Annotated in this window: 54 protein-coding genes and 2 pseudogenes (1 of these 56 running past the window's edge); 35 read left to right on the top strand and 21 right to left on the bottom strand. The window is 44.4% G+C overall.

Annotation, left to right across the window (positions count from 1 at the left end; genetic code table 11):
• Positions 1–471, top strand: partial view of a hypothetical protein gene (locus J7545_RS22210; RefSeq protein ID WP_318699928.1) — the 3' portion only. The gene continues 33 nt to the left of window position 1, outside the view; the window shows 471 of its 504 coding nt (coding positions 34–504); its start codon lies off the left edge, out of view; its stop codon occupies positions 469–471.
• Positions 472–547: 76 nt separating this feature from the next.
• Here the strand turns inward: J7545_RS22210 and J7545_RS22205 are convergent, their stop codons facing one another.
• The gene (locus J7545_RS22205; RefSeq protein ID WP_318699929.1) at positions 548–1,111 is read right to left on the bottom strand and encodes a retropepsin-like aspartic protease; all 564 of its coding nucleotides are present in this window, start codon (positions 1,109–1,111) and stop codon (positions 548–550) included.
• A 206-nt stretch (positions 1,112–1,317) separates the two neighbouring features.
• On the opposite strand from J7545_RS22205, the gene J7545_RS22200 reads away from it, so the two are divergent.
• The 3 genes from J7545_RS22200 to J7545_RS22190 all read left to right on the top strand — a co-directional run bounded on the left by J7545_RS22200 (position 1,318) and on the right by J7545_RS22190 (position 3,001).
• Positions 1,318–2,304 carry a site-specific DNA-methyltransferase gene (locus tag J7545_RS22200; RefSeq protein ID WP_318699930.1) on the top strand — a complete coding sequence of 329 codons (987 nt, stop codon included), beginning with the start codon at positions 1,318–1,320 and terminating at the stop codon, positions 2,302–2,304.
• Positions 2,305–2,365: 61 nt separating this feature from the next.
• Complete coding sequence (locus tag J7545_RS22195) at positions 2,366–2,512, top strand: hypothetical protein (protein ID WP_318699931.1); 147 nt, start codon at positions 2,366–2,368, stop codon at positions 2,510–2,512.
• A 24-nt stretch (positions 2,513–2,536) separates the two neighbouring features.
• Positions 2,537–3,001, top strand: a complete 465-nt coding sequence (locus tag J7545_RS22190; protein WP_318699932.1) for a gas vesicle protein K — start codon at positions 2,537–2,539, stop codon at positions 2,999–3,001.
• Between the two features lie 113 nt (positions 3,002–3,114).
• Here J7545_RS22190 and petH read toward each other — a convergent pair whose 3' ends face one another.
• The gene (gene petH / locus J7545_RS22185; protein ID WP_413038730.1) at positions 3,115–4,281 is read right to left on the bottom strand and encodes a ferredoxin--NADP reductase; all 1,167 of its coding nucleotides are present in this window, start codon (positions 4,279–4,281) and stop codon (positions 3,115–3,117) included.
• 615 nt (positions 4,282–4,896) lie between these two features.
• On the opposite strand from petH, the gene J7545_RS22180 reads away from it, so the two are divergent.
• The 3 genes from J7545_RS22180 to J7545_RS22170 all read left to right on the top strand — a co-directional run bounded on the left by J7545_RS22180 (position 4,897) and on the right by J7545_RS22170 (position 9,384).
• Positions 4,897–5,901 (top strand): phosphoribulokinase, encoded by a 1,005-nt coding sequence (locus J7545_RS22180; protein WP_318699935.1) that lies wholly within the window; start codon positions 4,897–4,899, stop codon positions 5,899–5,901.
• Positions 5,902–6,064: 163 nt separating this feature from the next.
• On the top strand, positions 6,065–8,815 hold the full coding sequence (locus J7545_RS22175; RefSeq protein ID WP_318699936.1) for a valine--tRNA ligase: 2,751 nt from the start codon (positions 6,065–6,067) through the stop codon (positions 8,813–8,815).
• Between the two features lie 14 nt (positions 8,816–8,829).
• Positions 8,830–9,384: a hypothetical protein gene (locus J7545_RS22170; protein ID WP_318699937.1), complete on the top strand. Its 555-nt coding sequence runs from the start codon at positions 8,830–8,832 to the stop codon at positions 9,382–9,384.
• A 26-nt stretch (positions 9,385–9,410) separates the two neighbouring features.
• Here J7545_RS22170 and J7545_RS22165 read toward each other — a convergent pair whose 3' ends face one another.
• The 3 genes from J7545_RS22165 to sir form a co-directional block, all read right to left on the bottom strand.
• A complete protein-coding gene (locus tag J7545_RS22165; protein WP_318699938.1) occupies positions 9,411–10,199 on the bottom strand; it encodes an ABC transporter permease in 789 nt (262 codons plus the stop codon).
• Complete coding sequence (locus J7545_RS22160; RefSeq protein ID WP_318699940.1) at positions 10,196–11,185, bottom strand: ATP-binding cassette domain-containing protein; 990 nt, start codon at positions 11,183–11,185, stop codon at positions 10,196–10,198. Before J7545_RS22160 ends, J7545_RS22165 begins: the two co-directional genes overlap by 4 nt.
• A gap of 198 nt (positions 11,186–11,383) precedes the next feature.
• Positions 11,384–13,324: a sulfite reductase, ferredoxin dependent gene (gene sir / locus J7545_RS22155; protein ID WP_318699941.1), complete on the bottom strand. Its 1,941-nt coding sequence runs from the start codon at positions 13,322–13,324 to the stop codon at positions 11,384–11,386.
• A gap of 344 nt (positions 13,325–13,668) precedes the next feature.
• Here sir and J7545_RS22150 point away from each other — a divergent pair, with 344 nt between their 5' ends.
• Positions 13,669–13,929 carry a chlororespiratory reduction protein 7 gene (locus tag J7545_RS22150; RefSeq protein ID WP_271935954.1) on the top strand — a complete coding sequence of 87 codons (261 nt, stop codon included), beginning with the start codon at positions 13,669–13,671 and terminating at the stop codon, positions 13,927–13,929.
• A gap of 24 nt (positions 13,930–13,953) precedes the next feature.
• On the opposite strand, the gene J7545_RS22145 is transcribed toward J7545_RS22150, so the two are convergent.
• Positions 13,954–14,523, bottom strand: a complete 570-nt coding sequence (locus J7545_RS22145; protein WP_318699943.1) for a DUF2854 domain-containing protein — start codon at positions 14,521–14,523, stop codon at positions 13,954–13,956.
• Between the two features lie 124 nt (positions 14,524–14,647).
• Between J7545_RS22145 and J7545_RS22140 the strand changes: the two genes are divergently transcribed.
• Complete coding sequence (locus J7545_RS22140; protein ID WP_271935950.1) at positions 14,648–14,902, top strand: hypothetical protein; 255 nt, start codon at positions 14,648–14,650, stop codon at positions 14,900–14,902.
• On the opposite strand, the gene J7545_RS22135 is transcribed toward J7545_RS22140, so the two are convergent.
• The gene (locus J7545_RS22135) at positions 14,899–15,816 is read right to left on the bottom strand and encodes a histone deacetylase (protein ID WP_413038731.1); all 918 of its coding nucleotides are present in this window, start codon (positions 15,814–15,816) and stop codon (positions 14,899–14,901) included. The genes J7545_RS22140 and J7545_RS22135 overlap by 4 nt on opposite strands.
• 111 nt (positions 15,817–15,927) lie before the next feature.
• Here J7545_RS22135 and J7545_RS22130 point away from each other — a divergent pair, with 111 nt between their 5' ends.
• Positions 15,928–16,407 carry a Tic20 family protein gene (locus J7545_RS22130; protein WP_318699946.1) on the top strand — a complete coding sequence of 160 codons (480 nt, stop codon included), beginning with the start codon at positions 15,928–15,930 and terminating at the stop codon, positions 16,405–16,407.
• Here J7545_RS22130 and J7545_RS22125 read toward each other — a convergent pair.
• The gene (locus J7545_RS22125; protein WP_318699947.1) at positions 16,404–17,192 is read right to left on the bottom strand and encodes a fumarylacetoacetate hydrolase family protein; all 789 of its coding nucleotides are present in this window, start codon (positions 17,190–17,192) and stop codon (positions 16,404–16,406) included. The two genes, J7545_RS22130 and J7545_RS22125, sit on opposite strands and share 4 nt — an antisense overlap.
• 222 nt (positions 17,193–17,414) lie before the next feature.
• On the opposite strand from J7545_RS22125, the gene rpsF reads away from it, so the two are divergent.
• The 3 genes from rpsF (at position 17,415) to J7545_RS22110 (ending at position 20,370) form a co-directional block, all read left to right on the top strand.
• A complete protein-coding gene (gene rpsF / locus J7545_RS22120; RefSeq protein WP_318699948.1) occupies positions 17,415–17,753 on the top strand; it encodes a 30S ribosomal protein S6 in 339 nt (112 codons plus the stop codon).
• Between the two features lie 155 nt (positions 17,754–17,908).
• The gene (locus J7545_RS22115; protein WP_318699949.1) at positions 17,909–18,586 is read left to right on the top strand and encodes a Uma2 family endonuclease; all 678 of its coding nucleotides are present in this window, start codon (positions 17,909–17,911) and stop codon (positions 18,584–18,586) included.
• A 68-nt stretch (positions 18,587–18,654) separates the two neighbouring features.
• The gene (locus J7545_RS22110; RefSeq protein WP_318699950.1) at positions 18,655–20,370 is read left to right on the top strand and encodes an ABC-ATPase domain-containing protein; all 1,716 of its coding nucleotides are present in this window, start codon (positions 18,655–18,657) and stop codon (positions 20,368–20,370) included.
• 77 nt (positions 20,371–20,447) lie between these two features.
• Here J7545_RS22110 and J7545_RS22105 read toward each other — a convergent pair whose 3' ends face one another.
• Together J7545_RS22105 and J7545_RS22100 are read right to left on the bottom strand one after the other, a co-directional pair.
• Positions 20,448–21,368, bottom strand: a complete 921-nt coding sequence (locus tag J7545_RS22105; protein ID WP_318699952.1) for an XDD3 family exosortase-dependent surface protein — start codon at positions 21,366–21,368, stop codon at positions 20,448–20,450.
• 519 nt (positions 21,369–21,887) lie between these two features.
• Complete coding sequence (locus J7545_RS22100) at positions 21,888–23,255, bottom strand: FAD-binding oxidoreductase (RefSeq protein ID WP_318699954.1); 1,368 nt, start codon at positions 23,253–23,255, stop codon at positions 21,888–21,890.
• Positions 23,256–23,401: 146 nt separating this feature from the next.
• On the opposite strand from J7545_RS22100, the gene J7545_RS22095 reads away from it, so the two are divergent.
• From J7545_RS22095 to J7545_RS22070, 6 genes are all read left to right on the top strand, one after another.
• A complete protein-coding gene (locus J7545_RS22095; protein ID WP_318699955.1) occupies positions 23,402–23,686 on the top strand; it encodes a hypothetical protein in 285 nt (94 codons plus the stop codon).
• A gap of 11 nt (positions 23,687–23,697) precedes the next feature.
• A complete protein-coding gene (locus J7545_RS22090) occupies positions 23,698–24,594 on the top strand; it encodes an SPFH domain-containing protein (RefSeq protein WP_271935935.1) in 897 nt (298 codons plus the stop codon).
• A gap of 120 nt (positions 24,595–24,714) precedes the next feature.
• Positions 24,715–26,607 carry a tetratricopeptide repeat protein gene (locus J7545_RS22085; protein ID WP_318699957.1) on the top strand — a complete coding sequence of 631 codons (1,893 nt, stop codon included), beginning with the start codon at positions 24,715–24,717 and terminating at the stop codon, positions 26,605–26,607.
• 50 nt (positions 26,608–26,657) lie between these two features.
• On the top strand, positions 26,658–27,116 hold the full coding sequence (locus J7545_RS22080; protein WP_318699958.1) for a hypothetical protein: 459 nt from the start codon (positions 26,658–26,660) through the stop codon (positions 27,114–27,116).
• Positions 27,117–27,311: 195 nt separating this feature from the next.
• Positions 27,312–27,524, top strand: coding sequence for a hypothetical protein (locus tag J7545_RS22075; RefSeq protein ID WP_318699959.1), 213 nt, complete (start codon positions 27,312–27,314; stop codon positions 27,522–27,524).
• A gap of 16 nt (positions 27,525–27,540) precedes the next feature.
• Positions 27,541–27,966 (top strand): PIN domain-containing protein, encoded by a 426-nt coding sequence (locus tag J7545_RS22070; RefSeq protein WP_318699960.1) that lies wholly within the window; start codon positions 27,541–27,543, stop codon positions 27,964–27,966.
• A gap of 161 nt (positions 27,967–28,127) precedes the next feature.
• On the opposite strand, the gene J7545_RS22065 is transcribed toward J7545_RS22070, so the two are convergent.
• Positions 28,128–29,873, bottom strand: a complete 1,746-nt coding sequence (locus J7545_RS22065) for an ABC transporter ATP-binding protein (RefSeq protein ID WP_318699961.1) — start codon at positions 29,871–29,873, stop codon at positions 28,128–28,130.
• 230 nt (positions 29,874–30,103) lie between these two features.
• On the opposite strand from J7545_RS22065, the gene ndhC reads away from it, so the two are divergent.
• Genes ndhC through J7545_RS22050 form a run of 3 tightly spaced genes read left to right on the top strand, consistent with a single transcriptional unit; the run spans position 30,104 to position 31,687 of the window.
• Positions 30,104–30,466 (top strand): photosynthetic/respiratory NAD(P)H-quinone oxidoreductase subunit C, encoded by a 363-nt coding sequence (gene ndhC, locus J7545_RS22060; protein WP_271938464.1) that lies wholly within the window; start codon positions 30,104–30,106, stop codon positions 30,464–30,466.
• The gene (gene ndhK, locus J7545_RS22055; protein WP_318699962.1) at positions 30,457–31,185 is read left to right on the top strand and encodes a photosynthetic/respiratory NAD(P)H-quinone oxidoreductase subunit K; all 729 of its coding nucleotides are present in this window, start codon (positions 30,457–30,459) and stop codon (positions 31,183–31,185) included. Before ndhC ends, ndhK begins: the two co-directional genes overlap by 10 nt.
• Positions 31,178–31,687, top strand: coding sequence for an NAD(P)H-quinone oxidoreductase subunit J (locus J7545_RS22050; RefSeq protein WP_413038729.1), 510 nt, complete (start codon positions 31,178–31,180; stop codon positions 31,685–31,687). The genes ndhK and J7545_RS22050 overlap by 8 nt, the downstream gene beginning before the upstream one ends.
• 52 nt (positions 31,688–31,739) lie before the next feature.
• On the opposite strand, the gene J7545_RS22045 is transcribed toward J7545_RS22050, so the two are convergent.
• The 3 genes from J7545_RS22045 to J7545_RS22035 all read right to left on the bottom strand — a co-directional run bounded on the left by J7545_RS22045 (position 31,740) and on the right by J7545_RS22035 (position 39,907).
• Positions 31,740–37,901, bottom strand: a complete 6,162-nt coding sequence (locus tag J7545_RS22045; RefSeq protein ID WP_318699963.1) for an eIF2A-related protein — start codon at positions 37,899–37,901, stop codon at positions 31,740–31,742.
• A 4-nt stretch (positions 37,902–37,905) separates the two neighbouring features.
• Positions 37,906–39,219, bottom strand: a complete 1,314-nt coding sequence (locus J7545_RS22040) for a P-loop NTPase fold protein (RefSeq protein WP_318699964.1) — start codon at positions 39,217–39,219, stop codon at positions 37,906–37,908.
• A gap of 106 nt (positions 39,220–39,325) precedes the next feature.
• The gene (locus J7545_RS22035; protein WP_318699965.1) at positions 39,326–39,907 is read right to left on the bottom strand and encodes a Uma2 family endonuclease; all 582 of its coding nucleotides are present in this window, start codon (positions 39,905–39,907) and stop codon (positions 39,326–39,328) included.
• Between the two features lie 103 nt (positions 39,908–40,010).
• Here J7545_RS22035 and J7545_RS22030 point away from each other — a divergent pair, with 103 nt between their 5' ends.
• On the top strand, positions 40,011–40,568 hold the full coding sequence (locus J7545_RS22030; RefSeq protein WP_318699966.1) for a Uma2 family endonuclease: 558 nt from the start codon (positions 40,011–40,013) through the stop codon (positions 40,566–40,568).
• Between the two features lie 411 nt (positions 40,569–40,979).
• On the opposite strand, the gene J7545_RS22025 is transcribed toward J7545_RS22030, so the two are convergent.
• Positions 40,980–41,597, bottom strand: coding sequence for a hypothetical protein (locus J7545_RS22025; protein ID WP_318699967.1), 618 nt, complete (start codon positions 41,595–41,597; stop codon positions 40,980–40,982).
• A gap of 78 nt (positions 41,598–41,675) precedes the next feature.
• Here J7545_RS22025 and J7545_RS22020 point away from each other — a divergent pair.
• Positions 41,676–41,924: pseudogene (locus J7545_RS22020) on the top strand (transposase); the annotation flags it as partial.
• Positions 41,925–42,035: 111 nt separating this feature from the next.
• Here J7545_RS22020 and J7545_RS22015 read toward each other — a convergent pair.
• The gene (locus tag J7545_RS22015) at positions 42,036–42,974 is read right to left on the bottom strand and encodes a D-hexose-6-phosphate mutarotase (RefSeq protein ID WP_318699968.1); all 939 of its coding nucleotides are present in this window, start codon (positions 42,972–42,974) and stop codon (positions 42,036–42,038) included.
• 80 nt (positions 42,975–43,054) lie between these two features.
• Here J7545_RS22015 and J7545_RS22010 point away from each other — a divergent pair, with 80 nt between their 5' ends.
• Positions 43,055–45,535 (top strand): HAD-IC family P-type ATPase, encoded by a 2,481-nt coding sequence (locus J7545_RS22010; protein ID WP_318720126.1) that lies wholly within the window; start codon positions 43,055–43,057, stop codon positions 45,533–45,535.
• A 54-nt stretch (positions 45,536–45,589) separates the two neighbouring features.
• On the opposite strand, the gene J7545_RS22005 is transcribed toward J7545_RS22010, so the two are convergent.
• The 4 genes from J7545_RS22005 to J7545_RS21990 all read right to left on the bottom strand — a co-directional run bounded on the left by J7545_RS22005 (position 45,590) and on the right by J7545_RS21990 (position 48,375).
• Complete coding sequence (locus J7545_RS22005) at positions 45,590–46,432, bottom strand: hypothetical protein (RefSeq protein WP_318699970.1); 843 nt, start codon at positions 46,430–46,432, stop codon at positions 45,590–45,592.
• 147 nt (positions 46,433–46,579) lie between these two features.
• A complete protein-coding gene (locus J7545_RS22000; protein WP_318699971.1) occupies positions 46,580–46,822 on the bottom strand; it encodes a hypothetical protein in 243 nt (80 codons plus the stop codon).
• Positions 46,823–46,858: 36 nt separating this feature from the next.
• The gene (locus J7545_RS21995; protein WP_318699973.1) at positions 46,859–47,119 is read right to left on the bottom strand and encodes a hypothetical protein; all 261 of its coding nucleotides are present in this window, start codon (positions 47,117–47,119) and stop codon (positions 46,859–46,861) included.
• A 35-nt stretch (positions 47,120–47,154) separates the two neighbouring features.
• On the bottom strand, positions 47,155–48,375 hold the full coding sequence (locus J7545_RS21990; RefSeq protein WP_318699974.1) for a caspase family protein: 1,221 nt from the start codon (positions 48,373–48,375) through the stop codon (positions 47,155–47,157).
• A 132-nt stretch (positions 48,376–48,507) separates the two neighbouring features.
• Between J7545_RS21990 and J7545_RS21985 the strand changes: the two genes are divergently transcribed.
• From J7545_RS21985 to J7545_RS21940, 10 genes are all read left to right on the top strand, one after another.
• A complete protein-coding gene (locus J7545_RS21985) occupies positions 48,508–48,876 on the top strand; it encodes a hypothetical protein (protein ID WP_318699975.1) in 369 nt (122 codons plus the stop codon).
• Positions 48,877–49,019: 143 nt separating this feature from the next.
• Positions 49,020–50,471 carry an LCP family protein gene (locus J7545_RS21980; protein WP_271937751.1) on the top strand — a complete coding sequence of 484 codons (1,452 nt, stop codon included), beginning with the start codon at positions 49,020–49,022 and terminating at the stop codon, positions 50,469–50,471.
• A 147-nt stretch (positions 50,472–50,618) separates the two neighbouring features.
• Positions 50,619–52,208 carry a glycoside hydrolase family 57 protein gene (locus J7545_RS21975; RefSeq protein WP_318699976.1) on the top strand — a complete coding sequence of 530 codons (1,590 nt, stop codon included), beginning with the start codon at positions 50,619–50,621 and terminating at the stop codon, positions 52,206–52,208.
• A 129-nt stretch (positions 52,209–52,337) separates the two neighbouring features.
• On the top strand, positions 52,338–52,706 hold the full coding sequence (locus J7545_RS21970) for a nucleotidyltransferase family protein (protein ID WP_413038732.1): 369 nt from the start codon (positions 52,338–52,340) through the stop codon (positions 52,704–52,706).
• Positions 52,678–53,025 carry a DUF86 domain-containing protein gene (locus tag J7545_RS21965; RefSeq protein WP_318699978.1) on the top strand — a complete coding sequence of 116 codons (348 nt, stop codon included), beginning with the start codon at positions 52,678–52,680 and terminating at the stop codon, positions 53,023–53,025. The genes J7545_RS21970 and J7545_RS21965 overlap by 29 nt, the downstream gene beginning before the upstream one ends.
• A gap of 94 nt (positions 53,026–53,119) precedes the next feature.
• Positions 53,120–53,410, top strand: a complete 291-nt coding sequence (locus J7545_RS21960) for a hypothetical protein (protein WP_318699979.1) — start codon at positions 53,120–53,122, stop codon at positions 53,408–53,410.
• Positions 53,407–53,700: a type II toxin-antitoxin system RelE/ParE family toxin gene (locus J7545_RS21955; RefSeq protein ID WP_318699980.1), complete on the top strand. Its 294-nt coding sequence runs from the start codon at positions 53,407–53,409 to the stop codon at positions 53,698–53,700. Before J7545_RS21960 ends, J7545_RS21955 begins: the two co-directional genes overlap by 4 nt.
• A 261-nt stretch (positions 53,701–53,961) precedes the next feature.
• Complete coding sequence (locus J7545_RS21950) at positions 53,962–54,339, top strand: hypothetical protein (RefSeq protein ID WP_318720125.1); 378 nt, start codon at positions 53,962–53,964, stop codon at positions 54,337–54,339.
• 32 nt (positions 54,340–54,371) lie between these two features.
• Positions 54,372–54,638: a hypothetical protein gene (locus tag J7545_RS21945; RefSeq protein WP_318699982.1), complete on the top strand. Its 267-nt coding sequence runs from the start codon at positions 54,372–54,374 to the stop codon at positions 54,636–54,638.
• A 31-nt stretch (positions 54,639–54,669) separates the two neighbouring features.
• On the top strand, positions 54,670–56,898 hold the full coding sequence (locus J7545_RS21940; protein WP_318720124.1) for an NB-ARC domain-containing protein: 2,229 nt from the start codon (positions 54,670–54,672) through the stop codon (positions 56,896–56,898).
• 82 nt (positions 56,899–56,980) lie between these two features.
• Here the strand turns inward: J7545_RS21940 and J7545_RS21935 are convergent.
• Positions 56,981–57,502 (bottom strand): annotated as a pseudogene (locus tag J7545_RS21935) (DUF4915 domain-containing protein); the annotation flags it as partial.
• Positions 57,503–57,671: the final 169 nt, after the last annotated feature.

The raw sequence follows: 57,671 nt of genomic DNA, 5'->3' as shown, positions 1-57,671 counted from the left end.
GCCGGTTCAACCATGGGGGTTAATGTTATTATCCGGCTCTTGTTTGACTACCGCCCCCATTTAATCAAACTCTTTAGAATCAAGAAACAAGACCACTCCATCACTCGTTATACCTTTATTGCCGTTTTCCGGGAACCTGGCTCTATCGGACAACTGGTTGCCTTGATCAACGAATGGGGAACTGCCAGCGGACAGGGAGAAGGAGTAGAAAATACCGCCGAAACCTATGGATTTTCGGAAATCATGACCACGATTAAACAGCTTAAAATCCGACTGTTAACGGTGGATTGGCATACGGAAATTCATGAAGGATGGAAACAGAAGCTTGAAGTCCGTCCCGATCCCACGGTTCTTAAATATCGCCTTTCTGACTGGGAAGGTTGGCTGTTAGAACAAATCGATACCCCTTGGTTCCCCATGCAACATCTGCACGAGGACGATCTTGATTTGCGTTGGATGGAACATGAATAGGGACTAGGGAAGCGGGAATAGGGAATCTCTGTGTCGCCACATCTGCGTGTCTCCCGATCCCTATCCCCTCATCTGATTAAGATCGAGGTCGAAATTCAACCACATTTTGCTTAATTTGTACGTCGTAGTTGCCAAAGAAATCATGGCCAAGTAAACCGATCGCCATCCGAGGGGCGATCGCCACCGGAATATCCCTGACCACAGCTCCATGGACAGCAATCGACTTCACATAACCCAAGGGAAAGGTCACCCTAGAACCATCTGCGATCGTACTGGTGACAGAATCAACTGGTTCGATTTGCAGTTTCTGCGCCATTTCCTGAGTAATTAGAGTACCACTGGCTCCCGTATCCACAATCATCTCAAAGGAGTGGCGATCGTTAAAGGTCACCTCAATCACCGGAATTCCCCCCAAACGGCGCTTAATCCGGGCTTGAAATACCCCTGGAGTCGCAGGACGAGAACGGGGAGCGGAAGTCCCATCACACACGCCACTTAAGGGAATCGCTTGTCCAGAAGAGGTTACCATAAAACAGCCTTGCACTTCTTGGGCGATCGCGCTCTCTGCTCCACCGAGCATGAAGCCTATCCCAAGGGCAACCGTCATACCCAAACTCTTACTCCATAGATGTTTGTTCATAAATTATTAGCGACTGATCGGACCTAATCTCTAGTTTACCCATTCCTTTCTGTCCACTGCCATATAGCGCGAAGCGCTAGGGAATCGGGAATAGCCGGTATTACTTAGGGTCTAACGCTTCAAGCTATACTTCAGAGAAAAGTGCCATACATCTACTACCCTAGAATAGAGACTTGCATGTACTTCATCTTGTTGAGATTTTGATCGTGAAAAATCGTGCCCCCCGAAATCGAACACTTACATGCTCGGAGCAAGAGCTATCCCTATTCAGTCAGTCTTTGCTCTGTCTCGATCGTCAGATAGAACTCGATCGGATAAAAGACAAAATTATTCATCAAGATCTATTTATCGCTGGTGAATATCTCCCCAAAAACTTTGTCGATCTTTTAGTTCTAGACCCCCCTTATAATCTTTCCAAAAACTATCATGGTCATTCATTTAAGGAAAAAACACAAGGAGACTATCAAGATTGGTTTGCTTCTGTCCTCAAGATTCTCAAGCCCATCCTCAAGCCGACAGCAACGCTCTATGTCTGCTCTGACTGGAAAACCTCTATATTAATTGCCCCTATCCTAGAGCAAGAATTTTATCTTCGCAATCGCATTACCTGGGAGAGGGAAAAAGGGCGAGGTGCAAAAACCAATTGGAAGAATAACACCGAAGATATTTGGTTTTGTACGGTTTCCGATCGATATACATTTAACCTGGATTTAGTCAAGCAAAAACGAAAAGTGATTGCGCCCTATCGGCATAAAAATGGTCAGCCCAAAGACTGGAGTGAAGAAGAGGATGGCCACTTCAGATTAACGCATCCTTCAAATCTTTGGACAGATATTAGCATTCCCTTTTGGTCAATGCCTGAAAACACCGATCATCCCACACAGAAACCGGAAAAATTGATAGCCAAACTGATTCTAGCGAGTTCAAATCCGAATGATATGGTACTCGATCCATTTCTCGGAAGCGGGACTTCAGCCGTGGTGGCAAAAAAGCTCAAACGGAACTTTGCGGGGATTGAATTAAATCAAGACTATTGTTGTTGGGCATTAAAGCGACTTCAATTAGCAGAGCAGGATTCATCGATTCAAGGATATACAGATGGGGTGTTTTGGGATAGAAATACTTTAAAGTGCCAGAGAAAGGGAACGGAGAAAGAAGGAAGGAGTCGTGTAAACAGTGCGATAGAACCCTAACAAGAGTGTAACTTGACTCTCAGAAGTGTTACAACAGTAGTCAGTTGCTGAACTCACTATTATGACTAACAAGTATATTTCTTCAGAAGACTATCGCAAAATGTTGGTTCGGGATGGCGATCGCCGCTTCCAGGAGTGGCATAGTCAATATTTACACTACCAGAAGCAGTATTGGAATCAACTGGTCAAAGGTCGTAAAGTAAAGTAAGGTTTCAGTACGACTCAATCGCCCATGACTTCTTCCCTGGTTCCCTCTTCCGATCGCTCCCCTGACGCAGGACTTGCACCTTTACTGCTTACCGTTGTCGAACTCATTCGCCAACTGATGGAAGCTCAAGTCATTCGGCGCATGGATTCTGGCAGCCTAAGCGAAGAGGAATTAGATCGAGCGGCTGAAAGTTTACAGCGTCTAGAAGAACAGATTATCAACTTATGCGAAATCTTTGACATCGATCCGGCTGACTTAAATATTGATTTAGGGGAAATTGGCTCCCTATTGCCCAAACAAGGGTATTATCCAGGTGAAAATAGCGATCGCCCCTCCATTCTAGAACTCTTAGACCGGCTCCTGCATACCGGCATTGTCGTTCAAGGTGATGTGGATCTCGGTCTAGCACAACTTAACCTGATCCATGCCAAACTCCGCTTAATTCTTACCTCCAAACCCATCGACGATCGGATAGGGAATAAGGAATAGGGAATTTTCCGCGTGTCTCCATGTCTCGCCATTGTACACTCAGTCCTTATAGAAATAGGGGAATCCCCTAGAGGACTCCCCTACTTTCTAGCGATCGCAGAACTTAGTCAGTTTTAGTAAGTTTCCACATGCCAACGATGTTCTTTTTTCAGTTGTTTCCGGTACTCATCCCAGTTAACACCAAACTTTCCGGCAGCTACAGACATCCCTTCATCAATACCCGGTTCCATACCTTTGAGACCGCACATATAGATATGGGTATTCGGTTTTTGAACTAATTCCCACAGCTCATCCGCATTTTCCTTAATCCGGTCTTGAATATACATTTTACCGCCTTCGGGATTTTTCTGTTCCCGGCTAATAGCATAAGTCAGGCGGAAATTATCAGGAAATTCCTGCTGCATTTTCTCCAACTCTTCCCGATAGAGAATATTTTGACTATAAGGAATACCAAAGAACAACCAAGCGAATCCCCGGAACTTATAATCTTCATGCTGTTCCTTAAACATGCGCCACAGATAAGCACGGAAAGGAGCAATTCCAGTTCCGGTTCCCATCATAATAACCGTGGATTCCTCATCATCTGGTAAGAGCATTTCCTTACCCACTGGTCCAGTGATAGCCACATCTGCACCGGCTTCAAGATTACACAGGTAAGTCGAGCAAACGCCATAAACCGTTTCTCCCGTTTCCGGCTGTTTATATTCAAGCTGTCTGACACACAGAGAAACCGTCTTATCCTCTTCATCATCCCCATGACGAGTAGAGGCGATCGAATACAACCGTAATTTATGAGGCTTACCATTGGCATCATCTCCGGGAGCAATAATACCAATACTTTGGCCTTCCACATATTTCAGGTCTCCTTGGGACAGATCGAACGTCAAATGTTGGACCATCCCCAATCCGCCTTCAGCCACCAATTTTTCATTACTGAGACATTTTCCAACGTAAGGAGTTTTAGGGCGGTAAATATTGATCGGAATCTTTTGATCTTCAGATTTCTTGTGAACCTTACCTTGGGGAGTTGAACTCGATCCTGAAGGTGTACTTGATGGGGTATCAGCATCAAGCGGCTCAATCTTGACAATTTTGCCTCCTAGACGAGAAATACGCTTCATTTCCTGATTCATACGGCTGTAAGGCACAGTAATGAAGATGCTACCACTGTAACGAACTGAACCGTTCATATTTCCAGTGCTACCTGGGTTAAGACCAACCACTTCAAACCGAAACAGACGGTTGCTATTGGTTGTACCCGTTAAACTCGATGTATACATTCCTTGATTTTCTCCTTTCCCCATTTACATCGGCACAATTGCCGAAACATTACCAAGTCCTGTGGGCGAGAGTGATGACAAAGCGACTAGAGGTACGGTAAGCGAGTCATTCTCACTGGTCAATCCCACTCTGCAAGCAACAGTTAAAGAGTAAGACTTAAATCCAGACTCAATGAGGCGCGCCCTACATACTCTAAAACCCTTTATCAGGAGTCTCACCTCCACTCTCTCACACAAGGCAAGCGAGGGACAATTCTACTATTTTATCGAAAAGCGCCCCTTTTCAGAGGGAATAATTGGGATTAGGTTTTCTTAAAGACCCCATTCACCGTAGCATAGGTATTGAGGACAACCCTCAAATCTCTAAACTTGCCTTGTGGGGATGATCCCATTCTGGTAGAATTCCCTCCAGAATATTGAAAATGGAAACCTGAGCTGAACTCTAGCTTGAGTTGTTCCCAACCAGAGAGAGTGAGGCTGCTATTTAGGGAGCAAACGCCCTCCAGGGTTTAAATGAAGGGCGGTTTTAATGGGTTGCCCTCAACGCTAGTTTAACTCCATTCGTGATAAACCAAAACTAACTTTAGTGAACCCATTGATTGACAGAGGAAATCTATGACGAGTAAACCGGATCGCGTGGTTTTAGTTGGTGTAGCCGGAGACTCCGGTTGTGGGAAATCAACCTTCTTACGTCGCTTAACTGACTTATTTGGAGAAGATCTCATAACCGTAATCTGTCTGGATGATTACCATTCTTTAGACCGTAAACAACGTAAAGAAACTGGGATTACCGCGCTCAACCCCAAAGCTAACAACTTTGACTTAATGTATGAGCAAGCCAAAGCGCTTAAAAACGGTGAATCCATAGAAAAACCCATTTACAACCATACTACTGGGGAAATCGATCCCCCCGAAACCATCCATCCCAAATCCATTGTCGTCCTAGAAGGACTGCATCCAATGTATGACGAACGGGTAAGGGAACTCCTGGATTTTAGTGTTTATCTTGACATCAGTGATGAAGTCAAAATTGCCTGGAAAATCCAGCGAGATATGGCAGAGAGAGGCCATCGCTATGAAGATGTACTCTTTGCTATTAATGCTCGTCGGCCAGACTTTATGGCTTATATCGACCCCCAAAAAGCTCATGCAGACGTGGTGATTCAGGTATTGCCAACTCAACTGATTCAAGACGACAAAGACCGTAAAATCTTACGGGTACGGATGATTCAACGCTATGGAGTTGCCGGTCGTGACCCCGTCTACCTGTTTGACGAAGGCTCAACCATTGATTGGATTCCCTGTGGACGCAAGTTAACCTGCTCCTATCCCGGCATTAAAATGCATTATGGGCCAGATGCTTACTATGGCCATGAAGTTTCTATCCTGGAAGTTGATGGCCAGTTTGATAATTTAGAGGAACTCATCTATATCGAAGGTCATTTGAGCAACACCTCAACAGAAGAATATGGGGAATTAACTCATTTACTGCGGCAACATCCTGATTATCCAGGTTCAACCAATGGTACGGGACTTTTCCAAGTGCTAACTGGATTGAAAATGCGAGCCATTTACGAGCAGTTAACCCAAGCACCGGTCAAAGTCCCAGCAAGTGTTTAGGCAGAAATGTCACCACTTGTGGACAACACCTTGAGGGTTGGTTCTCCTGTAAACTAGAGCCAGAAAGGGGCTGCGAGAGTCTTTTGGTCTGGCTCTCGCAATTCCAATTCAAAAACGGTAGATTGTTTTACCGTTCCCTAATTTTCAATCGATTCTGCAACTCATGAGCGCACCTTCTTCTAGTAACCCGACTCAATACGATCCCTTGAGTGCTGAAGCCAAATGGCAACGGTATTGGGAAGAGAACGAAACGTTTAAGGCCGATCCGAATGAGGGTGGAGATCCGTTCTGTGTGGTGATTCCACCGCCGAATGTAACGGGTAGCCTGCATATGGGTCATGCCTTTGAAAGTGCCTTGATTGATACATTGGTTCGCTATCATCGGATGCTGGGAGAGAATGCATTGTGGTTGCCGGGAACGGATCATGCCAGTATTGCGGTACAGACGATTTTAGAAAAGCAACTCAGAAGTGAGGGTAAAAGTCGCTACGATGTGGGTCGGGAGGCTTTTCTAGAAAGAGCGTGGAGATGGAAAGAGGAGTCTGGAGGCACAATTGTTAATCAACTGCGCCGTCTAGGGGTATCCGTGGATTGGTCGCGGGAGCGGTTTACGATGGATGAAGGGCTATCGAAGGCTGTGATTAGAGCCTTTAAGCAGCTTTATGAGGAAGGTTTGATTTATCGGGGCAACTATATGGTGAATTGGTGCCCTGCTTCTGAGTCTGCGGTTTCTGATGTGGAGGTTGAGAAGAAGGAAGTTGATGCTCACTTATGGTATTTCCGGTATCCGTTGACTGAGGGTGAGGGGTTTGTGGAAGTGGCAACGACTCGTCCGGAAACAATGTTGGGGGATACGGCGGTGGCGGTAAATCCCAAGGATGAGCGGTATAAAGATTTGATTGGTAAAACGCTGGGGTTGCCGATTGTGGGTCGGGAGATTCCCATTATTGGGGATGAGTATGTGGATTCGGAGTTTGGTACGGGTTGTGTAAAAATAACGCCGGCTCATGACCCGAATGATTTTGAAATGGGCAAACGTCATCATCTGCCCCTGATTAATATCATGCACAAGAATGGTAGTTTGAATGAGAATGCTGGGGAGTTTGAGGGACTAGACCGATTTGAAGCGCGGAAGGCGGTGGTGAAGTGCCTGGAAGCAGAGGGCTGTTTGGTGAAGGTAGAGGATTATAAGACGACGGTTCCTTATAGCGATCGCGGTAAAGTTCCTGTTGAACCCCTGATTTCTACCCAATGGTTTGTCAACATTCGTCCCTTAGCCGATCACGCCCTGGAATTCCTGGATAACCAGAATGAGCCAGTATTTGTGCCTCAACGCTGGGAAAAAGTCTATCGGGATTGGTTGGTAAAACTCAAAGATTGGTGTATTTCCCGGCAATTGTGGTGGGGTCATCAAATTCCGGCTTGGTATGTGGTGAGCGAAACCGAGGGAGAAATTAAAGATTCGACTCCCTTCATTGTGGCAGCGGATGAAGCCGAAGCTCTCGCTCAAGCCAAAACGGAATATGGGGAAACCGTGCAACTCGAGCAAGATCCTGATGTTCTCGATACCTGGTTTTCCTCCGGACTCTGGCCCTTTTCCACCATGGGATGGCCGGAAGAAACCGCCGATCTGGAGCGGTATTATCCCACCTCCACCCTAGTAACCGGCTTTGACATTATTTTCTTCTGGGTGGCGCGGATGACGATGATGGCAGGTCATTTCACCGGAACAATGCCCTTCCAAACTGTTTATATCCATGGTTTGGTCCTGGACGAAAATGGCAAGAAAATGTCAAAAACAGCCGGAAATGGTATCGATCCCTTAGTGCTCATCGAAAAATATGGGGCTGATGCCCTGCGCTATACCTTGATTCGGGAAGTAGCGGGTGCAGGACAAGATATTCGCTTAGAATACGATCGCAAAACTGATGAGTCAGCATCCGTGCAAGCGTCTCGCAACTTTGCCAATAAGCTGTGGAATGCCGCCCGGTTTGTGATGATGAATTTGGAGGGCAAAACCCCTGCGGATCTGGGAGTGGCAGCCGTTGAGGATTTAGAGGAGAGCGATCGCTGGATACTGTCGCGTTACTATCAAGTCGCTGCCCAAACTCGCAACGATCTCAACCAGTATGGCTTAGGAGAAGCGGCCAAAGGCATCTATGAACTAATTTGGAACGACTTTTGCGACTGGTATATCGAACTGGTCAAAACTAGATTATGGCAAAAGGACAAGGAGGAAGATACCGCTTCTGCTGCATCCCGGTTAGTCGCGCAACAAGTCTTAGCCCTAGTCCTAGATGGGATCTTAAAGCTTCTGCATCCCTTTATGCCCCATATTACTGAAGAAATTTGGCAAACCCTAATCCGAAGTGAAGGCACCTCCTTAGCCCGACAAAGGTATCCAGAAGCCGATGAAGCGCTGATCGACGCTGATTTAGAAGCCCAATTTGCCCAACTGATTGACACCATTCGCACGATTCGGAACCTACGAGCGATCGCCGAAATTAAGCCGGGTGTCCAAATTCCCGTTATCCTGCAAACGGAAAACTCAACCGAGCGAGAGATCTTAACCCAAGGCTCATCCCTGATCCAGACGATCGCCAAAACCGAAGCCCCCAAAGTGTGCGCTACCTTAGACGAGCCAATGAAGCAAACCATTGTGGGAGTGACTGGAACGGTACAAGTTTTAATTCCCCTCGCTGGAGTTGTCGATATTGGAGCGCTACGCGCTAAAGTTGAGAAAGATTTGGGTAAGATTGAGAAAGAAAGCCAAGTTCTCCAAGCCCGTTTGGGGAATCCTGGATTTGTCAACAAAGCGCCTCAAGATGTCGTTCAAGGGGCTAGAGATACGTTAGAACAATTGCAGATCCAGGCTCAAATCCTGCGCGATCGTCTCAAGTCTCTCTCAAATTAAGGGCGATCTCGTCCATGACTTACACTGAACAATCAACGGCCATGTTATATCTAGCCCAGGTACAAAAAGAGCAATTGTTAGGCAAAGTAGGTTTACAGGTTTTAGCAGCTCAGGAGTCCGAAACCACCTGGAAACTGGCCGCTGAGCAAGACCTTATTCCTTGTAGCGAGAGCGATAGTTGGACTCAGAACCAGCTTGTACTACTTGAAGTGACTGAAAACCGCGAAATCCTTAGTATTGCTGAGGCTAAGGATTGGGTACTCAAGTTAGTTGAACAGTATTTGAGTGCAGGAATTACGCCAGAGTTTTTGCACGGGGAAATGGAGAGGGCTGAACAATGGCGGCAAGATCTGACCCTGCAAAGTCAGGAAGTCGCCCGGGGAAAACTGGAAGTCGAAGCACGACATGCCCAATTACAAATTGTTGAAGAAAAACTGAATAAGGAAAAAAACCAATTAGAAGAGGAAAAGCAATACCTGGAAACCCAGCTTAAGCAGCTTCAAGAGGAAAAGCAAGACCTCGAAGCCAAGCTCCAACACTTCCAAGAGGGAGAAGGAGGCGATCGCTAGTCCCTCCAGCAATTAATCATTAATTGCTATGCTCCCATGCCCGAATAATGTTTTAATCCTTTGCGCCACAACCAACGGTTAGCGGCATAAAAAATCAGTCCCCATCCAATTAAAGTACAAAGGGCACGACCCCAATTGACCGGTAGACCAATGAGAACAGAGGCAGGAAAATTAATCAGATAGGGGAAAGGAGTCCACCAGAGGATTTCTTGGACAACAGGAGGAAACACTTGTAAAGGGGCAATCATTCCCGATAAAAAGACGTACAATAACGTCCAAAATTGCTCTAGAGCGCCAGCCCGTTCTGTCCAAAAGGCAAAAATGGCGAAGGTATATTGCAGTGCAAATCGGACAGCAAAGACGATTTGAGTAATGACTAGAAAAAAGGCGATCTCCTGCCAACTGGGTATCCAAAAAGCTTGGGGATACAGGACAAAAAATAAAACTATTAAGCCAATGGTAAAGGGAATTCTTGCCAGCCGTTCTGCAATATGGCGAGCGAGATAATGGGCAACCGGATCAATCGGTTGTAATAATCTTGGGGAAAGTTGACCGTATACCACTTCCTCTTCAAATTCCCAAATCACCCAAACTAATGCTAATTGGCGCACGAGAAAGACGCTTAAAAAATAGCGTCCAAATTCGATAGAACTTAAAGCAAATTGACCGCTATCAGCCGCTTCAATCCAAACGCCCATAAGAATAAAGGGTAAACTGTTGGAGATAGCCCATAAAAACAGTTCTGCCCGATATTCAACCATGTGGGCATAATAGGTATCGAGAAAAGTTTGGGTTTTCTTTAGAGTGAATTTCATGTTGTCATTCCCGTGCGAAAGACTCGACCAATAATTTCTTCAATGGGAGGGTCAGTAATTTTGAGATCGACAATCTCTAAGTCAGCGAGAATATGGGAAATAGTGGTAGTTAAGGCTTCTCGTTGGACTAAAAAGCGGACTTGGTGACCGGCGATCGCCTCAATTTCTGCATAAGTTTCCAATTCTGTGGTTAAATACTCTTGGGCTAAGTCTACTTGCACTTCTCGATAGGGCGCAAAGCGATCGAGCAACCTTTGCAAGGAACCATCATAGACTAATTCTCCTTTGTGGATTAAGAGGACGCGATCGCATAATGCAGTAATATCAGCCATATAATGACTCGTTAACAAAATCGTCGCTCCATACCGCTGATTATATTCCCGCAGAAATTCCCGCACATTCTCCTGAGCATTCACATCTAATCCCAAAGTTGGCTCATCTAAAAATAACACTTGCGGCCGGTGCAGCAATGCCGCCAAAAGTTCCGCCTTCATCCGCTCCCCTAGGGACAACTTACGCACGGGTTGCGTTAGTTTATCCTGTAATGAGAGCATTTCCGTCAGTTCCCCTAAACGCGATCGAAACTCTGAAGTTGATAACTCATAGACTGCGGCATTAATTCGCAGGGAATCCATGGCCGGCAAATCCCACAATAATTGTTGTTTTTGACCCATGACCAACGTAATATTGCGTAAAAAATCCCTTTCACGCTTAAAGGGCACATATCCTCCTACCGTCACCTGGCCACCAGAGGAATGCACCAAACCCGTCAACATCTTTAACGTCGTAGTTTTTCCTGCTCCATTCGCACCTAAAAATCCTACTACTTCACTCGCTTCAATCTCAAAGGAAATATTTTTAACGGCTTCAACTTGGCGGTACTGCCGTTTCCAGAAGTGCCGTAATGTGCCCTGAAATCCCGGCTCCTTCATCGCGACGGGATAGGTTTTACTCAGGTGATACACTCCAATTAGAGGATTACCCATCTCCTTTGCCTGGTAAAAGTTAACATTACTTATGGTAGCTGAATTTTTGGCTCGCTCACCTTGTATGAGAGGTCATTATTAATTATTAATTATTAATTACTGAATCCAGATAATCTTTAAGTTCAAACAACGCCGTAACCAAATAGAAACCGGGTTTTTGCTAAAAACCCGGTTTCTTCTATTCTCAATTAACTTGGTTTAAACTTTTTCGGCCATATAGGCTTCTAACACCTCAGTCGCCAATTGAGTCATGGACTTGCCTTCCTGGACAGCTAAATCCTTAAACTCCTGATAAACCGTATCCCGCACCCCAATCCGGTATCGGGCTTTACCCGAGTCTTTACCCAAAGCAACTAACCCCGATCCTGGGGTATAACGTTCAGAAAACGCCCTGAGCAAGTCAAAACCGACTCGATGACAAAAATCTCCAAAACTCTCGACTTTGCCGTTATTGAGGCGACTTTGCTTGAAATAGACGAATAATGGCTCTAGGGTGGACTCAATGTCTTCATCCTTGACTTTATCTAAGAAGGGTTGAGAGAGCCGGTTTTGATTGGGGTCTGCTCCTAGCCAGATTTGGTATGCTCCGGGCATTTGACCGACTAATCCTAACTCGGCCATATAGGGCCTAGCGCAGCCGTTGGGACATCCGGTCATGCGGACGACAAAGTATTCTTTGGGTAATCCAACGTTCTTGAGTAAGGTGCGGATGCGGGCAAGAATTCCGGGTAGGGCGCGTTCTGATTCAGTAATGGCTAGGCCGCATAAGGGAAAGGCTGGACAAGCCATGGAATAGCGTACTAAGGAATCGAGGCGTTTGGGATCGGTTTCGACTCCGTGTTTTTTGAAGATGGAGGTAATCGCTGCTCGATCTTGAGGATCGATTTCATAGATAATCAGATTATGATTGGGCGTAAGGCGCATGGGTAAGTGGAACTGGGTAATAATTTCCCGCAAGGCACTCTTGAGCTGAAACTTACCTTCATCTTTGACCCGACCATTTTCAATGGACAAGCCCAAGAACTGTTTACCATCTCCCTGATCTTGCCAACCTAAATAATCTTGATATTCAAATGGGGGGAGAGGTTTAAAGGGAGCTAGAGGTTTACCGAAATACTCTTCAACCTGAGCGCGGAATTTTTCCACACCCCAATCATGGAGCAGATACTTCATTCTGGCATGACGGCGCTGGTGGCGATCGCCATAATCTCGCTGAGTAGCAACAACCGCTTTCACCAGATCGTACACATCTTCCTTCTCCACATAGCCAATGCGATCGGCAGCTCGTGCAAAGGTTTCCTCCTTATTATGAGTGCGACCTAACCCACCCCCTGCATACACATTAAACCCTTCTAACTCTCCCTGTGCATTCGTGATTACCACCAAACCAATATCTTGGGTTAAGATATCGACCGAATTATCCCCCGGCACAGCCAAACAAATCTTAAATTTACGGGGCATATAATGCGTACCATAAATCGGCTCTTCGAGATCCCTAAAATTCGTGCCATTAACCTTCTTATTGCGTGCGGTCTTAACTTCCGGCGCTTCTTCTGCGCTAATCGCCTTTTCGCCATCGAGCCAAATCTCATAATAGGCTCCTGTTTGTGGCCTGAGTAAATCTGCAATCTTATTCGCATATTCCCAAGCATATTGATACTCTGGCTTCGTTTTATAAGGTGCCGCCGGAGCCATCACATTCCGATTTAAATCCCCACAAGCCCCTAGGGTAGACCCCATATTTTTGACGATGGTGGAGATGGTCGCTTTCAAATTTTTCTTCAGAATTCCATGAATTTGAAACCCTTGCCGAGTCGTTGCTCTCAGGGTATGATTTCCGTAGGTTTCTGATAACTGATCTAGCGCCAAATACAGTTCTGGAGGAATGAAGCCACCCGGACTGCGCGTACGGAGCATCATCTGATAACTTTTCTCTCCATTTATTTTTCGATTTTCGCGATCGAGCTGTTGATAAGAACCATGAAACTTCAGAATTTGAATCGCATCGGCCGAAAAATGGGTCGTATCTTCCAATAATTCTGAAGCAACCGGTTCTCTGAGAAAATCACTATTTTCTTTCAGAACTTCTATCTTAGATGGCTTAGATGTTGCAGTAGGAGGATTTAGGGATAAAACCATAGAACAAACGAGTCAATTTTTGCTACAATACTAAAGGTTCTAACTCCACGGCGATCGGAAAATGAACCGAACAGCGTCATTCTCTCAAAATACCCCCAACCTGAGGAGGAATGACCCAACATCGAGTTAGATAATTGGGGTTTCTTACCATTGTATCAGAAGTGGGGCCTCAAATTCAGTTAAGCTAATTTTTTTTTAAACTCGCCTTGATAATGGGGATGTTAAAGTTCCCCTGTCCAAGTTTGTGCCTGAGACTGCTGCTGAGAGCCAGATTGAGGGGGTAAGGACTCAGGGCAGCATCAAGTGCTGTACTTTAAATGAATAACTTAAATAGAGGAACTAAAATGCCTGATTCTCTCATGTATCAGTCCGATGGGTTTGTGGTTTTAGAGTCTAATCAACCGGAGCAATTTCTGACAGAAGCTGAATTGCTTCATAAGCTTAAAGCCTGTTTGAGCCAACTCCAAGAGGAATTACCTAGAGATTTACAAAAATTCACCACCCTAGAAGACCAGGCCAAGTCTCTGATGGAAACCTCCTGTGAACTCGATCTTGGCCCAGGAGCCTTCTTACAGTGGTACGTGGTGCGCTTAGAAAAATCCTAAGTTGAAACTATCCACTAGAGAGGGTTAGCTGACTCGAGCGGGTTCACCCACAGCAATTAAGAAGATATCAAAACAATCTTCTTCTCCCTCTTGAGGGGCAACTTCAACCCGCAAGCCGGGGCCAAAAAAGTATTCTATTTTTTCTCGTTTCTCTTGCCAAGCGTCTAAAGAGACAAAGGGAGACTCAAACTCTAAAACCAAAGCATAAGAGCTATCAACGGCTACTTCTCGAATGCCAATGAGTAGGGGGCGTTCCTCATCTGTGGGACTTAAGCCTAAACTTTTGAGAGACTCATCCAGATGAGCTTCTTGGCCATATCGATACCGAGTCACATCTTTCCATACCTGGAGTTGGGTGGAGGTTCCTTGTCGATCCCGTAGGGCTAATACCTCAGCAGAAGTTTCTTGAGTAACGGGGACTGGCTTCAATTCTGAGGCTTTTAAGGCGAGTCCTCCTAATAAGAGGGGAATACCATAAAAAAATCCGGCTAAGTTGAGGGTCGGATGATTAGTAAAATAGGCGACGAAGCCTCCTATCGTTAAGAGACCTCCTACATATAAACCCACAGTGCCCAAGGAAATTTTGCGTAACATAATCGTCTTATTTAATGAATCAATGACTACTTTACCGTTTCTAGAGAGCGACGACCAAGCACCAGAGAAGATCTACAACCATTATCATTGAAAGAGTATCGCAACGTTTTAGGGAGATTTTCTAATGGTCAATAAGGACTTTCCTTCGTCCAAAACTCGTCAGTTACTCGATCAAATCAACTCCCTCAAGCGCGAAGATGAAACGCTCTACAATATTTTAGCGGTGGATGTGTGGGCGCTGGCTAAAACTATGGATGAGTTCCAACCTGGATTTTGGACGGCGTTTATGAAAAATAGGGAAAAAGCTCTGAAGCGGTTTATGAGTGAGGCGGCTAGAAATAAACAGGCGGATAGTAAGAGCCATCCATTTTTGGGCTAGAGCCGATAGTGATAATAGACATCTCTGGCAGCGCGGTGTAAGAGGGAATGGCGATAGACTAAGGCGGACATATCTTTAGCGTATCCTCCGCCAATGACACAAGCGATGGGATATCCTACGGCTAGACAGGTGCTGAGAACTTGCATGTCTCGCCGGAATATTCCGGTGTCGGTGAGGGAGAGTTTTCCGAGGGCATCATGGATATGAGGGTCAACTCCTGCATCGTAGAGGACGAGATCGGGTTGGACTTGGCTGAGGAGGTCGGGGAGATAGGTGGCGAGGGTTTGTAAGTAGGCTTGGTCTTCCATACCGACGGGAAGGGGGATGTCGAGGTCACTGGGCGGTTTGTGGCTGGGAAAGTTGATGTCACAGTGCATGGAGAAGGTAAATACACTGGGGTCGTCTCGGAATATCCAGGCGGTTCCGTCTCCTTGGTGTACGTCTAGGTCTACGATGAGGATTTTCTGGGCTAATTTTAGGGTTTGCAGGACGCGGGCGGCGATCGCCAAATCGTTGAAAATACAAAATCCTGTACCCCGATCGGGAAAAGCATGATGGGTACCACCAGCGGTATTACAGGCGAGTCCATGTTTTAAAGCCAGTTGACTGGTGAGAATAAAACCACCTACAGCCCGACAAGTGCGCTGCACTAGGGCCGGACTCCAGGGTAAACCAATGCGTCGTTGGGCCTTGGGGTCTAGGGTTCCTTGGCAGTAGGCTTGGATATAGTCGGGGGTATGGACGAGTTGCAGCCATTCAACAGGGGGCAGTTCGGGAGTATGGATTTGGGAAGGGGTGATGATGCGATCGCTCAAAAGCAGTTCATAGAGTAGTTTAAATTTGGCCATGGGAAACCGATGACCTAGGGGTAAAGGCGCAACATAATCGGGGTGATAAACAATGGGAACAGATATAGTCAATGGAATTAATTGTTAATTGATATGAGCTAGGATTAAGTTTTTGATCGGGAACTTGCGCTATGGTGGATTGGATGATGTTGCCTCATGCTTAAGGAGAACTCAACCATGACCTGGCGTGGAACGACCACCGTAGCCGATCGCATTTTTGCTTGTTTACCCTATCTACTACCTCTGTTATATGGACTGCCATTTGGAATCTCATTGATGATGCAGTTCCCCATTTTTCAATTGCTCTTAATCCCTCTAGCTCCATTGATGCAAATTTATAACAGTATTCCTTTTGCCAGTCTGATTATCTTCTTTGTCTTGTTTATGGCGGTGGTTCGTAATCCAAATATTAACCACTTTATTCGCTTCAATACCATGCAAGCGATTTTAATGGATATTGTCTTGTTTTTATGTTCTCTGGTCATGAGTTATATCCTCCAACCGGTGTTTCGGGGAGGATTAATCATTGAGACGCTCAACAATGCCATCTTTTTGGGGGTATTAGCCGCTGTAGGTTATGCGATCGCCCAATCTATTATGGGGCGTTACGCCGAAATCCCTACGATTTCAGAAGCGGCCTATACTCAAGTCCGTTAGGGAGTTGCTCCGAAGCGGGCGATCACTGGATTATCTAGAGAACCAATCCCCTCTAACTCAACTCGAACGCGATCGCCCACTTGCATGGAGCCAATCCCTTCTGGAGTCCCCGTTAAAATTACATCTCCAGGCATTAAGGTCATAATTTGGGAAATATGAGAGACCAAAATCTCTGGAGTAAAGACCATATCGCTAATTAAAGCCGATTGGCGAGGTTCTCGATCGTCATTGAGAAAGGTTTGTAATCTTGCCCCTGGATTGATTTCGCGTACAATCCAAGGCCCTAACGGGCAAAAGCTATCAAACCCTTTTGCTCTTGTCCATTGGCCATCCCGACGTTGCATATCCCGGGCAGTGACATCATTAGCGATCGTATAGCCCCAAATTTTGTGGGCCGCTTCTTCTGGGGTACAGTCTACACAGCGATTCCCAATCACTACCGCCAATTCTCCCTCATAATCAACTCGTTCCGATTGGGGGGGATATAAAATGGGTTTATCTGTAGGAATAACTGTTGTTGAGGGCTTCATAAACAGCAAAGGTTCCTCGGGTACTGGAGTGCCCATCTCTGCTGCATGATTAGCATAATTTTTCCCCACCGCCACAATCTTCGAGGGAGCGCAAGGGGCCAGCAAATGATAGGAATCGACCTCTAGGATTAACTCAGTGGGTTGTCCCTGTAACCAAGGCGGAGCATCAAGCACTTGCACCTCGCGGTTAAGCTTGAGTAATCCATAATAAATCTTGCCTTCGGTTGTTTGGACTCGGACATAGCGTTGGGCCATTACCTTACCTGCTACTTTTTGTGTATAATCAGAGATCGGTCTTAAATTTTAAGAACCCATCTATCTAACTTAACTGTTGTAGGCTTTGGCAGCTAGGCATAACCCGATCGCCAAAGACTAAAATATTTTAGCGTTGACATCCTACAATAGTCAGTCCTTGCTGATCCAGCAAGTCGGCTTATGCCTCAATGCTGAGTCAGCCCTGTCCATAAGGAGATCCCGATGACGATACGAAATTTTGTTTACGAAACGATGTACATCCTGCGTCCTGATTTAACGGACGAACAGGTGAGCCAGATGATTGAAAAGTATCAAAGCCTCATTCGAGATGAGGGGGGTACGATTGTAGAAACCCAACACCGAGGCAAACGCCGTCTAGCTTATGAAATTGCTAGACAACGGGAAGGGATCTATATTCAGATGAACTATACCGTAGAGGGTCGCGTGATTGCCCAGCTAGAAAGAGCGATGCGCCTATCGGAAGAAGTCATTCGATATCTGACGATTAAACAAGAACTACAGGAAGAGTCAGAGCCAGAACCAGAACCGGTTGAAGTTTAAACTCTAGGGAAGCAGCAAAAAACCGGGTTTGTGCCACACTCCGAGATCGTCTCGAAAAAGTAGCAAGAAACCCGGTTTCTGATATTTGAGGCGATCGCCCGCTTCATTACGCCTCAGTTATAATCAAGATCTGCTACTTCCCCTCTCTAAGCTCTATGACTTCGACATTAGCTCAATCTCAGAGCCATATTCCTTTACCGTCTATTCCACCTCTGGCAAATGGCGATCGCCTCACCCGCGTAGAATTTGAGCGTCGCTATTTTAACATGCCAAAACTCAAGAAAGCGGAATTAATTGAAGGAGTAGTATACATGGCTTCCCCTCTACGGTTTACCCCCCATGCTGAACCCCATGGCGATCTGATGGGTTGGCTGTGGACATATAAAATATCTAGACCCGATCTACAAATGGGAATTGAGCCAACGGTGCGGTTGGATATGGACAATGAACTGCAACCGGATGGGGTATTACTGATTCGTCCAGAGTGTGGGGGACAAGCGACGTTGAGTAAAGACGGATACTTAGAAGGGCCACCGGAATTAGTGGTAGAAGTGGCTGCAAGCAGTGCTGCAATTGACTTGGGAAATAAAAAACGAGCCTATCGACGCAATGGCATCCAAGAATATATTGTATGGCAGGTCTTTGATCGCCGGATTGATTGGTTTCGGTTAGAGGATGGAGATTATGTGAACTTGGAACCCGATGAAACGGGGGTCATTTGCTCTCGAAGTTTTCCCGGTTTGTGGTTAGATGTAGGAGCAATGATTGAAGGGCATATGGTGCAAGTTTTAACAGTGTTACAGTCTGGTATCAATGCTCTCGATCGTCCATAATAGTTATGTCAGGCCTCTCCCTAAAAGGGAGAGGTCATTATTAATGATTAATTGTTAATTGTTGAACTATGGCCGATCGACTGCATTTACGTCAACTGCTCCACCAATTGAACGATCGCAGTTATAAAGCATATAAAGATATTCGCGGTCGCTATCAGTTCCCCGAATTCCTGCTCTGCATTGACCGAGTGCAAGGCGATCCCTTTGCTGCTCCCAGTCAGGTGCGGGTGTTGATGTCCTATGAAGTGGCCGGTTTTCCTCTACAAACGTATCAAAACCGCAGTCGGGCGATCGCCTTATGTGACTATTTGACGCGTCAATTTTGTCAAGTCTGTACCCAAATTAACGATCGCCGAGGGACGGGAAATAGTGGTCTGATTCAGATGCTTCGTGTCGGTCAAGAAGTGTTATCTCGCACATCTATAATTTTGACACAACAAGGCATAGAAGCCCGTTTTACAGTAGGTTTACCGGCCCAAGGTCGGCGGATTTTAGGGTATCAAGCGGGGGTTTTATTGTGTGAAGATTTACCGGAAATTGTGGAACAATCCCTGAAATATGAGAACTTACTGGCGGAGGAACTACAAGCGCATATCGAAACGGTAGAAGATGCAGAAGCCTTGCGATCGCAATTAAGCCAAAATCAGTTAGTGGCTTTTGTGGCTGATGGGGCAATTTTACCCCGCCGCAGTGGAGTGGATCGACGGGGATTAGTGGATCGAGCCGTTCCCTTTGAATCTCCAGAGTCCCTACGCGTGACTCTAGAAACACCCAACCAAGGAAGACTCACGGGAATGGGAATTCCTCAAGGAGTAACCTTAATTGTGGGAGGGGGATACCATGGTAAATCAACGCTGTTAAAGGCGATCGAATTGGGGATTTATAATCATATTCCGGGGGATGGCCGGGAATTTGTGGTCAGCGATCGCCACTCAGTTAAGATTAGAGCAGAAGATGGCCGTTCCATCACAGGGGTGGATATTTCCCCTTTTATTCAGGATTTACCCCAAAATTTGGAGACTACAGCTTTTTCTACTCCCAATGCTAGTGGTAGTACCTCCCAAGCCGCAAACATGATGGAAGCACTCGAAGTTGGGGCAAAACTGTTTTTAGTGGATGAGGATACCGCTGCTACTAATTTTATGATTCGCGATCGCCGAATGCAAGCCTTGATTGCCAAAACCTCCGAACCCATTACCCCCCTCATTGATAAGGTGCGCCAACTCTATGCCGATTATGCCGTATCTACCCTGTTGGTGATTGGCGGAAGCGGGGACTATTTTGATGTGGCAGATACGGTGATTTCCATGAATCATTTTGTCCCTGAAGACTTGACAGAAGCAGCCCAGGCGATCGCCGAAAAATACCCCACAGAGCGGCAAATTGAAGGTGGCGACCATTTTGGGCAAATTTCCCCCAGAATCCCCATAGGAGCCAGTGTAGACCCCAGTCAGGGGCATAAATCTGTGAAGCTCAAGGTACGAGATGTCAATCAAGTCGTCTTTGGTACAGACTCCATTGATTTAGCTGATGTCGAACAGTTGGTCGAAGTGGGGCAATTAAAGGCGATCGCCGAAGCCATGGTTTATGCTAAAGAAAACTATCTCAATGGCCAATACACCCTTGCAGAAACCCTAGAAGCCATTTTCGCCGATATTCAAGACGGAGGTTTAGACGCGCTAACCCGGTTTCGCGAAGGAAACCTAGTCGAGTTTCGCCCCTTTGAGTTAGCAGCAGCCTTCAATCGACTGCGCTCTTTATCCGTGAAAACCATTCATCAATAAAAAAGCAATCTTAACGCTGGTCAAGATTGCTTCTGTAACGGTTGCAGCGACTTATGCTTAACCCGATGTCATATCATCTATGAATTTTTCTTGCGCAGTTGACCACCCGCTAATCCCAAACCCATCAGACCTAAAGTGAGGATGCTAGTCGGTTCGGGAACACCAACAGTAGGCTCCTCTTCAAACTCAACTGCCATCGCCATACCATCGTTGATACACTCGTGCATTAAAGTCAGTAAAGCTTTTCCGGTCGGTAACTTGCTGGCATCGAACTTAAATCCAAACGTCTTTGCTTTTGCTACGTGATTCGAGCCAAAGTCAAGACCAGCAAGTTCAGCGTCACTCAAGAAGGCAAAGCCGTCATTAGCAACTTTATCTCCAGTTTTAATCACATTTTGAATGCTGTGGTTACCATCTTCATGTCCACCATCAAAAGCAGTCAGATATTCCTGAGCTTCCGCAGTCGTTAAATCTCCAAAATCTACGCTTCCACCCTTGTTGGCGACAGAATTCCGATAGCTTTGAAATCCGCTGTGACCACTGTTCCATTTCGTTACGCTTTTAGCGCTCACATTTTCATAGAGACCATAGGCTAGAGAGCCATTGCCAGCGTCATTCGAGGAAAAATGAACACCTAACAACTTCTCGGCAGCACTCGCATCTTTGAAGCTCTTACCTGTGAAGTTAAAGAATAAGTCTCCTTGTCCAACACCACCACTCTTTTCGAGTCCCAGGTTGCCATTGAACGCAAAATAGGCTTGGCCGTTTTCAACTTTGGCCGCCATACCAAACATTTCAAAATTGCTGTTCGTGCCAACAATACCACCACCCGTTCCATCCTCAAAGGAGTCCTGCACTATATTCCAGTCGCTTGTTAACGTAGTGAAACCGCTTGATGGGGTGAAACCGAAGGCTTGTACCGGTTGAGTAGCGATAAAAGCTGTTGAGAGGGTCACTGCAGTAGCCGTGAATAAAGTTTTTATACTAATATTACTCATTTTGATTGCTCCTTGAATGCTCTGAAAATGGTGGTAGCTAGTTGTTTTTTTTCTAGCTTATGATTAATATAACCCCTCAAAACCGTTAGCACATCAGGGCTTACACTCAATTCTGTTGAGTCTATTTCCTAAGATTTTCTAAGAATAAAGAACCAAAATAGTCAGTTATGGAAAAAATGACAGAACTTCCACCGAAGTGTTAGCCGGGTTTCATGAAGGTAATATAAAGACTATGGCAACTCCTATGGGCTTAAAATTATCTAAAAGCCTTATTTGGTCAAGGTTATAGCCTTTGAGGCGGCGTTTAAAGCTTTCATGAAGTCACCATACATTTCAAATGGCCCCTATAGAAAATCTTACCCTTTAGAGGGCTTTGCGTTGTGATGAGGAGAGAGGGATATGGGGAGATAGGGGGAGTGAACAACAGACTCAATCTAGCGAGTGAGCTATGCTGATATGAAGTAGAGGGTGAAGCCTTAGACCCTAAGCTATACAAGCTATTGCCTATTGCTAGTGTGCCTAGCGCGAAGCACTATAATTCATTTGATCCAACCAGCCACGCATTTTGCCGGGATTCAATAAACCATAAGGATCGACTTTCTTTTTGAAATTGACTTGAAGTGGATTAATCATCCGACTGCCTCCATCCTCTAAAATGTAGGTATGGGGATTAAAGATGGAAACCCCATGATTTTCGCGATCGTCCATAATTTCCTGCAACCGTTCCTCGCTTGTAAACTTCACAACCTCTAAGCCGCAGGGAGCAACTTGTCCTTGGAAACGGACAATTTCTAAATGCATCATCACTTCTTCGCCATAATGCTCATAAAACTGTTGCACTAATTCCAATTTCGGATCGGAGGGAAAGCGGCTTTGCAAATAAGTTAAATTTGGGTTAGCCGTGCGAGCATGAAGGGTAGTATGATTCCAGGTAAACTCACCCAAGTTCAGGGATTTTTCTGCTGTTGAAGAAATATAAGTGATTTCTCCTTGAAACTCTTGCGCTAATGCTTGTACACCCACTAAACTAGAGTAATCAAAAATGATTAGAACTGCGTGCTTGCGATCGGGTAAATAAGATTTTAGGGCAGTAAAATAGGAAGGAATGGGCCAAGCATGAAGACTAATTAACTTAGCAATTAAACCATCTGCTTCTCCTAATTGTTGGCTAAACCGTGCTGCTTCCATAAAATCAGAGAAAACAACGATACATTCAGCCCAAGGATAACTCGGTGCTAAGGGCATTTCTAACTCAATGATAATGCCATTGGTTCCATAGGCATGATTGACTTGTTGCACGTCATCCCCACGCAATTCCAGCACTTGCGGTTCATCTTCAAGGGTAACCACTTTGGCAGCTAGGACATTGCCGCGATCGCCCAACCATCCGTATAAAATAGATCCAATTCCTCCACTGCCTCCGGCAATAAACCCCCCTAGGGTTGCCGTGCGATAGGTTGAAGGAAGTAAACGCAACTCCCAACCTATTTCAGCAGCTAACTTATTAATTTGCGCTAACTTTGCTCCGGGTTCCGCTCTCACCCATCCTGGTTTAATCTCCAGAATCTGATTCATTCGAGTTAAATCTAAAACGACTCCTCCTTCTAGAGGCACACATTGACCATAATTTCCTGTTCCCGCACCGCGAACAGTAATCGGAATTTTATACTTCACACAAACCTTAACCACTCTTAAAACTTGTGCTTCAGTGAGGGGAAGGACGACTACATCTGCTCGTTTTTCTCCTAACAAAGGCTGTAAAATGGGGCTAAAATGAAAGTAATCTTGGGATAACTTCGCCACTTGATTTGGTTGCGTCGTCCACTCTATGTCCTCCAGCCCTGATACAAATTCATTCCAGTGGTTTTCTAGCTGTGGTGAAATCATTGGATCGCTTCATAAACCGCCCTCCAATTTTACCATAGTGCCTGTGAATCTTCCTACACAATCACCGGGTGTGTAAGTCTAACTTGCCAGAATAGAACCTAACCGATGGGTTTTGAACCCATTCCCTATTTCCTATTCCCTATGACATGAACACCATCAAGAAATGGATTATTTTAGGTAGCATTGAAATTCTATTCTGTTTTTGGCTATTAGGAACTTCTGCTAACTTAGTCAGCGCTCCAAATACGGCTAAAGTTTGGTTAGGCGTATTCGGATACTGTTCGAGTTTAGTTTTTATCCCTGCCCTTTCTATTCTCCAAATTCAAAGCGAAATTGCTGACGCAAAACGTCGCCAACGGGAACTCAAAGCCGCCTTTCCTTATGAATCTTTTTCAGTCTTGGAATTACTAGATAAAAAATCCACACTTTAGGAGTAAATTCAATGAAATTCCGTCCTCTGATTACCTCTGGTTTTCTGGCAGCAATACTTGGTGCCTCACTCTCTTTCCTCTCTTCCTGTGGTGTATTACCGGGAACCAGCGTTAAACGTATTCCCCCCGGTTATGTAGGATTAAAAGTTGAATTGTATGGTAATAATCGGGGCGTACAAAATGCCACGATTAGCACGGGAAAAGTTTGGTATAACGGCTATAGTGAAGAGATTATTGTTTTTCCCGATCATGTCCAGTATTATATTTTGACGGCTTCCGTTGATGAAGGTTCGCCCAAGGATGAAAGTATTACGTTTGGGGTTGGCGGAACAACAGTTAATGCGGATGTGTCTCTCTCCTATTTCTTCAATACGACTCAAATCAAGGATTTTTATGGCAAATACCTGAAAGATCCAGAACAGTTTAAGGGTACGTTAGTCCGCAGTGAAACCCGAAACTGTTTTAATCAATCGGCGACGAATTATAAACCGGAAGAAATTCTCGGTAGTCAGCAATCTAAATTGCTCAAAGAAGTGCAAACTTGTTTGACGGATAAATTTGGGCCGGTGGGTGTTAATTTTGAGTCTGTAGGCTTTGTGAGTAAACCTCGATTCGATCAATCGATTGAGGCTCAAATTACGGCTCGATTTCAAGCAGAGCAACGGGCGATCGCCGCTCAAGCGCAGTTAGAGGTTGCTGAAGCTGAAGCCAAGCAAAAAGAGATCGAAGCGCGAGGAGATGCAGAAGTGGCGAAAATTCAAGCTTCTAGCATTACTTCAATGACGTTAGAACTGCGGCAAATTGAACTGCAAGAGAAAATGATTGAGAAATGGAATGGCGTTTTACCGATTTATCAAGGCACACCGGCACCGTTTCCTTCCTTTAATGTAGAGGCAGAACAGCAGTAGCAATGGGGGAATGGGGAAGAAATCCTGAATTGGGGTTCATTCCTTGGAGGATAGAAGTATATAGCATTCTATTTCCTATTCCCTATTCCCTATTCCCTAATTCCCTATTCCCTAATTCCTATGATGCTGCAAGATAAGAATTGGCAAACCTACCGCGACTTAAAAGAAGCACTTAGCTTAAACCTGCGCCGTCAACTGTTTTTAGCAGTTTGTGACGATCCGAATTTTTGCCAGTATTTGGTGAATCAACTGGATATGGAGAGTCGATGTAATGAAACTCCGCTAGATTCGGAGATTCCGCGATGGATAACCCTGGAATTAGAAGCGGACGATCCGAATTTGGTTCACCAAATCGATCGCTGGTACAATGTCGCTAATCATCAAGAAATCCAGAAATCTCTCCCTTTCAGTCCTAACTCTCCTCCTCGACGACGCAAAGATGATTGGATGAAGGTTTCGCCTTTAGATCTCTCTCCCCATGTTCCCCGCGAGTTTTCCCCTGGGTTCCAATTTTTTGGGGTACAGCGTCTGATGCAAAAGTCTCCTACCCAACAATGGTCTTTTTTGCAAAATTTGGAATATATTGCTCAACGGTATCTGGATTTAGCCTGGGATTGGAATCTGTTAATCTGGATACCTCGTCCGTGGTTATTTTCGATTCAACAGTCGGTTCCTCGATTTTGGCATTGTCATACGGGGTTATTTGAGTTTGTGGCTGAACCGTTGCCAACCAATTCCCGAGGGGGAGTGGGGTTAAAGGAGCAAGTAAAAGAGTTAGCGGAACTGCCTCCGCAAGAGGAAGAAGAGCAGAAATTGGGCACAGGAGGAGGGGAAACACCACGTCCTGTAGTAGTCAAAACGGATACTCTAGAAGAGGTGCAAGAGGCGATCGCCGCGCAACGGAAGACTCTAGAAGAGCTAGAGGAGGATGAGATCGCCCGTTTAGACTTACTCAATGATTTAGGCAATCTCTACTGGATTTTATCTCGGAAAGTGACGAACCGGGAAGAGGGGTTAGCTGCACTCAAACAAGCGATTCAAACCTATGAACAAGCACTATCCCATCCTCAGATTGAATCCCAACCTCAAGGTTATACTCGGTTGCAGAATAATCTGGGTATTGCCTACGGGGAATTATCGCGCCATGAGAACCCGGTAGAAGGGTTACAAAAGGCGATCGCCGCGTATCAGTCTGCCTTATCCCATCAAGGAAAACCGGCGGATCAATCTTACGATCGAGTGTCGGATCAAGACTCACAGCACTACGCTTCGACTCAAAATAATCTGGGAACTGCTTATTGGAATTTGGCGCAACATCAAGAGGCGGCTAAAAATTTGAAACAGGCGATCGCGGCTTATCAAGAAGCCCTAAAATATTATCATCCCGATCGCGATGCCCTTAGTTATGGGATGATTCAAAATAACTTAGGGACTGCGTATTGGAATTTATCCCGATATCACAATTCTAAAGACTATTTACAATTAGCGATTTGGTCGTATCAACTTGCCCTTCAATATCGTACCCTAGAAACCAATCCCAGTGGCTATACAGCAACACAAAATAATTTGGGAACAACCTATTGGCACTTAGCCAATCAACCCAATGCACCCATTGAACAGAGACGGGAGCATTTAAGAGAGTGTATTGGAGCCTATCAAAAGGTGATTGAAGCTCTCGAAAATACTAAATCTGAAGGTTCTCTTAACCTCACTTTCGATCCCATTGCTACTTATAATAATCTGGGTGTGGCTTTATATCAATTGGCGATGAGTGCCCATCAAGTTGGTTCTAAGGATAAATCGGATATCCTTGAACCCCTTGAATTATCCCTCAAACATCATATCGAAGCGTGGACAAGATGGCAAAATAATCCACAAATGGCGCATACGGCACTCAATTATTTACTGCAAGCCGTGCGATCGCTCTACAATGAGGGAGGCATTGATGCCCAAAACCGCGCCCTAGCACAAGTTCCCAGAAGTTTATTACCTGAAATTCTCAATCGACTCTGATGCCATAGAGTAGGGAATAGTTTATCTATTATATTGATGGGGGTAAATTAATGTATGTCACTGATTTGTCTGGGGGACACGAAAATCATTCAACTTTTATTAAACATCCAACCTGGGAAGAGATCAAAAATGCTATTTTAGATTTAGATGGTTTGGGTTATAACTTAGTAACCTTTGGAAAAGAATATGACCGGCCGGATCGTCAAGGTGATATAGAGGAATTTATGGCGATTGCAGGAGGAGGGGAAAACAACTTCTATATATGTAAATATTATTCATATGAAGAGGGAGAGGAGATTTATTTATATGACCCTTCTAAATCCTTAACAGAAGAAATAGAAATTGTGGATGTGTTTCCTGGTTTATTTCCTTTAGCAGTCTGTTTTAATATCGATCTCATTTTAAGAGCAGCTCAAACTTATGCATTCTTTGGTCATAGGGATACGTCTCTTGATTGGGGATATTTTTCTATAAATCAGCCTTCACAACTCGAAATTATTAGGATATAATAAGCAAGCAACTTCAGACTAATCAATCTCAAATTCATCCTGATTTAATCCCTGGGTAAATTCCAGTATATGGCTAAAAATTTGGATAGCATCAAGTAGATATTCGCGATCGCTGTTCATTTAGAATAGATGGTATGGGTATGACGGATTTCTTTTACTGAGTATTATAATATTCATAAATAACAAGGAGAGTGTATGATGAGACAAATCATGGATGTCAGTGAGTTGAAGCCAGAACAGATACAACAAATACAAACCATTATTGAAGCATTTAAGGCTAAAAATGAACTGGATAAATTGTCTACTTATCAAAAAAAGAATCACACACTAGATATCATCGATCGCTTGACACAAAATCCAATTAAAGTGGATTGTTTTCTGAAGCGTGAAGACATTTATGACTGTTAATTATGGATGAAGTTTGATGAAGTTAAACCTTATTGATACTAACATTTGGCTCTATAGACTGTTTGACGATCAACGTATAGACGCTAGAGAAAGACAACGAAAGCTAAAGATCGCTACTTCGATTACAGACCAATCTTCTTTGACGATCAGTACCCAGGTGATTAATGAAATTTCGGCGAATCTAATTAAGAAAGCTAATTTTGATGAAACTCAAATTAAAGCAGTGATTCAATCCCTGTATAATCGCTGTCAAGTGGTAGAATTTAGCTTAAATATTCTGCAATCTGCTTCTGATTTACGCATCAATTATAATCTCTCATTTTGGGATAGCCTGATTGTGGCGAGTGCATTAGCCGGTGGTGCAGATTTTTTGTATTCTGAAGATATGCAAGATGGGTTAATTGTTTCGGGACAACTCAATATTATTAATCCCTTTCAATGACAGTAGGGGCGAATTTTTTTTCGCCCCTATAACCGGAGTCTCCTCTCCAAGCTTGGACAAGATGGTACAATAACCTGCAAATGGCTCCTATAGCTCTGAATTATTTACTGCAAGCAGGGATAAGTCTCTCTCTTATGGCAGAGGGATATAGGTAGAGGAAATTATTTCAGTAACTCCTCAAATTGTTGTTGACTCCACAGGGTTTGATACAGTCCCTCTTGCTCGATTAATTCCCGATGGTGTCCCATTTGCACAATGCTTCCCCGTTCCATGACAAAGATGCGATCGGCTGTTGCTGCTGCGGAAAGTTGATGGGAAATAAACAACACGGTTTTTTTGCGCGTGCCTGTAGATAGATTCTTTAAAATTCCGGTCGCTGTTTGATTATCTACACTCGATAAACAATCATCCAAAATTAAGACGGGCGCATCAATCAGCAACGCACGAGCTAAGGCAGAGCGCTGCCGTTGTCCGCCGGATAGAGTGATCCCTCTTTCTCCGACAATGGTGTCATAATATTGGGGGAAATTGAGAATTTCCGGATGAATTTGGGCAGTGGTTGCGGCGGTTTCTACCCTCAACTGTTCCGCCAGAGGATCGCCATAGCGAATATTATTTTGAATCGTGGTACTGAACAAGAAACTATCTTGAGGAACAAACGCGATCGCGCCCCGCAAATCGTTTAAGTTAAGCTTGGTAATGTCATAACTATCCAGAAATACCCGACCCTGGGCAATGGGTAACAGTCGCGGAAGTGCCTTAGCTAGGGTTGATTTTCCCGAACCAATCGGCCCGACAATGGCAATAGTTTCACCAGGATGAATGCTAAAATTAATGTTGTTCAGAGCGGGGGTAGCACTACCGGGATACGTATAGCTCAGATGACGGGCAACCAGTTGACCTTTAGGTGGTGTTTTAAAGTCTAGAGATTGGGAAAAATTCAGAATTTTGGGCTGCACCTTGAGAATTTCTTCGATGCGATTAATACTCACTTCTCCCCGCTGATAGGCACTAATGGTAAAACCGAGTAAGGCAGTTGGAAACACCAGGCGCTCCACATAAAGCAGCAAGGCTAAAAAGTCCCCAATGGTAATCGAACCGCTGGCAATTTCTTGAGTCCCCATCCAGAGAATCACCAGTAAACTTAAGGAAGCTAAAGCTTCGACGAAGGGAAAGAGAAAATTACGAGTTCTGGCTAACTTGAGGTTTGCGCCGAGCAATTTCTGATTGAGTTGGCGAAAAGCTTGCTGTTCATTGTCTTCTTGGGCATAAATTTTAATTAACGAGATGCCGCTCATATCTTCTTGGATCAGATCGCTAACGTGGGAGAGTTCTTCCTGTACGTCCTGCTGTTCCTTGCGAAGTCGGTTGCTGAAAATCTGTACGGCAAATAACATTAAGGGATAAACGGCGATCGCCAACAAACTTAAGCGCAAATGAATCGATAGCATCACCGGCAGAGTCAGTACATACGCAAACACTGTATTCGCCAAGCTCAACACGGCAAACCCCAGCAGACGGCGAATACTGTCCACATCCGAGGTCGCCCGGTTAATCAAATCCCCCACCGTATGCGTGGCAAAATACCCCGAATCTAGGCGCAAGAAATGCCCGAATATTGCCTGTTTGAGGTCAAACTCCACCTGACGACCGACCCCAAACAACAAAACCCGCGAAACCATACGAATCACCCACATGATAGTGGCTAACACCAATAACCACAGCACCGTACTAATGACCGTCCGAGTGCTAAACGTCACTTGTAGATTATTGACTCCATCCCGAATCAGCAGAGGAAGGTAAACCCCCAGAGCATTGACAATTAAAAGAGAAAAAATACCCAAGCCGGCTGATTTCCAATGGGGACGCAGATAAGATCCGAGCTTCTCTAAATTTGATTGAGCCATAGGGAAAGGGGGGGAGATTGCTTACTTATACGGTTGCGTGTCAAATCGAAAGAGAGCCTGGCGATCGCCAGCACATATCATCACCATACTACATTCCTATACCTCTCCCTAATCCGCCATCAGCCCCTACTCAGGGGCATCAGGTTTCCTGGAGCCATAAGCGAAAGGGCCGGAACTATGTCAGAATGTTCACAGTATTTTTGTTCTCCTTCGTGATTAAATAACCCATTGTGTTTGTTCTTAGCGGTTACGAATACTTTTTAGGCTTTCTGCTGCTATGCAGCTCAGTCCCCGTGTTGGCTCTGGGAGCTTCCTATATCCTGCGTCCCAAAGGCGTTGGCCCGGAATGCCGCACCACTTACGAATCCGCCGTTGAACCGGTGGGGGGGGCATGGATTCAATTCAACATTCGCTACTATATGTTCGCCCTGGTGTTCGTTATTTTTGATGTAGAAACCGTGTTTCTCTATCCTTGGGCAGTAGCTTTTAGCAAGTTAGGCCTGTTAGCCTTTATCGAAGCCTTGATTTTCATCGCCATTCTGGTGGTGGGCTTGGTCTACGCTTGGAGAAAAGGAGCATTGGAATGGTCGTAGGTTCTAGTAAAACAGAGATGACACAAAATCTGATTAATCCCGTTGAACGTCCGCAAGTCACTAACGAACTGTCAGAGAATGTAATTCTGACAACGGTAGAGGATTTGTATAACTGGGCGAAACTCTCTTCACTTTGGCCGCTGTTGTATGGTACAGCCTGTTGCTTTATCGAATTTGCGGCCTTGATTGGTTCCCGGTTTGATTTTGACCGCTTTGGTTTGGTTCCCCGCTCGAGTCCCAGACAAGCGGATTTGCTGATTACAGCCGGAACCATCACCATGAAGTATGCTCCGGCTCTGGTGCGCTTGTACGAGCAAATGCCCGAACCCAAGTATGTGATTGCCATGGGTGCTTGTACGATTACAGGTGGTATGTTTAGTATGGATTCCCCTTCTGCGGTGCGTGGGGTGGATAAACTGATTCCAGTTGATGTCTATATTCCCGGTTGTCCTCCGCGACCTGAGGCAATTATTGATGCCATCATTAAGTTGCGCAAAAAGATTGCGAATGAAACGATTCAGGAACGGAGCAAAATCCTGCAAACCCATCGTTATTATCAGGTGAGCCACAAAATGAACGTGGTTGAACCGATTTTGACGGGAGCATATCTCCAATCCGAGACGCGACAAGCTCCCCCGAAAGCGTTGGCAGAGGCTTATGGAATGCCGATTCCTGCAGCATTAGAAGGTGAAAAACAGGAGGAAGTTCAGGGTGGCTGAGGAAAATCAAGAGTTAGCACAGGAAACGGCAGGACCGGTTTCGAGCTGGTTGGGTGAGAATGGGTTTGGTCATGAGTTTTTGGGGCGCGATCGCTCTTCGATAGAATTGATTAAGGTAGAACCCCAATTTCTCCTACCCATTTCCTCTGCGCTCTATGCCTATGGCTTTAATTATCTCCAATGTCAAGGTGCGTATGATGAAGGTCCGGGTCAAGCATTAGTCAGTTTTTACCATTTGCTGAAAGTGGACGATGATGTGGTTGACCCGGAAGAAGTGCGGGTAAAGGTTTATCTGCCTCGCGATAACCCGAAAGTGCCTTCAGTCTATTGGATTTGGAAAGCGGCCGATTTCCAAGAACGGGAATCCTATGATATGTATGGGATTGTCTATGAAGGTCATCCCAATCTCAAGCGCCTGCTGATGCCAGAAGACTGGGTAGGTTGGCCCTTGCGGAAAGATTACATCTCTCCGGATTTCTACGAATTGCAAGATGCATATTAATCGGTGTTTTTTCTTGTAGGGGTGAAATATTTTTTGCCCCTACAGCCATGTCTCATTCCTCAGTTACTCCATCACAGAGGTGACGATATTTCTTTTTATTGAGATAGTCATTGCCCAAATTACAAGCTTTTGTTAAAAGTTTATCCAAGTCTAAATACAAGATACTTAAACCATTCCGATGTCCGATGGCGATCGTTTTTTCATCATCAGGGTTGAATTGGACACTATTCCATGAATATGGTGTTGAAAGGTCAATTTCTTCTTTGAACCATAAGCTATCGAGCATTAAGATCTTGTCTTCTGTTACTAAAAGCTTACTGTCTGGACTAAAGGTTACTGCCCTCACATTATTGAATTGTTCCCTCAATTCACCATCACTAACTCGCCAAAGTTTGACACTATTATCTTTAGCCATAGAGACAAGGTACTTACCATCGTCACTGAAGTAGAGATCGGTTACTATATCATCATGTATTAAGGGTTTAGGATACGGGTATTCTTGGAATAATTCTCCATTTTCCTTTGGGACTCTCTTTTTCTGCCATACTCTCACAAGTTTACCACTGGCAGAAGCTAGAAATCTACCTTTATCACTGAACTGAACGCTGTTTACTCTATCTTTATGTTCAAGTGTCTCAAGCCAGTTGCCTTCTCGATCCCACACTTGAACCGTGTTATCGTCACTACCAGAGACTAGAATTTGACTATCCGGACTAAAACTAACAGCATTGACTTTATCTTTATGGGGTAGTGTTTTAAAAAAGTTATCATTCAATTTACCATTCAGGAGCCATAGCTTTACTGTTTTATCATCACTTGCAGAAGCTAATATTTTTTCGTCTTGGCTAAAACTAACGCTGTTGATTTTGTCTGTGTGTCCAGAAAAATTCTGTAGTTTATTACCATCTAAATCCCATAAATTCAAATCATGAATTGGATGAATTATAGCCATTGTTCCACTTTCGGGGCTAAAGCTTGTTTTGTCAAAGTCCCAAGAGCTTCGTTCATCAACTGGGTCGATTTTCTTACCTTTATCATCCCACCACTGTATAGTAGAAGTAGATCGATCGCGCTCGATTATTTTACTAACTAAAGTAATTATCTTACCATCCTTACTAAATTGAATGCGATCGCGCCTGTAACTGTTTTCTTTATCCTCTATTTTACTGGGAGACTGAAGTGTTTTTCTAAAGCTACCATCTCGCCTCCACAAGTTAACCATGCCATCAATACTCACAGAAACGAAAGTTTGACTAGTAGGACTAAAAACAACCTGACGGACTGTCTCTGAATGTCCTCGTAAAACTTTAGGTTCTGTACCATCTTTATACCATAGACGTACAAAGTTATCGGCACTTGCAGAAGCTAATATTTCTCCATATGGACTAAAATCAATATCAGTTACTTCACCCTCATGATCTATTAGTTTAATTTCATCACCTTGCAGATTCCAAATTTGGATCGTGTTATCATAATTCCAAGTTGAAATTGTTTTATTATCTGGGCTAAATTCAATGTTTTTGGTGGCATAGCTTTTCCAAACTTTGATTGGATTTGATAGATTATTAACATTCCAAAGTTTAATTTCGCTACGTCCTGTTGAGTTGCGACTACTTGAGACTAGCATCGTACTGTCATAACTAAAGCTAACATCAGTAATTTGATTTTCGTGTTCTTTCAAAAGATTAATTTCTTCGCCATTCTTATCATATATATAAATAAAGTTATCATCACCAATGGTAGCAAACATTTGACTATCTGGACTAAATTTAATCTTAGTAACTTCATTGATATGGCTATCAATTTTCTTGAGACGTTGCCCATCTCTAGAAAAAAGATAAATAGTGTTTTTACGATCGTCTTCATGCTTGGTAATTAAGGTAATGCGTTGGCTGTCCGGACTAAATAAAACAGTATCTCTTGATTTATATGTATAAAATAACGCTTGTATCCCATATCTGGATCGAAGCCATGATAATCGAGTATCAAGTTCCGGATATTCTTTTGATTTGAGTACCTGACCATTGGTATCTAGAAACTTGACTACATTATCATAACCAATAGCAACAATTCTTTTGCCATCAGGACTTATAGCAATTTTGGCAAGACCATTTTCATTTTGTGCTATACTTTCCCCTTTATTTTTAGTTGGATGAATTTGGATTTCATCTCTAGATGTTTCCGTTAGTATTTTTTGCCCATCAAGAGTAAGTTCTATAAGGGAGTTATTGGCAGGTATAAATGGAATAAATGATTCATTTTCACCATACTTATCCATAAATCGAATTCTATTTTTAGAGTGAGTTGTAATAACTCGATCCCCTTTTTTATTAAACTTAACTTTATTGACTTCATTACTACCATTTCTACTTAATATGGCGAAGTGTTTTTTCATATCCCAAATTTTTATTGTTCGATCTTCGCTGGCTGAAGCTAATATTTTACGATTTGAATTAAAGCTGAGGTCGTTAATGCGATCTCGATGCCCCTCTAATTCAGTCGAATAGGGTAAATCATCTACATCTACTAACTTTAAATTTATAGTTTTAGAATTATGGCGATTGACAAATGCCAGTATTGGTGAATTCCAACTAGAAACTTTAATATTAGGATTCCTCCGGAGATCGGCTTCAATTGTTTTAAGTAATGTCACTGAGCTGAGTCTATTTTCTAGTAAATAGTGTTTAATACTACTGTCTTTACTGACTAAAGTAAGTTGGCTTCCATCTTCATTAAAATTAATGTGAATAGTTCCATAACTAGATAGAGTTGCCAGTTTTTCTCCACTATATAAATGCCAAATCTTTACCTCATCATTCAAATCGCTACTGGCGAGCATTGTACCATCTCGACTAAATGCAATGTTTGTAATTTCATTCTTATGGCCTTTAAGTTGCGGCAAAAATTTTCTAGTCAAGATATTAAGACGCTCAATTGTTTGACCTGATGCAAATGCAATAATATTTTTGTCCGGACTAAAACTAACACTTGTTACTGGTTTGGCGATCGGGGGTAGTTGAACTTCCTTCTCTTCTTTCTCTGCTTCTATATCCCAAACTTTTAGTATGTTATCTTCACTAACAGATGCAACAAATCGATTGTCATAATTAAAGCTAATTCCTGCTATTTTATCAGAATGTCCAACTAAATCAGCTATATGATGTCCAGTAATATCCCAGATTTTGATTTCATTCCTTTTGTCTGCTGATGCAATGAGTTGACCATCAGGACTAAATACGACTTTAGTCACTGCGGATCTGTGTCCTTCCAAGCGATTTATTTCATTCAAATTTAAAATCGCATGATTCAACTCAATTTTTGCTTTTAAGCGTAAACCTGGCATGACAAAAGGAACTTTTTTCAGTATCTTGCCAGTCTCAATTGCTGAAACTAATCGATCGAGTTCTTTGTTGTGTTTAGATGATGATTTAGAAATTAGACCAGAAATATATAAGTTAATTCCGGCAACAGTGGCAATACTGGCGATTCCAGTAATGGCGAATAATAAGCCTGCTAATGTGGCGGTGGCTCGGCGTGCGGTGCGTAGATTTTTCTGAAGGGCTTGATTGAGTTTGGCTTCGGTTAAGCGTCGCTGTTCGCGCTCTTTTTCGAGTTCGGCGATGAGTTGTTGGGATTGTTTTTGCCGGATGAAGGGAACGAGATAATCATGGACGAGTTGATAGCGCTCGTCGGGAAAACCGGGAACTTGAAAAGCTAAACCCGATCGCACCAAAATACTGAGGATGGAATCCATCCGTTCTTCTGTTAACTCTACCTCATTCTTCAGTTCCGCGCGAGTCTTCAACGGGCGAGTATTATTTTCATCCGTGAGCAGATAGAGGATAATCTTGACGAGGTTAGTATTATTAGGACCGCAGTCTTGGACAATTTCATCGAGAAAGCGCTCGACTAAAGCTTCTTTCGAGCCGTACTGGTTAAACTGGGCTAAGGTGGTGATATTATCCGTTTGTAGTTGCGCTCCCACAATTTGTAGCTCGATGGGACGCACTTCGCCTAAATCTCGCGCCAAGTCTGCGACTAAGGCATCCATTAGGTCTCCATCCAGATAAAATTGGGAATCAGTCGTTAACGTTTGAATGACCGATCGCGCATCATCGGGTGCTAAATTACCCAAATAATAGAGAATATTTTTGTCTAAAATATTGTTATTGATAATACCCAGATCGACCAGTCGGTTGCATTCGAGCAAATAATGCAGATAATCCTCGCGCAAGGAAAGAATGACTTTCACATAGGGAATATTCAGGCACTCCCCTAGAAACTGGAAAAAGGGCTTTCTATCCTGGGGATCTTTGTGAGCAAAAAAGAACTCCTCAAACTGATCGAAAATTAACACCGTCAGCCAATCGCGATCGCTCCCTTGGCGCAGTTGGTCTACAATGGCTTCAGCATCCTCTAAAATCGGTAAACTCGTTTTTGGTAAATGCTCGCAACCCCTCGGAAACGCTGCGCCAATTGTTTTCTCCCACTTACCATAAGATTGTACGAGAACCGGCAACACATCACGGGCTTCAATCACCTTCTCTCGTAACGCTGGCACTAATCCGGCTTGGACTAAGGAGCTTTTGCCTACCCCAGATTGTCCGTGAATAATCGTCAGTTTACAATCCGTGCGACCCATGCGACGAATCAAGCGCTGAATATCTTGCAGTCGTCCGGAAGCGGCAATTTCTGCGGTGACATTTAACTGTCCCTCTCGATGGGGAAGCGCCAAATGAGCTACCTGTCGTCTCACCTGCAACCGTCCCGCTCCCACAAATGCTCGCAACCCATACTGTTGCTCAATGGACTGCTTTTCCTGTTTAATTTCAAAAGCTTCTAGATACTCGCCAGCGTCGAATTTTAGCGATCGCAAACTCTCCAAAATGCGAATATACAATGGCGGGTCATGTTCTGGTAAACTCTCTCTACGAGCAAGTTCCAGATTCTCGACTGCCTCTGGAATCTGACGCAAGTCTTGCTGCGATCGGGCTAAAAGCAAGCGATAATAATTGCGATGATAGGCTTGATGCCAGCTCCAATCTAAACCGGAATCTGGCGCTGCTTCATTCAATTGCAACGCCTCTTGTGCATACTTTTGAGCTTCTTCTGGTTGCCCTTGAGCTAGAGCAACTTCAGCCAAAAAACCATAGCTGTGAGCTAGGCGTACAGAATCCCCATAGGTTTGATGTAAAGGAACCGCTTTCCGAGCAACAGCATTGAGTTCCTGCCACGCTCCTAGGCGCGTTAACACCTCTCCCATGGCATTAATAAACTTTTGCTCCAAATCCGGATGTTCTGCCTGTTGAAGAGCCTCCAAACAATGCTGGTAATGGTCTTTCGCCTGCCGACAAGCCTCCGCATACTCGTGGCGATGGAGCGTTGCATACTGCCGCCACCATAATCCCAAATAAAACAACAAACAGCCATAGTGCGTCCAATGGGTGGGTGAGGGATTATTGTCGATGACTTCTTGCCAACGCTGGCGACTGAGTTCATAACACTGCTTGGCGTTTTCCTTCTCGCCCGATGCATCCGCTTCTCGCCCCATCAAAAAATGTAAATTGGCATCTAGAGAAGCTTCCTGGGGCTGTGAGTGCTGCTGTAACTCCCGAAATGCCATTTCTAGCTCCGCGAGCCGCAAACAGCCCGCAGGAAGCGCAATCCGCTCGCGTTCAATAAATTTTCCCGCGCCTACTTCCAAAAGTGTCGGTAACACCACATCCACCGTTTGCTGTAGCGCCTCCAATAAACCCTCTGTCCCCAGTTCAAATTTAATCGGAATGGCTGCCCAACTCTTAAAATCAGGGGCAAACCGAGTCAATTTCTGCAAAATCAGATCGTTCACCCACAGCACCAGGGGAAAGGTGAAATTTTGACGAAACTCTTCCCGCACCTGATTGGTGGGATTGAGGATTTTTTCCACCGCATCGATGGACTCTAAGCCAAATACCAGTAAACCTTGGGGCTGCTCCTGCTGCAAACGATCCTGAATGGCGGTATATAGGGTTTTTACAGAGGGCGGCAATTGAAATTCCGGCAACGGTGCAGAGCCGGAGTCTTGCAGACGCTCGACAATTTCTGCGGTCAAAACCTGATAGTTACTGCGGACTAAAATGAGGGAAAAATGACCTTGAGAATGGGCGATCGCCCGTGATAGTGTTTTTAAGGCGCGATCGTTAACAGAATTGGACTCAGTGCTAGTGGTCGTCATACCCTCATCTTGGCTGGAATTTCTTGGATTCGGCGATCGCGGGATTAATCCCAAACCAACGCCCCTCTTGATCTCGATACTCTAATAAAAACAAACTTCGCAACAAGATTTCATATTCCTCTTTTCCCTGCACAATATCGTGATGTTGGATTACATGATGCAGCAGTTCCCATTCGTCATCTTTAATGGCTGCCACCATATCATCCCGATATTCCCGAATCACTCGCTCTAAATTGTCTCGTTGAATTGGGGGGTCATCTTCTTGCAAGCAGCTATACAACAATACTAATAAATTTCTCACATGACCGCCACTAATTTGACACAGTCGGTCTAAGGTTTCGGACGTATCAAAAAGTTCTAGCACCAGAGGTTCTCGCTCTTGCAGAGGGAGATGGGGAAACCCTCGTGCCAGAACCATTTGTCGTAGCAATTTCATCCCTTCTAGACGAGGGCTTCCATCTCGATATGTCGCGGCAACCATTGGTAATACCAGGGGTTTCACACCAAAGCGATTGGTGAGAGAACTGAATTCATTAGAAAAAAGTAGCACTAAAGGCATGGTATATACCATATGGCAATTTAACTGTTTCAACTGTTCTCCGCGATCAATAAACAGGTATTCCGGTTGAGAGCGTCCCGAACTTTTCGGAGAGATATCCACCCGGTCTAAATTATCAACAATGACCACCAATCCTTTTTTACCTTTCTTTTTCAATGCTTCCGTGGCTTGCCCCATAATTTCTTGATTAATGGCATCGAGAATACTTGCTGTTCGCGGTTCTAAATATTGTCGTAACTGACTCCGCAGTCGTGGACTTGCCTTAGTTTTTGCCGTGATTCTACCAATCCCTAACCGCAAAGAAATACCTGCTTCGGGTAAAAATTCAATCGGAGCCTTTAAAAAGTCTTCAATTTCATGAAATAATTTGATAAAATAATTGGGCTGAAGATAAATATTAGCGGTTTCTAAGCTACTGGTAATTTGTTGCGTAATCGCCAGTAAAATATCGCTAATGTCCACATCTGCCATATCCAGATCGGCGCTGGACTCAAAATAAACCACATGAAATCCATTCTCTTCTAATTGGGTTTTGAGCCGAAATAATTCTGTCGATTTTCCACAGCCAATATGTCCCGTAAACAATTGGCAGGTTGCCTGTTCTGCTTGGTGGGTAATAGTTCGTTGCAAACGACGAATCACATTGCCGCCGCGAACCGGTGAAAAATCAATATAATATCGACGGTCTTCCGGTTGACCGATTTTCAATGTCTTGCTAGGATTACATGCATTAAAGAATTGAATCAGATCTAAATTCATAGGAATTTATCGCAATTTGCTCTACAATTCGTTACGTCAATAGCGGTTTTTGAAGATAGCCAAAATAGCTCAAAGCTATTGTTAACTTTGCCATTCCTTCACTACATTATTCAATCCACAAAAACTGTACACCTAATTCAAATCCCACTAACACATCCTCTCCGGAAAGAATTTGGGGTTGATGGAGAATTTGCACCGGTTGATTAGGACGATAGATTCCCACTCGCTTGCCTTTGGGGTCTAATAACCAGCCTAAACGACAACCATTGGCTTGATATTCTTCCATTTTTCGCACTCCTGCTGTCCAAGAGTCGGAAGGGGACAGTAGCTCGATGACAAAATCGGGACATAGGGGCAAAAAGCCTTTGCGCTCTTGGGGAGTGAGAGCATTCCATTTTTCTAAGGGTATCCAGGAAACATCCGGAGAGCGATCGCCCCCTGATGGCAGTTCAAACCCAGTCGAGGAGTCACAAATCACACCAGCTTTTTGCTGACGGTTCCAAAGACCTATTTCTATAATTAGTTCAGAATTCCAAGAGCCAGTTTCTCCACCCGTTGGGGACATGATAATGAGTTCTCCTTGAGGACTTCGTTCTAATTTGCGATCGCGGTTAGCAGCGCAGAGCTTGCGGAACTCACTGCGGTTTAAAGTGGCGATCGGGCTGAGGTCGAGGGTTAGAGCAGCCATAGTTCACGAACCAGAGTAAAAAGTAGTACTGAGTTCAGGATAGCAGCGATCGCCGGAAAACGTTATAGTTAAATCAACTTCAGTAAGATAGCCCCTCACCCCTATGACGAACGTTCAAATTCCCTGGACATCAGCCGATTTAGAACTGTTGCCCGATAACAATAACCGGTATGAAATTATCAATGGAGAATTGTATATGACCCACGCCCCCCATTGGAAACATCAAAAGACCATTGGCAAAATTTGCACAGCCCTAGAAAACTGGTCAAGCGAAGCGGGATTGGGTGAAGTAATCTTCAATCCAGGGCTGATCTTTACTGACACCGATAATGTTATCCCCGATCTGGTTTGGATGACGAATGAGAGGTTAAACAACTGTGTGGATGAATCGGGTCATTTTATCGCGGCTCCAGAGTTAGTGGTTGAAGTGTTATCAGAAAGTAAAGCTGATGTTCGTCGGGATAAAGAAAGCAAGTTAAAATTATATTCTAATCAAGGTGTTCGGGAATATTGGATTGTAGACTGGCGATTAAAGACAGTAGAAGTTTATCAACGGGAACAAGCAAAGTTGGGATTAGTGATGACCTTATTAGAGGAAGATGAGATAACATCTCCTTTGCTTCCTGATTTTTCTTGCAAAGTCAATAACTTTTTTACATAAGCGATCGCACAAAACTCAGTCATAAATGTTCAACTAGAAGAATTGCACCAAAAAATTGGTAGTGCAATACAACAAATCCGAGAAGGTAAGGTCAGAGATGGCGAACTTGTGTTCGAGTAATTACAAGCGAGATTGCGAGATGAATATGGGTTAACGTAATGGGAAGTTATCAATTTTCAGAAGAAGCGATCGCCTGTAGGGGCGGGTTCGCCAACGATTTACAATACCAACCCATAACCTCTGTAAACCCGCCCTAACTCCACCCAACAGCCAGCAATCGGGCGGGTTTACAACATTGATTTTTAAGTGGCGTAAATAGGAACTAAAATATTGTATAGCATTTCTCAAATAAATGAGGTACAATAAAAAGTGTGCTTTCATTTACCAGTTTTTTACTCCTCTCTTCTATGGTTAGGGTAAAAACATCAGTTCGCTGCGGAGAATTTGTTCTGCTTCGGCGATCGTGCTAACTCCCCGTTCAGTTAATAATTTATTCAGCTCAGGATCGGTGCTAAAACGACTGCCTTGATTAAAGTAGACCGTAGTTACTGGAAAAGGCTCAGATCCCCTGGGTCCAGCACCAATGATATACTCAGCAACGACGATAATATCTGGTTCTGAACCATCAAAGTCAATTTCCTGGAAAGATACAGCTTCTAAACTCCACAAAATCCAAGATTCTGCATGGGAGTTTTGCGGTAAAGTGTGAATAACTTCACCATTAGGCTGCATAACATGAAATTCCAAGCTATTATTAAACTCCGTGGAGACAAAAGCAACATCGCCTAACCCTCGAAAACCGAGCCAAAAACTTTGGTCAATAATAATTTCGCGATCGGGTAATGAATCGTGCAATAACAAATTGCGCTCCACCCAACCCAGTTCCGCAGGATTAAGCAGTCTAGGTCGAGTAAGATTCTTGGAGATTTGGGCAATTTCTGGCAAGGGTTCTGTCCTGCTATCAGCGGCAAAGCCCACACCTACAAGCACCATAAATAAGATCAACTGAAACAGTTTTAATCGGTTCATTATTATCTCCCTTTCTACTCTTCTATTTTAGACTGATGCCAAAAATAGACTACATTGTTTACCAATATCCCCTGGCATGGTACGCAAATAAATGAGGGCCGTCTGCAAGTAATGAACAAGTGTTCTCCAATGAGAATCAAGTCAGGATTTGCCCTGATTGTCGATGATACTGGGCATCGTAAAAGCGGCCACTTTACCAGTGGAGTCGGACGGCAATATCTGGGAGAAATTGGAAAAACAGACAATCGAATAGTGGCTGTAACTACCCATTTGTACAATGGGCGAAAAAGCGCACCCTTAGATGTAGAATTATGTCAACATGGAAGTTGATTTTTGCGTCAATTATCTGTAGCAACCCTCTCAGGATATAAGGTGGGCAGGGCTAAAGTTGTCGAAAGTGACTCAATAGCTCATCCTCCTGTCCACCCTACGATGATTTCAATTCCTAATTTTCGACTCTAATCGATATTCATGTCCGGGGAACACTTCAATTTGGTCTTGCCCTGCATTAGTGGTTTCCACACAGACAAACCGAAGATAGCCATCATCGCTTAAATCGGCAAATTTAGCAGCTTTCTCAGACCAAGGATTCCAGACGACAGCGCTGCTACTCCCTTTAGAAAGGATCTGAATCTGGCGTTTCCAGGTGGAATCATCAATCGCTAACTTAGGCGGAACGTTCATGTAAATGCGATCGACTTCTGAGTCAATTTCTACCACTCCAGCTTGAGATTTTTGCGCTCCACCATCGACTTTATCAATATATTCTGTTCTATCTAAGCCCAAAATCCTGACTCCATCAATATTGCCGACCTGGAAATAGGTATGTAAGGCTTGGGTAATTGTAAAGGGTTCATTCCCTCGGTTGCGAGTAATTAAACCCACGGTTAAGGTATCACCGACGACAATATCAACGATCAATTCCCAAGCATGGGGCCAAAGTTTACGAGTTTCTGGGGTATCGGTTAATCCTAACTGGATTTGGGTTTCTCCTTCTGGAGTGGTTGCGGTGGACAAAACTGACCAAAACCGATTGCGTACAAACCCGTGACTGGGAAGTTTTGAATCTTCTGGATGGGGACCAAACCATGGCCAGCAAACGGGAATTCCACCGCGCAGTCCTTTTCCCGCTTGGATGCGTGCGGTTTCGCTCAGAAACAGGAGATCCTCCGCTTCAGTCATGGGTTGAAAGGAGAGGACATGACCTCCATAAAGGGCAATGGTAGCTTTGGCGAAGTTATTCTCAATTTGGATAATGGGAAAGCCTTCTACTTCTTCAGGAACCGATATAATGCGATCGGGTGGGAACTCGGTTGTGCCATCAATAAATTTGAGTTGGCCGTCAATTGCATAGCGATCGTTGAGTTGATTAATCATAAAATAAACCTGATAATTGAGTCTCAAATGTACCTAGCCGCTTGGCTTTTTATTCCCTCATTATCCATCAATCATGCTTCATGGTAAATGCTAATTCTATACCGACCGGATTAACGGACGATCGCGTGGAAAGTCTCTATCGGTCAGGCTTGCATAATAATGTTAGTTTACCCAATAGTCGCTCCTATCAAGATATTTTACGCGAAACCGTGTTTACCTTCATTAATGGGGTATTCTTTTCGATTTTTATGCTGCTAATTTCCCTGGGACGCTACAGCGATGGAGCGATTGTGATTGCGGTGTTGTTTAGTGCAGTGATGGTGAGTGTCTGTCAGGAAATTTGGGCGAAACGCAAGTTAGATCGGGTAGCGTTGTTAACTCGTCCGCGATCGCGGGTGATGCGCAATGGTGAAGAATGCACCCTCGATCCTCGTGAACTGGTTCAGGGAGATGTATTGCATCTGGTTCCTGGAGAGCAAATCATCCTTGATGGGGAGGTGTTGCAGGGACAAATTGAGGTGGATGAGTCTCTGTTAACGGGGGAAAGTGATGCCATTGTCAAAAAACCGGGCGATCGCCTGCTCTCTGGCACGTTTTGCATTAGCGGCAATGGGTATTATGAAGCACAACAGGTGGGGAAGGAAACCCTCGCTTATCGTCTGGCTTCGGGGGCTAGGGCGGTGCGACAGGTGTATACTCCTTTACAGGATCGGATTAATCTGGTGATTCGCATCTTTATCTTGGTGGCTGGATTTCTGTGGATTTTAGTGGCGATCGCCGTTCTCAGCCGTACCTTATCGGTGAGCGATGGGGTGCAAAAAGCGGCGGTAATCTCTAGTTTAGTGCCTGCGGGCCTCTATTTATCGATTACTTTAGCCTATGCTCTGGGAGCGGTGCGGATGCTAGATCGAGATATTCTGATTCAACAGGCGAATTCTGTGGAATCCCTGAGCCATGTGGAAATTCTCTGTTTGGATAAGACGGGAACGCTAACCGCGAATCAAATTGAAGTGCATCAGTTAGAGGCAATTGATGGCGAAACAGAGCGTCTAGAGCAGGTTTTAGGCGTTTATGCCGCGAGTTCGACGACTCAAAACGCTACGAGTGAGGCGATCGCTCATTATTCTCCCCATTCCCCACAACCCGTTAAGGAGGAAGTTCCCTTTACTTCTGCACGCAAGTGGAGCGGGTGTATTTTTGCTCCTGGGGCGGTACAAGGAACCTATGTGTTAGGCGCTCCGGATATCCTAGCGCGTTCGATTCCCCTTTCCGAGAATATCGGGGAAACGATTCACCAGTGGACGGAACAAGGCTATCGCGTCTTGCTGTTTGCAGGTTCTCCAGAGATTATCAACCTTTACGATACTCCTTTGGAGTCGCTTCGCGAACGCGACAATACGCCCACGATTCCCCCTAACCTCGCCCCTTTGGGATTGGTCATTTTAGGAGATAAATTGCGTCCGGGAGTGTTAGAAACGCTGCAAGGATTTCAACAAGCGGGAGTGCAACTAAAGATTATTTCGGGAGATTATCCGCAGACGGTACAGGCGATCGCCCGTCAGGTTGGATTAGAGGGCAACTTGGCAATGATTTCGGGAGCGGAGTTAGCCCAAATTGAGCCGCAAAAATGGCCGCAAGTCGTTCAAGACTATACCATTTTTGGGCGCATTACTCCCGATCAAAAAGCGCAATTGGTGAAAGAATTGCGGCAAAAAGGAATTTATGTAGCCATGATTGGGGATGGAGTGAATGATGTTTTATCCCTGAAACAAGCAAATTTGGGGATAGCCATGGAAAGTGGCAGTAAAGCAACCAAAGCAGTGGCGGATTTGGTATTATTAAAAGATTCGTTTGTTTCGCTCCCCTTTGCACTGTTAGAAGGGCAACGAATTCAAAACGGAATTCAGGATGTATTGAAGTTATTTATTATCCGTATTTTTTCCTTTACGTTACTCATTTTAGCCACAGGTCAAGTGATTGGCACATTTCCCTTATTGAATAAACATAGCGCTTTGGTGACTGCGCTTTCTGTCGGCTTTCCAACCATGAGTCTGCCCATTTATGCGAAACCAGGAGGGGAACAGGGTAGAAATCCGATCCGTTCTTTATTCCGGTTTATTTTACCCGCCACATTATCCGTAACCTTAGCCGGATTAATCGTGTATTTAGGCTATTTAGTCACCAGTGTTTGGCGAGCAGTCAGTCAGGGTGGAATGGTGATTGTGGATAATGAGTTATTAGCCATTCCTCGCAGTGCGTTAGTCACTCTCTTAGTCTTCTGCGGATTAACGTTAATGTTATTTCTCAAACCTCCAACGCGGTTCTGGGTAGCAGTGGAAACCCTGAGCGGAGATTGGCGATATACGAGGGTTGCGGTGAGTTTGTTGGGGTTATACGGGTTGATTTTGGCGATCGCCCCCGTGAGAAACTTCTTTGACTTGACGCTATTATCAGCATCAGATTACGCCTTTATTCTGGCGATCGTTTTGCTGTGGATCTATCTCCTGCGCCTCACCTGGCGACGGAAATGGTTAGAGCGTTTCTTGGGGAAATTTCATTAATCGAATGCTTTATATCAAAATGGTGCAGATAGGGACATAAGCGATAGAAGTACTTTAGTTCGCGGAATGTTGTAATATCTTAGCCCAAATAGCCTCATAATACTCATCAATAGGAATTTTTTTTATCTCCTGAACTTCTAGTCTAGAATCAGGAGCAATTATCCCCCTAATTGGAGAGGATGCTCTTCCGCCTACTCTTAAGTTAATTGAGGTAATGCTTTCAATAATTGTCTGCTTCTTAGGAATGGTATCTTGCTTAATCGTTTTATCATTTTCTAAGGTTTGACTACCCCTATCCACTTTTCCCAGATATATCCATCCTTCTACATTGGATTGTTCTTGCGTAAGTTGCTGCAATAGTTTTTTTTCAGGACTTGTTTCTATTTCCACTGGATCATAGGTTTCTATCTTCGGACTCTCTGGTGTCGGTACTATAATCAGATTTTCTACTGTCTGTATTCTAGCTAATTTAGAAAAAATTTCGTTTTCAAAATCAGCCGCGACTGAAGGATCATCAGCAATTAAGTCTGATATAGTGCTAGTCAATTCCTTATTCTGACTAGATACTGCAATCCTAAACAAGATGATTTTTTCTTTATTGCTTTCAGCTAAAGCATAAAGACTCATCAGAGCAATCTTTGCTTTTGTTTCTTCTCCAGCTAAATTGTTCAATTGTTGTTGAATTAGCTCTGCAAACTTTTGAGTCCTTTCAATTTCTTGCACCCGTTCTGCAAGTTTTTGTGAGTTTTGTGCAGCTATAGTTGATTGCCATGATGTGTATAAACCAAAAACTGCTACCATTATTCCTACTACAATCTGTGATTTTTCCAAAAATTTTTGATTTTTGTCAGATTGAGAAATTCGATTATTGGCTGTGTTTTCCTGTTGTTCACTCATAATGACACCTTATCCACGCAAACCTATTCTCTAATGCTTCCCAATTAGTCCGAGAGATATGGCTCAAGTCTTTTCCGCTCATACTGCATTCAAGTGTGGAGATCGCTAATTCACGTCATCTGTATTTTCCATTCTAGGCGATCGCCCCTATTCCCCTTCTGCGTCCTTTCTAAATCGCTCTAATAGCTCTTCGCGAGACAATTGTAGCAACAGAGGCGTAAACTCATCTGATGACAGGGTAGCAATTTCCTCCACAATAACGGCTAGTTCCTCATCCACTTCTCCAAAACGGACACGCAAAATATCCGCTATCAACCGAAGGGTTGCTCGTTGTTCTCCCTCTTCGCGCAGTTGGGCGATCGCCTCTTCATACAATTGAGTTAGAGTCACGATTAGCACCTCCTCATCTGGATCGGCTGCTGGGTTTTACCGTAGGGCTAAAACCGCTAAAAAATGGCACACTAATTTTATCACATTCGCTCGCCATCGATGGGTTGGCGGCAGGCTCTCCAATTCTTGAATGGCTTGTTGTTGAACTGTTCCTCTTCCCAGAAGTCTCAACCATAGAGTTTCTGGAGTTCTCGGCAATTGATGGATAACGATGATAGCACTTTTATACAGATCCCCTAAATAATAGATTCCTGGCGGGCTATTTTCTGCCTCCTTTGCACGAGCATTATCTAGCAAATTTTTGGATATGAACAGAATTATATTATACTCACTTACCGCCACGATCCTTGCTCGCACTCTAACAAGCGATTTAAGATCGCTAAATCCTCTTCGCGATCGCTCTGACGGACTTTATCTTCCATCCCCACATTCACCAACTCTAGCATTAATCGCACTGCCAAGGCTTCTTGTACTTCATCTTCTAGGGTTTCTGGATTAATATCTTCTAAGTTTTCCAGATAAGACTTGAGATGATTCCATTCAAATGTCTCCATCAGTTGATTAATCACATAAACTTGCTCAGGACGAGCGGTTTTCATCACCGTAGCGATCGGTTGCTTTAAGATTTCTTGAATTTCTGCTTCTGATGCCTTTTGCCGTAGCCAATTTTCCGAAGTCGATAGGGGTAAATCGATCGATTTATTATCTACTTTGGCGAAGGCATGGGCTTCTATATAGGAAATACGACCATCCTGGTTATAATCCGCAGAATTAGCTCTTTCTCCCGTGCGCTTCTGACCACTTAAACCGGCAAAAAAGCTAGAGCTATAGTCCACATAATCTGCTTCATTCACTTCCGGGGTGCAACCGACCGAAGGTAAAGTTTCTACGGTGGCAAAAAAACCGCATCGAGTCTGCGGGGCAACTGGATTCTCTGAATTTCCCCCTTCATAAATCATATTGGCAAAGGAGCCAGAATAGCATTGAGCCATCATCGTAACGACAGGCTTTTCGGCGGGCATGAGGTCTAATAATTGGGCAAACTCTTGCACGCTGACTTGTTGACGATCCCACAATAAAAGCGTATTATTCTCAGTATTTTCTTGATTTTGTAAGCCGTGGCCAGTAAAATAGAGAAACAAGCCTCGATCGAGAGATTGGGCGGGGGGCGCTTGAAACCAATTGGTCAAGTTTTTTAAAGTAGAAGATCCGTTTAAGAAGGGGATTTGAGGAACTTTGAATTTTTCTTCCTGATTCTCATCTAAATAACGTACAGTAAGCTGTCCATTATTTCCATTGGCAAAGAAAAAATCAGCATCCTGTTCTGGGTTGTAGCCCAAATATTTCAGCACTCGTTGAAAATAAAGGACGTTTTTTTCTAGGGCAATTTCGTTAGTGGCAGGATTTGCACCACCCGCAACCACCAGAAAATTGGGGGGCTGACTCAGAGATTGGCAAGTTGATGAAGTAGAAACAGGTGCAGAATAGGGGGGAAAAACGGCCAGTGCGGATAAACTGGTCAGGGTAGCAGACAATAGATGAGACCAAAACATAACCGGAAACTCTAAGCAAACGATGAATGATTTCCATTGTGCCCAAAATTTTCCGGACTAGGAAACCCGATCGCCGGAAGGAATGAGCCAAAGCCTGTAGGATAGTAAAGGACTTGCTGATGGAACTCGATAATGACCGATCGCCGATCGCCCGAAAATAAGGAAAATCCCTATTTCAAGCGCCTACAGCTCTATGTGTACCTCGCCCCCGTCGTCGGATTTGTCCCCGCTCTATGGACGCTCTACCAGAAAAAAGGCGATCGCCAAATCCAACTCACCTGCCGTTTAGCCGTTGTTCTTGCCCTCAGTTGGGCGATCGCCATTAGTCTACTCAACACCAGCGCCAACGCTTCCGAATCCCTGCATCTTCCCCTGCTAATCACCAGCAGTACCCTCACCTCCGGCTACTTTTTCCTTAATATTTGGTTAATGATTCGCCTATGGAGACACCAAAACATTTGCATTCCGGGCATTTCTGAACTCGGCGATCGCTTACCCTAACCGGAACAAAAACCTACTCCAACCTTCACCAGGTATCAACCCGTGGTGAGAAAGGCAATAATATGTAACAATTGCCGCTGAATCCCAAATCAGAAGAGTCCCAACCTCTTCTCATTATTTCTAATTAAAGTGTGAGGAAACCTGTGTCCATTCATCAAAGCTCCGATCGCAAGACCCCCTTCAAATCCTACCCCCAACCCGTCCCCAGACCCCTTGGGAGTGGTTTGCGATGGCTCTCCATTGGACTAGGACTAACGGGTATTGCCCTATTATCAGCCACGGCTGGGGCCCTGTTAGCCGTATCTTTAATTAGCACCCCCCTAATGCAAAGCAGACTCACTCCAGAAGAAGCTGCCGTTTTTGGTCAAGGGGAAAAAATCTCTTCCGGTAACAACCTCCAACTCCCCGAACTCACCCGCCCCGTCAACATTATGATTCTAGGGGTAAAAGTCCTCACCTCCGATGTAGACACCCCTCCCGAAGAAATCGCCGATTTAGGATACCACGCCCTCGTCAACTCCTTTGAAGGTCTCAGCGATACCATGCTCATGCTGCGGTTTGAGCCAACCACAAATAAAGTCACCCTCCTTTCCATTCCTCGTGACACCCGCACCTGGGTCGAAGGCCATGGTCTAGTCAAAATCAACGCAGCCAACTACCATGGTGGCCCAGCCCTAACCGCCAGTTCCATCAGCGAACTACTCGGAGGCGTAGGAATTGACCGCTATGTTCGCATCAACGTCCAAGGCATTGAAAAACTGATTGATGCTTTGGGTGGAGTCACGGTTCATGTGCCCAAGGACATGAAATACCAAGATGATAGCCAACATCTCTACATCAATCTCAAAGCTGGAACTCAACACCTAAACGGTGCTCAAGCTCTACAATTTTTGCGCTACCGCTACGATAATTTAGGCGATATTGGGCGCATTCAACGGCAACAGATGTTCTTACGAGCAATGACGGAACAAACCCTCAGTCCAGCCACCCTGAGCAGATTACCCAAAATTTTATCGGTTATTCGCTCCCATATTGACACCAACTTAAGCGTAGAAGAATTATTAGCCCTAGCCAACTTTGCTGGGCAAACCGATCGCTCTAAAATGCAGATGTTACTCTTACCCGGGCGATTTAGCGAACTAGAAGAATTTGATGCCAGTTATTGGGTTCCGAATTACGGTAGTATTGACTCGCTGATGGCCGAGCATTTTGATTTTGGCTATGAAGCCTATGACGACTATACCGATTATGAGATCGATCCGACCCAATTGGCGATCGCCATTCAAGACACCACCGGCCAACTCGAATCCGTCGATCAACTCTTCATTTGGTTAGAAGCCCAAGGCTACTATAACCTCTATTCTACTAATTCCTGGAGCGATCCCCTCACTACCACCCGCATTATTGCCCAAGACGGCAATATCGAAAGCGCCAGAGCCATTCGTAACGTCCTCGGGTTTGGAGAAGTCCGTGTTGAAAGCACCGGTAGTTTACAATCCGATGTCACCATTCAACTCGGCCAAGACTGGTTAACGCAAATGGCAACAGAATCAAGGATCGACTCTACCTCCTATTCTGAATGGCAATCCTATTAGAGGAGATAGAGGGACGCAGTGAAATTGAAAATTCTCTATTGCCTATTGCCTAGCTAATTACCCATTAACCATGACCCACTACTGCTGTATTGTAATAAAGAGGTGAAAAACGCCCACCCATCTGATCAAACTCCTACGGAACTCTCTATGGCTATTGGATATCTTGCCTTTGTTCTTCATGCCCACCTTCCCTTTGTCCGTCATCCAGAAAGTAACTATGTCTTAGAGGAAGAATGGCTCTACGAGGCAATTACAGAAACCTATATTCCCTTAATTCATATTTTTGAAGGACTCAAACGGGATGGGGTAGACTTCAAACTAACCATGAGCTTGACTCCTCCACTTGTCTCCATGCTCATGGACCCCCTCCTACAAAAACGCTATGACCACCATTTAGCCCAACTCCAAGAATTAATTGAAAAAGAAATCGATCGCTACAAATATCACGGTCACCTCAAATATTTAGCAGAATTTTATGCCCAAGAATTTGCCAATACTCGCGCCACTTGGGAGAGATATCAAGGCAACTTAATTACCGCCTTTAAGCAATTTCAGGATAGTAATAATCTCGACATTATCACCTGTGGTGCAACCCATGGTTACTTCCCCTTAATGAGAAGGCGGCCAGAAACCGTTTGGGCACAAATTAAAGTCGCTTGCGATCATTATCAAGATATCTTTGGTCAGCTTCCTAGGGGAATTTGGTTACCCGAATGTGCCTATTATGAAGGTGTAGAAGAACTGCTAGCCGATGCTGGACTGCGCTATTTTCTCATTGATGGTCATGGGATTATGTATGCTCGTCCCCGTCCTCGATTTGGAACCTATGCCCCCATTTTCACCGAGACTGGAGTAGCCGCTTTTGGCCGCGATCATGAATCCTCCCAACAAGTGTGGTCCTCTCAAGTGGGTTATCCAGGAGCGCCAGAATATCGAGAATTTTATAAAGACTTGGGATGGGAAGCAGAATATGAATATATTAAACCTTACATTTTACCCAATGGACAACGGAAAAATATTGGTATTAAATATCATAAAATTAGTGGTCGAGGCTTAGGATTATCAGAAAAAGAACTCTACGATCCCTATTGGGCAAAAGAAAAAACGGCTGAACATGCCGGAAATTTCATGTTTAATCGGGAATATCAAGTGCAACATCTGCACCGCATTATGCAACGTCCGCCAATTATTTTATCGCCCTACGACGCGGAATTATTTGGCCATTGGTGGTATGAAGGACCTTGGTTTTTAGATTATCTGTATCGCAAAACTTGGTTCGATCAAAGCACCTATGCGATGACCCATTTATCGGATTATTTAAATGACTATCCTACCCAACAAGTGTGCCGTCCTGCCCAGTCAAGTTGGGGTTATAAAGGATTTCATGAATATTGGTTGAATGAAACCAATAGTTGGATTTATCCCCACTTACATAAGGCAGCCGATCGCATGGTAGAGTTAAGCATACGTGAAGGAGGCGATCGCCTCGAAGAACGAGCCATTAACCAATGTGCCAGGGAACTCCTGTTAGCCCAATCTTCAGACTGGGCGTTCATTATGCGTAGCGGAACCATGGTTCCCTATGCCAACCGGCGCACCAAATCCCATTTGATGCGCTTTAATAAAATCTATGACGATGTGATAGCTGGAACGATTGATAGTGGTTGGCTAGAAAAGGTCGAGCATATGGATAATATCTTCCCCAACATTGACTATCGGGTATATCGTCCGCTCTAGGGTAACGCGTCAAAAAGTGCAATATAGGGCAAACTTAACCCTCTTCTGTTGATTAAAGAAGTTTTAGACGAAGGTTTAATTGAGGAAGTGTGAAACGCACCATTGGCAACCGATACAACGATCATGGCTATGACCTTAGTAGATTTCCTTCTTGAGGATGGACTTTATAATCGTTTAGGTATCGCTCCCGAACAACTGGCTGATTTTTGCCAGCGCTGGAGTATTGTGGAATTGGCTTTGTTTGGTTCAATTCTGCGAGAGGATTTTAACGAGGGGAGTGATATCGATTTTTTAGTGGTTTTTGACCATCGCCGCAGAGGGCAGATGAGTTTAATCGATTTGTTGACGATAGAATATGAGCTTGAAGATTGGCTGGGGCGTAAGGTGGATTTGATTGAGAAATGCTCGGTTATCGAGAGCCATAATTGGATTCGTCGCCAGAATATTTTAAGTACAGCACGGATTATCTATGAGTCGGGACGAATCCTATTTGCTTGATATCGCGAAATTCTGTCGGACTATTCTCCGATTAACTGAGAATATGACTCAAGCTGATTTTGAGGGTGACGAAAGAACTCAACTTGCAGTTTTGTATGAAATTACGATTATTGGTGAAGTAGTCAAACGTCTTTCTTCAGAGTTTCGCGATCGCCATTCGGCGGTAGAGTGGAGACAAATTGCTGGGATGCGCGATCGCCTAATTCACGACTATGATGAGGTGAAGCTTGATTTAGTGTGGCAAGTGGTTCAAACGAATATTCCTGAATTATTAGAGTACATTATTCCACTCTTACCAGAGCGATCGCCTGGAGGTTAATTTACCATGCAATCTGGCGATCGCTCCAGGGTGTTTTGCATAGGGTAACGTTATGATACAAGGAATACTCTAAATTGCGATCGCTACCATTCTTATGGCTGTTACTTTAAGTGCAGAACAAACCCAACTTTTAACGTCATTAGTGCAACAAGGTCGATATCCTTCATTGCAAGATGCTTTAGATACAGCCCTAATGCTTCTGGTTGATGAAACCGAACTCGAAGAACCAGAAGACAATCCACAATACTTACAATGGCTGGAGCAAACCCGACACAAAGTTGAGGAAGGGTTAGCGCAATTGGAACGGGGGGAAGTATTGGATGGAGAGACCGTTATTGCTCAACTGCGGCAAAAAGTGTTGTCAGCTAGAGAACAACAGCAATGAGTCGTCTCAGAATTGCGGCTAGGGCAAGTCGGGATTTAGAAGAAATTTCTAACTATTTTTTAGCCAAAAGTGTTGAGGCAGGAGACCGCTTCGTTGAGGGGTTTCATCGCAAATGTCAACAATTGGTGGATTTTCCTTATTCAGGACGTTCTTATGCTCGTATGAAATCTGGATTACGGGGGACTCCGTTGATGGGATATATCATCTTCTATCGAGTGATGGAGGATAGTATTGAAATCGTGCGGGTGATTAGTGGTTATCGTAACCTGTCGGATAGTTTGGAGGAGTAAAAATCGTGCTGCCAGAAGAGGAGTCTAAGCCGGAAGTAGAGGAACCTGAGTTCGGGATAAGGGGAGATGTCTAATGATGATTGGTTGGGCTTGAGTGCGAGATCTCTTTGAGGGACTAGTCCCCCAAACCCCTCCCCATTGTTCATTGTTTTACCATGCAATCTGGCGATCGCTCCACAACTGGAATGGAGGTCTGGCAAGTGTTGTTTCGTCCATTTAATTTCGGTTAAACTTTAGACTAACAATCTAGCAATATAGAGAATGACTTGTATGAGCAATGAAGCCTCTCAAAATGCCCCAACTAATATCGAAGTGCAGATGAACTTTAGCAGTTCTGTGAATAGCGCAGTAGGGAAAGCGGAGACGGTGAATGTTAATCCGAAGCAGAGTCTGGCGGATTCGGCGGCTGAAATTCAGCAGTTACTGCAATTGCTCAATCGCTCCTACCCGGAGAACTTGCCTGCGGATACTCAGGCAGAGATTGAGGTTGCGGTGAACGGGATAGAGAAAAATCCGGCGCTCAAGGAACGAGTAATGGCAGCGTTGAAGGCTGGAGGAGTCGAGGCGCTGAAGGAACTGACGGATAATGCTTATGTGAATATTTTGGTGGCAGCTTATGAAGGGTTCCAGAATCCGTAATGCCCTTTTTAGAAAAGCATGAGGTTAGACCGATGACAGTTGAATCATTTCGCTACGGTAAGGAAGAATTTGCGCGACGGGGGAATGAGATTTATCAATCTCAGGTGCGTCCTGAAGTTGAGGAAGGGAATTATGGCAAGATTGTGGCGATCGATCTGGAGACTGGAGCGTTTGAACTAGCAGATGATACGATGACGGCTTCGGATCGATTAATGGAACGATACCCGGATGCACAGATCTGGTGCGTTCGCATTGGATACAGGGGCGTTCACCACTTTGGAGTCACTCACCTACTTTAAGAGATTGCTGAGGACTGGAGGTCAACGGGTTATGCCGGAAGAGGAGTCTAAGCCAGAAATACAGATGAATTTCGAGGGGCCAGTGGGGACGGCCATTGGTAAGATTGTCCATCAACCCCCAAAACCCCTACCGGTAGGCATCCCCCAGAATCTGCCACGGACAGATGCTAAGGAGTTTGTGGGACGGGATGAAGTGATGGAGCGGTTACACGAGCAGCTCCAGAGAACGGAGCGGGTGGCGATTACTTCGGTGACGGGAATGGGGGGAATTGGCAAGACGGAGTTGGCATTACAGTATGCTCGTCGGTTTCTGGAAAAGGCTTATCCGGGGGGAGCGTGCTGGTTGGAGGGGCGCGGTGTGGATGTGGCGGTGCAGTTTTTGAGTTTTGCCAAGTCGCGGCTGGATTTGAATCCTTCGGAAGAGTGGAATTTGAAAGAGCGGGTAGATTACTGTTGGCAGCACTGGAAACCGGAGGGTAAGGTGCTGGTGGTGTTTGATGATGTGCAGGAGTACGAGACGATTGAGGGAGTGCTGCCGTCGGATGGACGGTTTAAGGTGTTGGTGACCACGCGCAAGCAAAAGTGGAAATCCTTTCAACGCCTAGAATTGCCGGTGTTGGCGGAAGAGGCGGCATTGCAGTTGTTGGTGTCATTTGTGGGGGAGGAGCGGATAGAGCGGGAGTGGGAGACAGCGAAAGCCCTGTGTGCGGATGTGGGTTATTTACCGTTGGCGTTGGAGTTGGTGGGGCGGTATTTGGCCAAGAAACGGGATTTATCGTTGCTGAAGATGCGGGAGCGGTTGGGATTAGAGCATCGCTCTTTGCAGGATAGGTCGGCGGAGATGACGGCCGAGCGAGGGGTAGCTGCGGCGTTTGAGTTGAGTTGGCAGGAGTTGGTAGAAGAAGAGAAGGAGTTGGGACGGTTGCTGAGTTTGTTTGCTCCAGCACCGATAACTTGGTCATGGGTGGAAACGATTCATTCGGAGGTAGATGAGGAAGATTTAGAGGACTGGCAAGAAGGCTTGGTAGGATTAAGTTTATTGCAACGGGTGGAGGAAGGACGCTATCAACTACATCCACTAATTCGACAATTCTTTCAATTGAATTTTTTAGAATTAGATAAAACTAAATTGTTAGAGAATGTGGCATATGAATTTGCAAAAATTGTTAAAACAAATCCATTTTATGCATTTAATGTACTAAATAATTCTATGTCATATTGGAGTTTTGAAATATATAATTTTGAACCAGATGCAATGAGAATAGAAAACTTATTCCGAGTAGCGATGGAGAGTTGTTCTGTAGGAATAGGCTGTCTTAGCAAATTAGTGATGCGATTGAATGAAGATGGTAATTTACCTGGAATAGATGTTGAATTTTTTGATACAAAAATTGATGAAACCAACCTGAGAAAGTGTCTCATTACCTTCAATTTTGACAATCCAGATATTGTTGACCGTCTCGGTCTCTATTATCAACCACAAGTATCTTGGGTTTGGCAGAAAAATTTTCAAATCATTACTAAGAAACTCTCTACACTCGTAATTGAGAGACGTATCCCTGTTTCCGAAAGTTATCTTTCTTTCGAGGCAGCTTGGCATGGAGCCTTATATGTAACAGGAATACGTTCCCCCAATTTTCAACCGATTCGGATAGATGAGATTGAATCTAGGTTAGATAAACTAGAAATTTCTAAAGCTTCAAAAATGATTCAATTTTGCATTAGTCAATTAGAAGATCAATTAAACAAAAGTCGTTCACAAGATGAAACTTATTTAACTCTTCCATCCACATTCAGATCTTTCTGTGAAACTGATATAGTCTCTCCTGAGATTGTGCTTGAATATGTGGAAGATGTTTATCAAAAAGCAATTGATAGCTATCAACAGTTGCTTGATACTTGGTTCAGTTATCTTGTAGCAGAGTTACAACTTGCATCAATCCTACCTGCTAAAATCGTAGGTGTGGTTACACCCCCTAAACATAAGCGAGGCTCAGTTAGTATTAGTTGGTGTTGGGTTTCCTTGCCTAAAGGTTCTAAAAATAGTGTAGATTTTGAATTGGGCGACCAAAGGTTATTAAGGGAAGATTACCGCTTGCCTCATTTGTCTAAGAAGATAGTGCAAGATCGCTTACATTTACGAGATTGCAGTGAGCCAATTCATCCTTATATTCATATGAGAGAAGATTCTTTAGGATGGTATCCAGTAACTAAGATGGTTTATCGGTGGTTGTGGCACGATTTAGAAAGAATTGGCTGAGTTACAGGTGACTTCAAAGATTATTTCTCTTGGAAATCAAGAGTGATGTAATATGAGTTTTGGATAAGCTGAAACCCTTATGCTATCCTTGGCTGTAATTTGCCACTTCTGCTAACGCTTCGTCGGGCAAAACATAGGAAGTGGCCAATAATTCCTCATTAAAATCGATAATTTCCGGAAAACGGATTCCTGGAAGCACCCGAACGGCAAAAATTTCCTGTACGGCATCCTCGAACCTTAAAAAAGCAAGGGTTTCTCCTGTTTGAATATTGACCACCCAAACGCCACAAATGCGATCGCCTTTTGCCTCAGTAATGGGAATGCCACTAAAAACACCCGTTTCCCGTACTTGGGAAAGACCGATCAACGCCAAAGAACCGTAGAAATCCAACCCCCGCGTGAAACCGGGAAGTTGGGCGACGGTTTGCCTTTGACCGGACAAAGGCTCAATTGTTACCAAGCTGCTCTGACCCGACTCTAGCAACCACAGGCGATTCCCATACCAGCGCGGTGAATGGGGCATCGATAAACCCTGCTGCACAATTTCATCGCTTGCCACATCGATTAAAATACCGCCCTTGGCCTTATTTTCCCGCCAGCCTTCACGGCGATCGCTTAACCAAAACTGGCATTTACCCCTCTTCTGTCACTCTCCGAAAAGCTTTAGCTTTTCGGAATCGTAGAGTGTAGACAAGGCAGGCGATCGCGCCATTTTTTCTGCATATCAATTCCCAAGAGTATGCATATGGGCAAAAATGAGATCGCCACACCCT

The organism is Roseofilum sp. SBFL, assembly GCF_017746885.1.
In the GTDB taxonomy this organism is placed as follows: Bacteria; Cyanobacteriota; Cyanobacteriia; order Cyanobacteriales; family Desertifilaceae; genus Roseofilum.
This window is presented reverse-complemented; position numbering and strand designations above follow the sequence as displayed.

What these genes read in the sequence shown, in the direction of transcription:
- J7545_RS22205 (WP_318699929.1), bottom strand. Translation starts at nt 1,111, where the DNA reads ATGAACAAACATCTATGGAGTAAGAGTTTGGGTATGACGGTTGCCCTT.
- J7545_RS22195 (WP_318699931.1), top strand. Translation starts at nt 2,366, where the DNA reads ATGACTAACAAGTATATTTCTTCAGAAGACTATCGCAAAATGTTGGTT.
- J7545_RS22190 (WP_318699932.1), top strand. Translation starts at nt 2,537, where the DNA reads ATGACTTCTTCCCTGGTTCCCTCTTCCGATCGCTCCCCTGACGCAGGA.
- petH (WP_413038730.1), bottom strand. Translation starts at nt 4,281, where the DNA reads ATGTATACATCGAGTTTAACGGGTACAACCAATAGCAACCGTCTGTTT.
- J7545_RS22180 (WP_318699935.1), top strand. Translation starts at nt 4,897, where the DNA reads ATGACGAGTAAACCGGATCGCGTGGTTTTAGTTGGTGTAGCCGGAGAC.
- J7545_RS22175 (WP_318699936.1), top strand. Translation starts at nt 6,065, where the DNA reads ATGAGCGCACCTTCTTCTAGTAACCCGACTCAATACGATCCCTTGAGT.
- J7545_RS22170 (WP_318699937.1), top strand. Translation starts at nt 8,830, where the DNA reads ATGACTTACACTGAACAATCAACGGCCATGTTATATCTAGCCCAGGTA.
- J7545_RS22165 (WP_318699938.1), bottom strand. Translation starts at nt 10,199, where the DNA reads ATGAAATTCACTCTAAAGAAAACCCAAACTTTTCTCGATACCTATTAT.
- J7545_RS22160 (WP_318699940.1), bottom strand. Translation starts at nt 11,185, where the DNA reads ATGGGTAATCCTCTAATTGGAGTGTATCACCTGAGTAAAACCTATCCC.
- sir (WP_318699941.1), bottom strand. Translation starts at nt 13,324, where the DNA reads ATGGTTTTATCCCTAAATCCTCCTACTGCAACATCTAAGCCATCTAAG.
- J7545_RS22150 (WP_271935954.1), top strand. Translation starts at nt 13,669, where the DNA reads ATGCCTGATTCTCTCATGTATCAGTCCGATGGGTTTGTGGTTTTAGAG.
- J7545_RS22145 (WP_318699943.1), bottom strand. Translation starts at nt 14,523, where the DNA reads ATGTTACGCAAAATTTCCTTGGGCACTGTGGGTTTATATGTAGGAGGT.
- J7545_RS22140 (WP_271935950.1), top strand. Translation starts at nt 14,648, where the DNA reads ATGGTCAATAAGGACTTTCCTTCGTCCAAAACTCGTCAGTTACTCGAT.
- J7545_RS22130 (WP_318699946.1), top strand. Translation starts at nt 15,928, where the DNA reads ATGACCTGGCGTGGAACGACCACCGTAGCCGATCGCATTTTTGCTTGT.
- J7545_RS22125 (WP_318699947.1), bottom strand. Translation starts at nt 17,192, where the DNA reads ATGGCCCAACGCTATGTCCGAGTCCAAACAACCGAAGGCAAGATTTAT.
- rpsF (WP_318699948.1), top strand. Translation starts at nt 17,415, where the DNA reads ATGACGATACGAAATTTTGTTTACGAAACGATGTACATCCTGCGTCCT.
- J7545_RS22115 (WP_318699949.1), top strand. Translation starts at nt 17,909, where the DNA reads ATGACTTCGACATTAGCTCAATCTCAGAGCCATATTCCTTTACCGTCT.
- J7545_RS22110 (WP_318699950.1), top strand. Translation starts at nt 18,655, where the DNA reads ATGGCCGATCGACTGCATTTACGTCAACTGCTCCACCAATTGAACGAT.
- J7545_RS22105 (WP_318699952.1), bottom strand. Translation starts at nt 21,368, where the DNA reads ATGAGTAATATTAGTATAAAAACTTTATTCACGGCTACTGCAGTGACC.
- J7545_RS22100 (WP_318699954.1), bottom strand. Translation starts at nt 23,255, where the DNA reads ATGATTTCACCACAGCTAGAAAACCACTGGAATGAATTTGTATCAGGG.
- J7545_RS22095 (WP_318699955.1), top strand. Translation starts at nt 23,402, where the DNA reads ATGAACACCATCAAGAAATGGATTATTTTAGGTAGCATTGAAATTCTA.
- J7545_RS22090 (WP_271935935.1), top strand. Translation starts at nt 23,698, where the DNA reads ATGAAATTCCGTCCTCTGATTACCTCTGGTTTTCTGGCAGCAATACTT.
- J7545_RS22085 (WP_318699957.1), top strand. Translation starts at nt 24,715, where the DNA reads ATGATGCTGCAAGATAAGAATTGGCAAACCTACCGCGACTTAAAAGAA.
- J7545_RS22080 (WP_318699958.1), top strand. Translation starts at nt 26,658, where the DNA reads ATGTATGTCACTGATTTGTCTGGGGGACACGAAAATCATTCAACTTTT.
- J7545_RS22075 (WP_318699959.1), top strand. Translation starts at nt 27,312, where the DNA reads ATGATGAGACAAATCATGGATGTCAGTGAGTTGAAGCCAGAACAGATA.
- J7545_RS22070 (WP_318699960.1), top strand. Translation starts at nt 27,541, where the DNA reads ATGAAGTTAAACCTTATTGATACTAACATTTGGCTCTATAGACTGTTT.
- J7545_RS22065 (WP_318699961.1), bottom strand. Translation starts at nt 29,873, where the DNA reads ATGGCTCAATCAAATTTAGAGAAGCTCGGATCTTATCTGCGTCCCCAT.
- ndhK (WP_318699962.1), top strand. Translation starts at nt 30,457, where the DNA reads ATGGTCGTAGGTTCTAGTAAAACAGAGATGACACAAAATCTGATTAAT.
- J7545_RS22045 (WP_318699963.1), bottom strand. Translation starts at nt 37,901, where the DNA reads ATGACGACCACTAGCACTGAGTCCAATTCTGTTAACGATCGCGCCTTA.
- J7545_RS22040 (WP_318699964.1), bottom strand. Translation starts at nt 39,219, where the DNA reads ATGAATTTAGATCTGATTCAATTCTTTAATGCATGTAATCCTAGCAAG.
- J7545_RS22035 (WP_318699965.1), bottom strand. Translation starts at nt 39,907, where the DNA reads ATGGCTGCTCTAACCCTCGACCTCAGCCCGATCGCCACTTTAAACCGC.
- J7545_RS22030 (WP_318699966.1), top strand. Translation starts at nt 40,011, where the DNA reads ATGACGAACGTTCAAATTCCCTGGACATCAGCCGATTTAGAACTGTTG.
- J7545_RS22025 (WP_318699967.1), bottom strand. Translation starts at nt 41,597, where the DNA reads ATGAACCGATTAAAACTGTTTCAGTTGATCTTATTTATGGTGCTTGTA.
- J7545_RS22015 (WP_318699968.1), bottom strand. Translation starts at nt 42,974, where the DNA reads ATGATTAATCAACTCAACGATCGCTATGCAATTGACGGCCAACTCAAA.
- J7545_RS22010 (WP_318720126.1), top strand. Translation starts at nt 43,055, where the DNA reads ATGGTAAATGCTAATTCTATACCGACCGGATTAACGGACGATCGCGTG.
- J7545_RS22005 (WP_318699970.1), bottom strand. Translation starts at nt 46,432, where the DNA reads ATGAGTGAACAACAGGAAAACACAGCCAATAATCGAATTTCTCAATCT.
- J7545_RS21990 (WP_318699974.1), bottom strand. Translation starts at nt 48,375, where the DNA reads ATGTTTTGGTCTCATCTATTGTCTGCTACCCTGACCAGTTTATCCGCA.
- J7545_RS21985 (WP_318699975.1), top strand. Translation starts at nt 48,508, where the DNA reads ATGACCGATCGCCGATCGCCCGAAAATAAGGAAAATCCCTATTTCAAG.
- J7545_RS21975 (WP_318699976.1), top strand. Translation starts at nt 50,619, where the DNA reads ATGGCTATTGGATATCTTGCCTTTGTTCTTCATGCCCACCTTCCCTTT.
- J7545_RS21970 (WP_413038732.1), top strand. Translation starts at nt 52,338, where the DNA reads ATGACCTTAGTAGATTTCCTTCTTGAGGATGGACTTTATAATCGTTTA.
- J7545_RS21965 (WP_318699978.1), top strand. Translation starts at nt 52,678, where the DNA reads ATGAGTCGGGACGAATCCTATTTGCTTGATATCGCGAAATTCTGTCGG.
- J7545_RS21960 (WP_318699979.1), top strand. Translation starts at nt 53,120, where the DNA reads ATGGCTGTTACTTTAAGTGCAGAACAAACCCAACTTTTAACGTCATTA.
- J7545_RS21955 (WP_318699980.1), top strand. Translation starts at nt 53,407, where the DNA reads ATGAGTCGTCTCAGAATTGCGGCTAGGGCAAGTCGGGATTTAGAAGAA.
- J7545_RS21950 (WP_318720125.1), top strand. Translation starts at nt 53,962, where the DNA reads ATGACTTGTATGAGCAATGAAGCCTCTCAAAATGCCCCAACTAATATC.
- J7545_RS21945 (WP_318699982.1), top strand. Translation starts at nt 54,372, where the DNA reads ATGACAGTTGAATCATTTCGCTACGGTAAGGAAGAATTTGCGCGACGG.
- J7545_RS21940 (WP_318720124.1), top strand. Translation starts at nt 54,670, where the DNA reads ATGCCGGAAGAGGAGTCTAAGCCAGAAATACAGATGAATTTCGAGGGG.